This window comes from Micromonospora trifolii, assembly GCF_050516465.1.
GTDB lineage: Bacteria > Actinomycetota > Actinomycetes > Mycobacteriales > Micromonosporaceae > Micromonospora > Micromonospora trifolii.
This window is the reverse complement of record NZ_CP191526.1, coordinates 4372808-4428163: the sequence shown is the minus strand read 5'-3', so window position 1 is coordinate 4428163 and position 55356 is coordinate 4372808. Positions and strand designations below refer to the sequence as shown.

The 55356-nt window shown below is 72.7% G+C and carries 52 protein-coding genes, 1 tRNA gene, 1 pseudogene and 1 riboswitch (1 of these 55 running past the window's edge); of the genes and pseudogenes, 20 read left to right on the top strand and 34 right to left on the bottom strand.

What is annotated here, in order from left to right; translation table 11 throughout:
* The 5 genes from serS to ACQRWP_RS20415 form a co-directional block, all read right to left on the bottom strand.
* A protein-coding gene (gene serS / locus ACQRWP_RS20435) for a serine--tRNA ligase (protein WP_430503238.1) crosses the window boundary here: on the bottom strand, positions 1-634 show its start. The gene continues 650 nt to the left of window position 1, outside the view; 634 of the gene's 1284 nt are visible here — the first part of the coding sequence; it begins with the start codon at positions 632-634; the stop codon falls past the left edge of the window.
* 96 nt (positions 635-730) lie between these two features.
* Complete coding sequence (locus ACQRWP_RS20430; RefSeq protein WP_430496950.1) at positions 731-1813, bottom strand: MerR family transcriptional regulator; 1083 nt, start codon at positions 1811-1813, stop codon at positions 731-733.
* 25 nt (positions 1814-1838) lie between these two features.
* Positions 1839-3035 (bottom strand): saccharopine dehydrogenase family protein, encoded by a 1197-nt coding sequence (locus ACQRWP_RS20425; RefSeq protein WP_430496948.1) that lies wholly within the window; start codon positions 3033-3035, stop codon positions 1839-1841.
* A gap of 51 nt (positions 3036-3086) precedes the next feature.
* Positions 3087-4235 (bottom strand): alcohol dehydrogenase catalytic domain-containing protein, encoded by a 1149-nt coding sequence (locus tag ACQRWP_RS20420; protein ID WP_430496947.1) that lies wholly within the window; start codon positions 4233-4235, stop codon positions 3087-3089.
* Entirely contained in the window at positions 4232-4672 is a 441-nt protein-coding gene (locus ACQRWP_RS20415) for a hypothetical protein (RefSeq protein WP_430496945.1), read from the bottom strand. The genes ACQRWP_RS20420 and ACQRWP_RS20415 overlap by 4 nt, the downstream gene beginning before the upstream one ends.
* Before the next feature lie 144 nt (positions 4673-4816).
* Here ACQRWP_RS20415 and ACQRWP_RS20410 point away from each other — a divergent pair, with 144 nt between their 5' ends.
* Positions 4817-7660, top strand: coding sequence for a LuxR C-terminal-related transcriptional regulator (locus ACQRWP_RS20410; RefSeq protein WP_430496943.1), 2844 nt, complete (start codon positions 4817-4819; stop codon positions 7658-7660).
* Between the two features lie 5 nt (positions 7661-7665).
* Here the strand turns inward: ACQRWP_RS20410 and ACQRWP_RS20405 are convergent, their stop codons facing one another.
* From ACQRWP_RS20405 to ACQRWP_RS20395, 3 genes are all read right to left on the bottom strand, one after another.
* Entirely contained in the window at positions 7666-8214 is a 549-nt protein-coding gene (locus tag ACQRWP_RS20405; RefSeq protein ID WP_091409221.1) for a DsbA family protein, read from the bottom strand.
* On the bottom strand, positions 8211-8708 hold the full coding sequence (locus ACQRWP_RS20400; RefSeq protein WP_430496941.1) for a redoxin domain-containing protein: 498 nt from the start codon (positions 8706-8708) through the stop codon (positions 8211-8213). Before ACQRWP_RS20400 ends, ACQRWP_RS20405 begins: the two co-directional genes overlap by 4 nt.
* 96 nt (positions 8709-8804) lie before the next feature.
* Entirely contained in the window at positions 8805-9491 is a 687-nt protein-coding gene (locus ACQRWP_RS20395) for a BON domain-containing protein (protein WP_430496939.1), read from the bottom strand.
* 357 nt (positions 9492-9848) lie between these two features.
* On the opposite strand from ACQRWP_RS20395, the gene ACQRWP_RS20390 reads away from it, so the two are divergent.
* The gene (locus ACQRWP_RS20390) at positions 9849-12512 is read left to right on the top strand and encodes a cellulose binding domain-containing protein (RefSeq protein ID WP_430496937.1); all 2664 of its coding nucleotides are present in this window, start codon (positions 9849-9851) and stop codon (positions 12510-12512) included.
* Between the two features lie 155 nt (positions 12513-12667).
* On the opposite strand, the gene ACQRWP_RS20385 is transcribed toward ACQRWP_RS20390, so the two are convergent.
* On the bottom strand, positions 12668-13066 hold the full coding sequence (locus tag ACQRWP_RS20385; protein ID WP_091409235.1) for a hypothetical protein: 399 nt from the start codon (positions 13064-13066) through the stop codon (positions 12668-12670).
* Between the two features lie 170 nt (positions 13067-13236).
* On the bottom strand, positions 13237-13377 hold the full coding sequence (locus tag ACQRWP_RS20380) for a hypothetical protein (protein ID WP_167457621.1): 141 nt from the start codon (positions 13375-13377) through the stop codon (positions 13237-13239).
* A gap of 385 nt (positions 13378-13762) precedes the next feature.
* Here ACQRWP_RS20380 and ACQRWP_RS20375 point away from each other — a divergent pair, with 385 nt between their 5' ends.
* A complete protein-coding gene (locus ACQRWP_RS20375) occupies positions 13763-14125 on the top strand; it encodes an STAS domain-containing protein (RefSeq protein WP_030330302.1) in 363 nt (120 codons plus the stop codon).
* Positions 14126-14143: 18 nt separating this feature from the next.
* Here the strand turns inward: ACQRWP_RS20375 and surE are convergent, their stop codons facing one another.
* Both surE and ACQRWP_RS20365 read right to left on the bottom strand, forming a co-directional pair.
* Positions 14144-14971 carry a 5'/3'-nucleotidase SurE gene (gene surE / locus ACQRWP_RS20370; RefSeq protein ID WP_430496935.1) on the bottom strand — a complete coding sequence of 276 codons (828 nt, stop codon included), beginning with the start codon at positions 14969-14971 and terminating at the stop codon, positions 14144-14146.
* A complete protein-coding gene (locus ACQRWP_RS20365) occupies positions 14968-15945 on the bottom strand; it encodes a 1-phosphofructokinase family hexose kinase (protein WP_425698576.1) in 978 nt (325 codons plus the stop codon). Before ACQRWP_RS20365 ends, surE begins: the two co-directional genes overlap by 4 nt.
* 189 nt (positions 15946-16134) lie before the next feature.
* Here ACQRWP_RS20365 and ACQRWP_RS20360 point away from each other — a divergent pair, with 189 nt between their 5' ends.
* On the top strand, positions 16135-16599 hold the full coding sequence (locus ACQRWP_RS20360; protein ID WP_430496933.1) for an SRPBCC family protein: 465 nt from the start codon (positions 16135-16137) through the stop codon (positions 16597-16599).
* Positions 16600-16714: 115 nt separating this feature from the next.
* On the opposite strand, the gene ACQRWP_RS20355 is transcribed toward ACQRWP_RS20360, so the two are convergent.
* The 5 genes from ACQRWP_RS20355 to ACQRWP_RS20335 form a co-directional block, all read right to left on the bottom strand.
* Entirely contained in the window at positions 16715-17224 is a 510-nt protein-coding gene (locus ACQRWP_RS20355) for a hypothetical protein (RefSeq protein WP_430496931.1), read from the bottom strand.
* A gap of 140 nt (positions 17225-17364) precedes the next feature.
* The gene (locus ACQRWP_RS20350; RefSeq protein WP_430496929.1) at positions 17365-18429 is read right to left on the bottom strand and encodes a coiled-coil domain-containing protein; all 1065 of its coding nucleotides are present in this window, start codon (positions 18427-18429) and stop codon (positions 17365-17367) included.
* A 5-nt stretch (positions 18430-18434) separates the two neighbouring features.
* A riboswitch (cyclic di-AMP (ydaO/yuaA leader) is annotated at positions 18435-18566 on the bottom strand.
* 145 nt (positions 18567-18711) lie between these two features.
* On the bottom strand, positions 18712-19629 hold the full coding sequence (locus ACQRWP_RS20345) for a cation diffusion facilitator family transporter (RefSeq protein ID WP_430496927.1): 918 nt from the start codon (positions 19627-19629) through the stop codon (positions 18712-18714).
* Between the two features lie 106 nt (positions 19630-19735).
* On the bottom strand, positions 19736-21853 hold the full coding sequence (locus ACQRWP_RS20340; RefSeq protein WP_430496925.1) for a HelD family protein: 2118 nt from the start codon (positions 21851-21853) through the stop codon (positions 19736-19738).
* A 107-nt stretch (positions 21854-21960) separates the two neighbouring features.
* Positions 21961-22908, bottom strand: coding sequence for an alpha/beta fold hydrolase (locus ACQRWP_RS20335; RefSeq protein WP_430496923.1), 948 nt, complete (start codon positions 22906-22908; stop codon positions 21961-21963).
* Between the two features lie 169 nt (positions 22909-23077).
* On the opposite strand from ACQRWP_RS20335, the gene ACQRWP_RS20330 reads away from it, so the two are divergent.
* A complete protein-coding gene (locus ACQRWP_RS20330) occupies positions 23078-23701 on the top strand; it encodes a carbonic anhydrase (protein WP_430496922.1) in 624 nt (207 codons plus the stop codon).
* A gap of 75 nt (positions 23702-23776) precedes the next feature.
* Here the strand turns inward: ACQRWP_RS20330 and ACQRWP_RS20325 are convergent, their stop codons facing one another.
* Positions 23777-24106 (bottom strand): hypothetical protein, encoded by a 330-nt coding sequence (locus tag ACQRWP_RS20325; RefSeq protein WP_030330285.1) that lies wholly within the window; start codon positions 24104-24106, stop codon positions 23777-23779.
* A gap of 308 nt (positions 24107-24414) precedes the next feature.
* Here ACQRWP_RS20325 and ACQRWP_RS20320 point away from each other — a divergent pair, with 308 nt between their 5' ends.
* Positions 24415-24906, top strand: a complete 492-nt coding sequence (locus tag ACQRWP_RS20320) for a DUF3145 domain-containing protein (protein WP_091409261.1) — start codon at positions 24415-24417, stop codon at positions 24904-24906.
* 87 nt (positions 24907-24993) lie between these two features.
* On the top strand, positions 24994-26727 hold the full coding sequence (locus tag ACQRWP_RS20315) for a glycoside hydrolase family 3 protein (RefSeq protein ID WP_430496919.1): 1734 nt from the start codon (positions 24994-24996) through the stop codon (positions 26725-26727).
* A gap of 18 nt (positions 26728-26745) precedes the next feature.
* On the opposite strand, the gene ACQRWP_RS20310 is transcribed toward ACQRWP_RS20315, so the two are convergent.
* Positions 26746-28629 (bottom strand): potassium channel family protein, encoded by a 1884-nt coding sequence (locus ACQRWP_RS20310; protein WP_430496917.1) that lies wholly within the window; start codon positions 28627-28629, stop codon positions 26746-26748.
* A 109-nt stretch (positions 28630-28738) separates the two neighbouring features.
* Complete coding sequence (locus ACQRWP_RS20305) at positions 28739-29404, bottom strand: lipoprotein (protein WP_430496915.1); 666 nt, start codon at positions 29402-29404, stop codon at positions 28739-28741.
* A gap of 134 nt (positions 29405-29538) precedes the next feature.
* Between ACQRWP_RS20305 and ACQRWP_RS20300 the strand changes: the two genes are divergently transcribed.
* Positions 29539-29757: a hypothetical protein gene (locus ACQRWP_RS20300; RefSeq protein WP_238687213.1), complete on the top strand. Its 219-nt coding sequence runs from the start codon at positions 29539-29541 to the stop codon at positions 29755-29757.
* 50 nt (positions 29758-29807) lie between these two features.
* On the opposite strand, the gene fabF is transcribed toward ACQRWP_RS20300, so the two are convergent.
* The 7 genes and pseudogenes from fabF to ACQRWP_RS20265 form a co-directional block, all read right to left on the bottom strand.
* Positions 29808-31034, bottom strand: a complete 1227-nt coding sequence (fabF, locus tag ACQRWP_RS20295; protein ID WP_124855678.1) for a beta-ketoacyl-ACP synthase II — start codon at positions 31032-31034, stop codon at positions 29808-29810.
* A gap of 2 nt (positions 31035-31036) precedes the next feature.
* Positions 31037-31276: an acyl carrier protein gene (locus tag ACQRWP_RS20290; protein ID WP_030330276.1), complete on the bottom strand. Its 240-nt coding sequence runs from the start codon at positions 31274-31276 to the stop codon at positions 31037-31039.
* A gap of 85 nt (positions 31277-31361) precedes the next feature.
* Entirely contained in the window at positions 31362-32306 is a 945-nt protein-coding gene (locus tag ACQRWP_RS20285) for a beta-ketoacyl-ACP synthase III (protein ID WP_238680308.1), read from the bottom strand.
* Between the two features lie 5 nt (positions 32307-32311).
* Positions 32312-33229, bottom strand: a pseudogene (locus ACQRWP_RS20280) (ACP S-malonyltransferase); the annotation flags it as partial.
* Between the two features lie 78 nt (positions 33230-33307).
* Positions 33308-34609 carry a PucR family transcriptional regulator gene (locus ACQRWP_RS20275; RefSeq protein WP_430496911.1) on the bottom strand — a complete coding sequence of 434 codons (1302 nt, stop codon included), beginning with the start codon at positions 34607-34609 and terminating at the stop codon, positions 33308-33310.
* 28 nt (positions 34610-34637) lie between these two features.
* Complete coding sequence (locus ACQRWP_RS20270) at positions 34638-35339, bottom strand: response regulator (RefSeq protein WP_430496910.1); 702 nt, start codon at positions 35337-35339, stop codon at positions 34638-34640.
* The gene (locus tag ACQRWP_RS20265) at positions 35336-36505 is read right to left on the bottom strand and encodes a sensor histidine kinase (protein ID WP_430496908.1); all 1170 of its coding nucleotides are present in this window, start codon (positions 36503-36505) and stop codon (positions 35336-35338) included. The genes ACQRWP_RS20270 and ACQRWP_RS20265 overlap by 4 nt, the downstream gene beginning before the upstream one ends.
* A 313-nt stretch (positions 36506-36818) precedes the next feature.
* On the opposite strand from ACQRWP_RS20265, the gene ACQRWP_RS20260 reads away from it, so the two are divergent.
* Positions 36819-37148 (top strand): hypothetical protein, encoded by a 330-nt coding sequence (locus ACQRWP_RS20260; RefSeq protein WP_354942402.1) that lies wholly within the window; start codon positions 36819-36821, stop codon positions 37146-37148.
* Between the two features lie 56 nt (positions 37149-37204).
* Here ACQRWP_RS20260 and ACQRWP_RS20255 read toward each other — a convergent pair whose 3' ends face one another.
* Positions 37205-37855: a hypothetical protein gene (locus tag ACQRWP_RS20255; RefSeq protein ID WP_430496906.1), complete on the bottom strand. Its 651-nt coding sequence runs from the start codon at positions 37853-37855 to the stop codon at positions 37205-37207.
* Positions 37856-38107: 252 nt separating this feature from the next.
* Between ACQRWP_RS20255 and ACQRWP_RS20250 the strand changes: the two genes are divergently transcribed.
* On the top strand, positions 38108-38713 hold the full coding sequence (locus ACQRWP_RS20250) for a copper resistance CopC family protein (protein ID WP_430496904.1): 606 nt from the start codon (positions 38108-38110) through the stop codon (positions 38711-38713).
* Between the two features lie 123 nt (positions 38714-38836).
* Here the strand turns inward: ACQRWP_RS20250 and gltX are convergent, their stop codons facing one another.
* Genes gltX through ACQRWP_RS20235 form a run of 3 tightly spaced genes read right to left on the bottom strand, consistent with a single transcriptional unit; the run spans position 38837 to position 42921 of the window.
* Positions 38837-40246: a glutamate--tRNA ligase gene (gene gltX / locus ACQRWP_RS20245; RefSeq protein WP_430496902.1), complete on the bottom strand. Its 1410-nt coding sequence runs from the start codon at positions 40244-40246 to the stop codon at positions 38837-38839.
* Positions 40247-40297: 51 nt separating this feature from the next.
* Positions 40298-41575 carry an MFS transporter gene (locus tag ACQRWP_RS20240; RefSeq protein WP_430496900.1) on the bottom strand — a complete coding sequence of 426 codons (1278 nt, stop codon included), beginning with the start codon at positions 41573-41575 and terminating at the stop codon, positions 40298-40300.
* Positions 41572-42921: a GH1 family beta-glucosidase gene (locus ACQRWP_RS20235; protein ID WP_430496898.1), complete on the bottom strand. Its 1350-nt coding sequence runs from the start codon at positions 42919-42921 to the stop codon at positions 41572-41574. Before ACQRWP_RS20235 ends, ACQRWP_RS20240 begins: the two co-directional genes overlap by 4 nt.
* A gap of 188 nt (positions 42922-43109) precedes the next feature.
* Here ACQRWP_RS20235 and ACQRWP_RS20230 point away from each other — a divergent pair, with 188 nt between their 5' ends.
* The gene (locus ACQRWP_RS20230; protein ID WP_112582592.1) at positions 43110-43556 is read left to right on the top strand and encodes an SRPBCC family protein; all 447 of its coding nucleotides are present in this window, start codon (positions 43110-43112) and stop codon (positions 43554-43556) included.
* Between the two features lie 133 nt (positions 43557-43689).
* On the opposite strand, the gene aceE is transcribed toward ACQRWP_RS20230, so the two are convergent.
* On the bottom strand, positions 43690-46428 hold the full coding sequence (gene aceE / locus ACQRWP_RS20225) for a pyruvate dehydrogenase (acetyl-transferring), homodimeric type (protein ID WP_430496896.1): 2739 nt from the start codon (positions 46426-46428) through the stop codon (positions 43690-43692).
* 178 nt (positions 46429-46606) lie between these two features.
* On the opposite strand from aceE, the gene ACQRWP_RS20220 reads away from it, so the two are divergent.
* Positions 46607-47077 (top strand): hypothetical protein, encoded by a 471-nt coding sequence (locus ACQRWP_RS20220; RefSeq protein WP_430496894.1) that lies wholly within the window; start codon positions 46607-46609, stop codon positions 47075-47077.
* 26 nt (positions 47078-47103) lie between these two features.
* The gene (locus ACQRWP_RS20215; protein ID WP_430496892.1) at positions 47104-47508 is read left to right on the top strand and encodes a YjbQ family protein; all 405 of its coding nucleotides are present in this window, start codon (positions 47104-47106) and stop codon (positions 47506-47508) included.
* Positions 47509-47613: 105 nt separating this feature from the next.
* On the opposite strand, the gene ACQRWP_RS20210 is transcribed toward ACQRWP_RS20215, so the two are convergent.
* Entirely contained in the window at positions 47614-49257 is a 1644-nt protein-coding gene (locus tag ACQRWP_RS20210; RefSeq protein ID WP_430496891.1) for an alkaline phosphatase D family protein, read from the bottom strand.
* Between the two features lie 336 nt (positions 49258-49593).
* Here ACQRWP_RS20210 and ACQRWP_RS20205 point away from each other — a divergent pair, with 336 nt between their 5' ends.
* The 5 genes from ACQRWP_RS20205 to ACQRWP_RS20185 all read left to right on the top strand — a co-directional run bounded on the left by ACQRWP_RS20205 (position 49594) and on the right by ACQRWP_RS20185 (position 53826).
* On the top strand, positions 49594-49998 hold the full coding sequence (locus ACQRWP_RS20205) for a MarR family winged helix-turn-helix transcriptional regulator (protein ID WP_430503237.1): 405 nt from the start codon (positions 49594-49596) through the stop codon (positions 49996-49998).
* 51 nt (positions 49999-50049) lie between these two features.
* Positions 50050-52572 carry a thiamine pyrophosphate-dependent enzyme gene (locus tag ACQRWP_RS20200; RefSeq protein WP_430496889.1) on the top strand — a complete coding sequence of 841 codons (2523 nt, stop codon included), beginning with the start codon at positions 50050-50052 and terminating at the stop codon, positions 52570-52572.
* Positions 52573-52684: 112 nt separating this feature from the next.
* A complete protein-coding gene (locus ACQRWP_RS20195) occupies positions 52685-53122 on the top strand; it encodes a DUF3052 domain-containing protein (protein WP_030330240.1) in 438 nt (145 codons plus the stop codon).
* 88 nt (positions 53123-53210) lie between these two features.
* On the top strand, positions 53211-53675 hold the full coding sequence (locus tag ACQRWP_RS20190; RefSeq protein ID WP_410815624.1) for a peroxiredoxin: 465 nt from the start codon (positions 53211-53213) through the stop codon (positions 53673-53675).
* A 76-nt stretch (positions 53676-53751) separates the two neighbouring features.
* Positions 53752-53826: transfer RNA gene (locus ACQRWP_RS20185), tRNA-Val, on the top strand.
* Positions 53827-53842: 16 nt separating this feature from the next.
* On the opposite strand, the gene ACQRWP_RS20180 is transcribed toward ACQRWP_RS20185, so the two are convergent.
* Entirely contained in the window at positions 53843-54439 is a 597-nt protein-coding gene (locus ACQRWP_RS20180; RefSeq protein ID WP_430496886.1) for a TetR/AcrR family transcriptional regulator, read from the bottom strand.
* Positions 54440-54522: 83 nt separating this feature from the next.
* Here ACQRWP_RS20180 and ACQRWP_RS20175 point away from each other — a divergent pair, with 83 nt between their 5' ends.
* Together ACQRWP_RS20175 and ACQRWP_RS20170 are read left to right on the top strand one after the other, a co-directional pair.
* On the top strand, positions 54523-54987 hold the full coding sequence (locus ACQRWP_RS20175; protein WP_430496884.1) for a nuclear transport factor 2 family protein: 465 nt from the start codon (positions 54523-54525) through the stop codon (positions 54985-54987).
* Positions 54984-55187 (top strand): heavy-metal-associated domain-containing protein, encoded by a 204-nt coding sequence (locus tag ACQRWP_RS20170; RefSeq protein ID WP_430496882.1) that lies wholly within the window; start codon positions 54984-54986, stop codon positions 55185-55187. The genes ACQRWP_RS20175 and ACQRWP_RS20170 overlap by 4 nt, the downstream gene beginning before the upstream one ends.
* The last annotated feature ends 169 nt before the right edge of the window (positions 55188-55356 follow it).

The following is a 55356-nucleotide window of genomic DNA, read 5'->3' as shown; positions in this document are numbered from 1 at the left end:
ACTTGGGGAACTGCCCGGCGGCGAAGCCGGCCGAATCCAGCAGCAGGTGCGGCGGGAGCAGGAACTCGTAGCCGGCCTTGATGTGCTGGTCAACGAAGTAGTTGAGCAGCGCCCACTCCAGCCGGGCGCCGACTCCGGTGTACATCCAGAAACCGGACCCACCGAGCTTGACCCCGCGCTCGTAGTCGACCAGGCCCAACGCGCGGCTCAGCTCCACGTGGTCGCGGACCTTCTCGATCACCGGAGGCTCACCGAAGGTCTTCACCACCCGGTTGGCTTCCTTGCCGCCGGCCACCACGTCGTCGCTGGGCAGGTTGGGCAGCTCACTCATCGCGTCGCGCAGCCGGGCCTGCACCTCGTCCAGCTGGGACTCCAGCTCGGCGAGCTGCTTACGCTCCGCCTCCGGCGCGGCGGCCTGCGGCTCCTCGCCGGCCCGCTTCGCCTGCGCGTACGCCCGGGCCTCGGCCTTGCGGCGCTGCCGCTCGGCGTCGATCTCCGTGATCAGGGCGCGGCGTTCCTGGTCGAGCCGCTGGATCTCGTCCAGGGCACGGGTGACCTCGGCGGGATCCAGACGCTTCGCCAGCGCGGTCGCCACCGCCTCGCGATCCTTCCGGATCAACTCCATGTCGAGCATGCTGCTCCGTACGCCTCCGTCCGGGGTCACAGGTGAACCACCAGATGCTACCGTCGCGGGCTTTTCGTCCCGGGACGGGGAGTGCTGGTCGTCGGCTCAGAGCCGGATCGGCATGAGCACCGAGTAGGTGTCCGCGTCGTCCGGTCGGCGTACGGCCAGCGGGGCGATCGGCCCATCCAGCTCCAGCACCAGTTGCGGCGCACCGGCCGCGTTCAGCGCGTCCAGCAGGTAACCACCGTCCACCCCGACCCGCAGCGCGTCGGTGCCCAGGTCGGCGGCGGGGAGCAGCCGCAGCCCGCCCTGGTCGTCGACGCCGAGCACGGTGACCTCCCGGGTCGTGCCGTCGTGGTCGAGGGCGACAGTGGGGGCCGCCGGGTCGGCCAGCGCGGCGCGCAGCGCTGCCACGTCCACCGGGATCCGGCGCGCGGTCGGCCGCTCACCGACGGACTTACGCAGCAGCCGGTGATAGTCCGGGAAGTCGTACGGCAGGGCGGCGCCGGTCAGCGTGCGGTCGGCCACCCGCACCCGCAGGTCCGCGCCCGCCACGGTCAGCCGTACCGGCCAGGTGTCGGCGGTGTCGAGCAGTGGCCGGAGCTGGTCGACGAGGGCCACCGGCAGGAATACCCGCACCGGCGGCCCGTCGACGTCGGCCCCGGCCCGAGCCAGCGCGAGCCGGTACCGGTCGGTGGCGACGAGCCGGACGCCGTCGGACTCCACGTCGAACAGCACTCCGGCGAGCATCGGCAGCTCCCTGTCGACTCCGACGGCGAAGCGCACCGCGTCGAGCGCGGCGGCCAGGGCGGCGGGGGCGACCAGAAGCGTGGTGGCGGTCGGCGGGGCCGGGTCGACCAGGGCCCGAAGCCGGTCGACCTCGCGGCGGGCGTCGCTGAGCCCGTCGGCCAGCCGGCGCAGGTGCGCGTCGAGCAGTTGGTGCACCACGGCCGGCTCGGCGCGTACCGCGGCGGCGATCTCCGGCACCGGCATGCCGATCCGACGCAGCCCGGCCACCAGCCGGGCCGGGGCGATCTGCTCCCCGGCATACCAGCGGTAGCCGGTCACCGGGTCGACCAGGGTCGGCTCCAGCACCCCCGCCGAGTCGTAGAAGCGCAGGGCGCTGACTGTCAGGCCGCTGGCCCGGGCCAGCTCGCCGATGCTGTGCAGGTCGCTCACGCTGGGCATCCTGCCCCCTCGACCCGGTCGAGGGTCAAGCCGAAGGCTCCCGAGTCTCCTGCTTGAGCACCCGGAAGGTGAGCCCGGCCCGGACGAGCCGGTCGAACAGCGCGTCACCCATCGCGGCGACCGGGGTGAGCTGGCCGGCGGTCGGCGGCAGCTCGTCGAGCGCCAGGCACAGCGCCGACTCGGCGAGCATCTTCGCCGTCTCGTCGTAGCCGGGGTCACCGCCGGCGACCTCGGTGACCACCCGCTGCCCACCGCCGGTGCCGACGAACCGGACCCGGAACCAGGACGACGCCCGCTGCTCTGCGGTGGGCCCCTGCCCGGACGCGAGCCGGCCGAGCAGCCAGCGTCGGCTGGGCGGCAGCTTCACCAGCCCGATCAGCGCGCCGAGCCCGGCCGCGCCGGCCAGCACGGTGGGCAGCCGCTTCACCGCGGCGAAGTGCCGGTAGCGGAAGTCCGGGCCGTACTCCGGGCGGGCCGCGGCCGACCGGCGGACCACCTGCGGGTCGATGGTCGGCAGCGGCACGGTCCAGATGCCCAGCTCCGCCGAGCGGGCGAGCCGGCCGGGCACCGCCCGGACCCGCCGGTCGGTGGGGCGCGGCTCGACCGCCCGGCGATCCCGGGCGGCCTGGCTGGCCTGCCCGGTACGGGAGAACGCGGTGAGCGCCGAGTGGTAGGTGCCGGCGGAGAACCGGCCGCCGGCGCGCACGTACCCGTCCACGGTGATCGGGACGTCGGCGGGCAGCTGCTTGACGGTGAACCAGACGCCCAGGTCGTGCGGGACGGAGTCGAAGCCGCAGGCGTGCACCAGCCGTGCGCCGGTGCCTGTCGCCTCGGCGTGGTGACGCACGTACATGAGGTCGACGAACTCCGGTTCGCCGGTGATGTCCAGGTAGTCGGTGCCGGCCCGAGCGCAGGCCGCGACCAGCGGCTCCCCGTGGTGGATGTACGGGCCGACCGTGCTGGCCACCACCCGGGCGCTCTCCGCCACCGCCCGCAGCGAGTCGGCGTCGGTCACGTCGGCGGTCAGCAGCGGCAGGTCGGCCAGGCTCGGGTCGATCGCGGCGAGCCGATCCCGTACGGCGGCGAGGCGCTGCGGGTTGCGCCCGGCCAACGCCCAGCGCAGCTCGGCCGGCGCGTGTCGGGCCAGGTATTCGGCGGTCAGGCCGCCGGTGAACCCGGTCGCTCCGAACAACACCACGTCGTACGTTCGCTCCACGGCCATCCCCGGAGTCTGCCATCTACCGCCGACGATGAGGCGGTCACGAATGGGAAGTCAGGGCGTGAACACGGCGCGTACGCAGCCGTCGGCCCGGTCCCGGAACAGCGCGTACCCCTCGGGGCCCTGCGCCAACGGCAGCCGGTGAGTGGCCAGGTGCTCGGTCCGCAGCTCGTCGCGGGCCATCCGGTCCAACAGCATCGGCACGTCCCGCAGATCCGGTCGACCGACGCCGCGCAGCGTGAGCCGCCGCTCGGTCAGCGCACCCAGCGGGAACGCGTCGACGAACCCGCCCGCCGCGCCGAGCACCACCACCACGCCGCCCTTGCGACACGCGTGCACGGCTTCCCGCAGCGCGTCCGGTCGGTCGGCGTGCTGGCCAACGAACCGGTCGGCCCTCGACCGGGCCGGTGGCGCGCCGACCGCCACCACGCACACGTCCGGCCCGCGCCCACCGCTGCGGTCGCGCAGCTCGGCCGCGACGTCGCTGCGGCGGTAGTCGAGCGGCTCGGCGCCGGAGTGCCGCTCGGCCATCCGCAACCGATCCTCGTGCCGGTCCACAACCAGCACCCGGGCGGCGCCGCGCAGCACCGCCGCCCGGGCGGTCAACTGGCCCACCGCCCCGGCGCCCCAGATCGCCACCACGTCGCCGGGGCGCACCGCACCCAACTCGGCGGCGAGCCACCCGGTCGGCGCGACGTCCGCGGCGAACACCGCCCGGTCGTCGTCGACGGCGTCCGGCACCCGGAAGGCGCTCACGTCGGCGTACGGCACCCGCACGTACTCGGCGTGGCCGCCCGCGAAGCCGCCCGCCGCGCGGGGCCGGCCGAAGCAGCCGGCGTCGGAGCGGGCCCAGTCGGGGTCGGCGCTGAGCAGGTCGGCATGGGCGTTGTCGCAGCAGGAGTGCAGGCCCTGGCGGCAGTACCAGCAGCCGCCGCATGCCACGCTCGCGCCGACGACCACCCGATCGCCGGCGCGGTGTCGGCGGACCCCGGGGCCGACCTCCACCACCTCGCCCAGGAACTCCGCGCCGAGCACGTCGCCGGGCCGCAGCAGCGGATGCCGGCCGGCCAGCAGCGGCAGGTCACCTCCGCAGGTGGCGCTGCGCCGGACCCGGACGATGACGTCACGCTCGTTGCGTAGCTCCGGGTCGGGCACCTCGCGTACCGCCAGCTCGTCGGCGGCCACCCAGCACAGCGCCCTCACCGGTGGACCTCGGGGCGGTCGAGCGCGGAGCGGTCCGCGCGGAGCACCTCACCGGCCTCCACCCGTTGCTTGATCTGGCGCAGGGTCCGCCGGACCAGCAGACCCGGGTCGTCGCCGACCAGGTGCGCGGCCAGCCCGGTGGGCGGGGTGACGCCGGCCAGCGGCCGGGCGGCCAGCTCGGTGCCCCGGGCGCCGGGCGCCGGCCGCACCCGCACCTCGACCGCCCCGTCCAGGCGGCGCAGCGGCTCCGGCCAGCGGCCGTCCGGAAGCACCTGCTCCGGCGGCCGGTCGACGGTCACCACCTCCCACCGGGCCGGCGCGGCAGCGTCGCCGTCCGCGCCGGGCCGGCCACCCCGATGGGGTACGCGCAGCAACCGCGCCGCCCCGGCCAGCGCCGCGCCGCCGAGGGCGGGTCCCGCCCGCGCCAGCCGTCCCATCGGTACCACCCGTCCTCCCGGTTCACGTCCCCCGATCGTCGGTCGCGCCCGGGTGAAGCGCGCTCGCCCGGAAGGGGTGAACCGGCCCGTGCCGGGTAACCGCTCGCCGACCGGGGGCGGAGCGCGTGGTGGGGGTGGGGCTGGGTGCCGGAACAGGAACACGTACGCGTCGAACCGGCACCGGGGCCACCGCTGCTGGCGTCCCGGCTGACGCCGGCCGTGCCGCCGGAGCCGGTGGTGGCGCGGCCCCGCCTGCTGCGCCGGTTGGACGAGGGCAGCGGGGGACCGGTCACCCTGGTGGCCGCCCCCGCCGGCTGGGGCAAGACCACCCTGCTCGCCTCCTGGGTGCGGCTGGGCGGGGCGCCGCCCGACGTGGAGCCGGGCGCGGTCGTGCCGGACTCCGGCGACCTGTCGGTTTCGTCGGCTGACGACCCGGTCTCGGCGTGGATGTCGGTGGAGGCCGGCGACGACGGGGACCGGCTCTGGGCGTACCTCGCCGCGGCGTTGCGCTCGGCGACCGGGGCGACGGGGGGCGGCCCGGTGCCCGACCGGCCGCCGCGCTCCGACCAACTGGAGGCGCTGGCCGCCACGCTCGCCGCCGCCGACCGGCCGGTGCTGCTGATCCTGGACGACCTGCACCGGGTCGCCGACCCGGCGGCGTTGACCGGCCTGGAGTTCCTGCTGCGGCACGCCGGGGGACGGCTCCGTCTGGTGATCGGCGCGCGGGCCGGGCTGCACCTGCCACTGCACCGGCTCCGCCTCGCCGGCGAGCTGACCGAGATCGGCCCGGACGAGATGGCGTTCACCGACGACGAGGTGGCCGACCTGCTCACCGCCCACGCCGCCGCGCTGCCGGCGACCGCCGTGCGCCGGCTGCGGGAGCGCTCCGGCGGCTGGCCGGCCGCGCTGCGCATCGCCGCCCTGGCGGTACGCGGACAGCCCGACCCGGAGCGCTGGGTGGCGCAGTTCGGCGGAGACCAGCCGGAGATCGCCGGCTACCTGCATGAGGAGGTGCTGGCGACGCTCGACCCGGCCGAGGCGGACCTGCTGCGCCGGACCGCCGTCGTCGACACCGTCTGCGCCGACCTGGCCGAGGCGCTGACCGGCCGCGCCGACGCCGGGCAGGTGCTGGCCGATCTGGCCGGGACCGGTGGTCTGCTGCACCGGGAGGACACCCGGCCACCCTGGTACCGGTGCGAGTCCCTGCTCGCCGACCTGCTTCGCGCCGACCTGGCCCGGTTGCCCGCCGACGAGCTGCGCGAGCTGCACGTCCGGGCCGCCGACTGGTACGCGGGCGACGGCCGGCCCGCCGACGCTCTGCGGCATGCCCTGGCCGCCGGTCGCTGGGACCTGGCCGGTGACCTGTTCGTCGCGCACTGGCCGGAGCTGACCCGCTACGACCGGGACCCGGTGCGTGCCCCGGCACCCGCGCCGCCGCCGGCGGAGGTGATCCGCGCCGACCCGGAGGTGGCGTTGGCCTGCGCCGCCGAGCGCGCGTACGCCGGTGACCTGCCGGCCGCCACCGATCACCTGCGGACCGCCGCCGGGCACGCCGCGGGCCTGCCGGTGCCGCGCCGGGACCGGTTCCTGCGGTTGGTCACCGCGCTGGAGTTGACAGTGGCCCGGCTCGCCGACGACCGGGCTGAGGTCCGGGCCGCCGCCGCTCGCCTGCTGCGCACCCGCCCGGCGGAGGCCACGCCGACCCGGCTGCCGACCGGGGTGGCCGGTTCCGCCCCGACGGCCGGTGGTGGCGGCGCTGCCGACGACCTGGACCTTCGGGCGTTCACCGGCACCGCGCTGGGGCTGGTCGAGTTGGCCGACGGGGCGCTGCCCACCGCCCGGTTCGTCCGGGCCCGGGCGGCGGCTCGGGAGGCCGGCCGAGCGCGCACCGAGCTCGTTGCCGCGAGCCGCGCCGCGCTGCTGCTCGCGGTGCGCGGCGAGCTGCGGGCAGCCGAGCAGGCGGCCCGGGACGCGCTCGGCATGCCGCTCTGTCGGGGCTGGTCCTGTCGGCTCGACTGCGGCCACGCGTACCTGGCTCTCGCCGTGGTGGCGCTGCTGCGCGACCAGCCCGAGGAGGCCGCGGCGAACCTCGCCCTCGCCCTCCCGGCACTCGACGTGGCGGGCGGCTGGGCCGGCAACCCCGAGGTGGGCGACGACTGGCTGGCTGCCGCCTCCGACGAACCGGTGGCGGCGGCGGTGGCCGCGCTGTGCAGGGCGCAGCTGCGCCGCGACTCCGGTGACCCGGCGGCCGGCCAGCGGCTGCTCGTCCGGGCCCGGGAGGCGCTGACCGACCGGCCGTCCGCCGCCGAGTTGACCGGTCTGCTGCGGGCCGCCGAAGCCGAACTGCGGGCCGCGCGGGGCGACCTGGACTCCGCCCGCGACCTGCTGGCCGACGCCGCCGACGAGGGGGCCGACCCGGTGCTCGCGGTGACGTTGGCGAAGGTGCAGCTGCTGGCCGGCGACGCCGCCGCCGAGCGGACCCTGCCGGACTGGCAGGCGCCGGCCGCCACGGCCTGGCCGCTACCGGTGCGCCTGGAGGCGGGCCTGCTGGACGCGGTGCTGGCCGAGCGCGCCGGGGACGGGCGTCGGGCGGGTCGGATCCTGGAGCAGACGCTGGACCTGGCCGGCCCGCAGGGCTGCCGGAGGGTCTTCACCCGCGCCGAACCACAGGTGCGGGACCTGCTGGCCGTGCACCTGGACGCGGGCACCGCGCACTTCGCGCTGGTCAGTGACCTGGTGCGGGGGGCCGGGCAGAGCACCGCCGGGCCGACCGTCGGGCCGAGGGGCGCGCTGCACGAGCCGCTCACCGAGCGGGAGCTGACCATCCTGCGCTACCTGCAGAGCATCCTGTCCAACGTGGAGATCGCCAGCGAGTTGTCCCTCTCGGTCAACACGGTGAAGACCCACGTCCGCAACATCTACCGCAAACTCGACGCGACCCGCCGGCGCGAAGCGGTCCGGCGGGCGCGCGAGTTGCGGCTGATCTGAGCGGGTCAGGCGTTGGCGGCGGCGTCCGCGGCCGTCAGCAGGTCGGGCAGGTCGTACCCGCCGTCGTGCCGGATGCCGTTGACGAACAGGGTGGGGGTGCCGTTCACCCCGCTGCGGATGCCCCCCACGAAGTCCCGGCGCACCCGGTCCGCGTGCGCACGGTTCTCCACCTCGGCGTTCAACTCGTCCGGCGGCAACCCGACCTGCTCGACGCCGAGCGAGAGGTGCACCGGGTCGAGCTGGTCCTGATGCTCGTAGAGCCAGTCGTGCATCTCCCAGAACCGGCCCCGAACCCCGGCGGCCTCGGCCGTCTCGGCGGCCCGTTCGGCGTACGGGTGCACGTTGGCGATCGGGAAGTACCGGTAGACCAGGCGTACGGTGTCGGCCCGCTGCCGCAGCAACTCGTGCAGGTTCGGGTACGCGGCGCCGCAGAACTGGCACTGGAAGTCGCCGTACTCGACGATGGTCACCGCCGCGTCGGCCGGCCCCCGGATGTGGTCGTCGGTGGTCACCGGGTCGCGAAGTCGGGCGGTGACCTGCAGTGGCGTGCTCATCCGGCCATCACCTTCCGATCGGCGGCGAGTTGGTCCAGCGCGTCGAAGATGCCGTCGGCGCCGGGGTTGACCTCGGGCGGCGACAGGTAGCTCCAGGCCACCTTCCCCGCCGGGTCCAGCACCACGAGCGCGCGGGCCGCCTCACCGTTCGGCATGTACGCGCCGTAGCTGCGGGCCACCTCGCCCTTGGGCTCGAAGTCGGCCAGCAGGGGGAACTCGATGCCCCGGCTCTCCGCGAATGCCCGGTGTGACCAGATGCTGTCCACCGACAGGCCGAGCACCACCGCCTGGTACTGGGCGAAGACGGGTGCCGCCGACTGGTAGAGCGACATCTGGTCGCCGCAGACCGGGCTCCAGTCGGCGGGGTAGAAGGCGAGCACGACCGGCCGGCCACGGAACTGCTCAGGCCCCAGCAGAGCCCCGTCCGGGGTGGCAGGCAGGGTAAAACCGGGCGCGGTGCGCCCCGGTTGGATCAGCCCGTTCGGATCACTCATGCCACCAGCCTGCTCCCGGGGTGGGTGAGACGGGCTCACCCACCCCGGGTGGTTCCGCGCCCGTTCAGCGCACGCTCACCGGGCGCCCGCGCCCGCTCAGCGCAGCACCGGGGCGACCGCGATGTGGTTCTGCACCTCCCGGATGCCCGGCGCGGACCAGGCCACCTGCTCGACCTCGGCCCGTTCGGGCATCGAGTGCACCAACCCGGCGAGTATCGCGGTGTCGCCGTGCACCCGGACACTGATCCGTTCGGCCTCGGTCGCTCCGGCCCGGGCGAGGGCGTCGACGATCCGGTCGGCCAGGTTGCGGGCGTCCGGCTCGGTGGCCGGTCGGACGGTGATGCCGTTGCTCACCCCGCGTACACCGGTCAGTCGGGCGACCGCGCGTTCGGCGGCTCGGCGCTGGTACTCCCACTCGACGTCGCCGTGCAACGTCACCCAGCCGGCCGAGACGGTGACCTGGAGCTTCTCGATGGGCACGAACGCGTCCCACTCCAGCCCGTGGCTGGCCGCGGCGGCCAGGTCGCTGTCGGCGCGCTCGGTGCCGTTGGTGAGCTGCACGGCCACGTCGTTGGCGACGGCCCGGACCGAGGCCACCCGGTGGGCGGCCCGTTCGGCGGCCCACTTCTTGGCGTAGCTGTCCACTCGGCCGGTCAGGGTGACGACGCCCTCGGCGACGGTCACGCCGATCTCGTGCGGCTGCACCCGCGGTTCCCAGGTCAGCTCGTCGAGCACGGCGGACTGGATGTCCTGGTCGGTGCGGTTGATCTCCGCGATGGCCATCTGTCCCTCCTCCGCTGTTCGATGGCGGACCGGGTGCTGGCCGCGGCCGGAGGTCCGCCGTGCTGCGATCCTGCCGCCGCCCCGGGTGAGTCGCCCTCGCCCGGACCGGGTGACGGCGCGACCCGACCTGGGCGGCACGGGTGGGAAGCGGGGACGAACATCGATGATGGGAGCGCTTCCAAAGCGAGCGACTTTCGGTTACGGTAATCGCGTTCCTCGATCGCGGGAGCCGTCGCGTCGGGTGGTGGAGCCAGGGCAGCTCCGCCCGTCCCCGTCGTCGTGCTCGTCCCCCGGGCCACGGCGTCACCCAGGCGATCGACCCCGTCCCCCGGGGCTCCATCCCGAGAGGAACCGCAGATGCGGAGAAGTCTCGCCGGCACGGTCGTGTCCGTGTTGGCCGCCGCCACAGCCGTCGTGGCGGTCCCGTTCACCGCCGCTGGGTCGGCCCCCACCCCGGCCGCAGCGGAGGCGTACACCTGGCGGAACGTCCCGGTGGGCGGTGGCGGCTTCGTACCCGGCATCGTCTTCAACCCCACCGAGAAGAACCTCATCTACGCGCGCACCGACATCGGCGGGGCGTACCGCTGGGAACAGACCAGCCAGTCCTGGACGCCGCTGCTCGACTGGGTCGGCGCCGACCGGTGGGGCTACAACGGCGTGGTCAGCATCGCCACCGACCCGGTGCAGACCAACCGGGTGTACGCCGCGGTCGGCATGTACACCAACGGCTGGGACCCGAACAACGGCGCGATCCTGCGCTCGGCCGACAAGGGCGCCACCTGGCAGGCCACCGAGCTGCCGTTCAAGAACGGCGGAAACATGCCGGGCCGGGGAATGGGGGAGCGGCTCGCCGTCGACCCCAACCGGAACAGCATCGTGTACTACGGCGCCGAGGGCGGCAACGGGCTGTGGCGCAGCACCGACCACGGCGTGACCTGGGCCCGCGTCGCTGCCTTCCCCAACGTCGGAAACTACCGGGCTGACCCCAGCGACCCGAACGGCTACAACGGGCAGAACCAGGGCCTGACCTGGGTCAGTTTCGACAAGAGCACCGGCACCGCCGGCTCCACCACGCAGACCATCTACGTGGGCGTGGCGGACAAGGAGAACCCGGTCTACCGCAGCACCGACGGCGGCGTCACCTGGGCGCGCATCGCCGGTCAGCCCACCGGCTACCTGGCCCACAAGGGGGTCGTCGACCCGGTCGGTGGGCACCTCTACATCGCCACCAGCGACACCGGCGGCCCGTACGACGGCGGCAAGGGCGACGTCTGGAAGTTCACCCGGTCGACCGGGGCCTGGACGCGGATCAGCCCGGTGCCCTCCACCAGCGCCGACGCCTACTTCGGTTACAGCGGGCTGACCATTGACCGGCAACGCCCGAACACCCTGCTGGTGGCCACCCAGGTCTCCTGGTGGCCGGATGCCATCTTCTTCCGCAGCACCGACGGCGGGGCGACCTGGACGCGGATCTGGGAGTTCAGCAACTACCCGGAGAGGTCCCGCCGCTACACCATGGACATCAGCTCGGTGCCCTGGTTGACCTTCGGTCTCAACCCGGCACCCCCGGAGGACGCGCCCAAGCTCGGCTGGATGAACGAGTCGGTGGAGATCGACCCGCACGACTCCAACCGCATGATGTACGGCACCGGCGCCACCATCTACGGCACCACCGACCTGACCAAGTGGGACACCGGCGGTCAGTTCACCCTCCGGCCGATGGTCCGAGGGCTGGAGGAGACCGCGGTGCTCGACCTGATCAGCCCGCCCAGCGGCGCACCCCTGATCAGCGCGCTCGGCGACGTCGGCGGCTTCCGACACACCGACCTGGACGCGATCCCGTCGATGCTGTTCACCCAGCCGGTGTTCACGACCACCACCAGCCTGGACTACGCCGAGAGCAAGCCCGCGGTGCTGGTGCGCGCCGGCAACTTCACCGACGCCGACCGGCCCAACGACAGTCATGTCGCCTTCTCCACCGACGGTGGGGCCACCTGGTTCCAGGGCACCGAACCGTCCGGGGTCAACCAGGGCGGCACGGTGGCCGCCGCGGCCGACGGCAGCCGCTTCGTCTGGGCACCCGGTGACGCGGGCCAACGCGTCGTCCACTCGGTTGGTTTCGGCAACTCCTGGGCAGCGTCGACCGGCATCCCGGCGAACGCCACGATCGAGTCCGACCGGGTCGACCCCACCCGGTTCTACGGCTTCAGCGGTGGGCGTTTCTACCTGAGCACCGACGGCGGGGCCAGCTTCACCCCGACGGCAGCGACCGGGCTGCCCACCACCGACGTGCGGTTCAAGGCCCTGCCGGGCCGGGCCGGCGAACTGTGGCTGGCCGGACCGGGTGGCCTGTGGCGCTCCACCGACGCCGGGGCCAGCTTCACCAGGCTGGGCGGCGTCAGCGCCTCCGGCAACGTCGGTTTCGGCAAGGCGGCACCCGGGCGGACCAACCCCGCCGTGTTCCTCTACGGCACGGTGAACGGTCAACCGGGCGTGCACCGCTCCGACGACGCCGGCGTGACCTGGGTACGCGTCAACGACGACCGCCACCAGTACGGCAATCCGACCGAGGCGTTGACCGGAGACCCGCGCGTCCACGGTCGGGTCTACCTCGGTACCAACGGTCGCGGCATCCTGGTCGCCGACCCCGCCAGCGGCGAGCCCCCGACCACGCCGCCGCCGACGACCCCGCCGCCGACGACCCCGCCGCCGTCCTCCGGGTGCGCGGCGACCTACCGGGTGACCGGCTCCTGGTCAGGCGGTTTCCAGGCCGAGCTGGCGGTCCGCAACACCGGAAGCGCCCCCATCGCCGGCTGGACGCTGGGTTGGACCTTCGCCGACGGTCAGCGGATCGACCAGCTCTGGGGCGGCACCCACACCCAGACCGGGGCCGCCGTGTCGGTCCGGGACAGCGGCTGGAACGGTGCGCTCGCCGCCGGGGCCAGCACCACCGCCGGTTTCCTCGGCTCGTGGACCGGTAGCAACACGTCCCCGGCCGCCATCACCTGCACGAGTCGCTGAGCGGGTGATTCGGGCCGGGATCCCGGATCACCACCAAACACCGGTCCGCCGGGCCGCCTGAGGGGTCCGGCACCCGGCGGACCGGTCCACCCCAGCACCACGGCGGGCCCCGCTCGACCTGAGTCGATCGGAGCCCGCCGTGGTGGTGCTGTCGGTCAGATGGCGGGGGAGTTGGGACGGTCGACGTCGACGAACTCCACGTCGTCGACCGCGCGGTCGTCCCGGCTGCCGGCGGCCCGCGCGGCGGAGCCGACGGCCCAGCCGACCGCCGCGCCGACGAGCGCGGCGCCGATCAGGAGCGTCCAGGGCAGTGCCGGCTGGCGGCCGGCGAGCGCGTCGAAGGCCAGCGAGGCGCGGCGTCGCGCCTCCTCGGCGGCGGATCCCACCAGGTCACCCGCGCCGTCGGCGAGGTCGCTGCTGTTCTGGCGGGCCGAGCGGGCGGTGTCCCGCACACTGTCTCCGGCGTAGCTGACGGCCGAGAGCAGGTGCTCCCAGGCCTGGTCCGCAATCCGCTCCGGCTTGCTGCGACGGTCCAGCAGGTTGGTTCCGAACATCGTGGTTACCTCCTCAGGTGCCGAAGCCGCCGGCCACTTCGGACTTCGGCGTCTTTCCAGCGCGTCACGGTGTCGCCTACCCCGCAGTGCCCCGCGTCAGCCGGACGCAAACCCCGACCTCCGCGGAGCACCGATAGCTCGACGCTCCGGAACCCGGCCCGCCAGCCGGCTCAGCGCACCGCTGACACGGCGACACCTCGGGCGAAGTCGTCGTCATCGTCGTCATCGTCGCCTCCGCCGCCGAAACCGCAGGCCAAGACGAGGGCGAGCAGAACACCGACGCCGGCCAGCCCGGCAAGTCGCTTGATCATCGAAGATCCTCTCCGTCGCGGTGGTGTCCCGGCCGATGCTAGGGCGTGTCGGCAAGCGGGGCGCGGATCGCGGCGGCCGGCAGTGGGCGACACGCCGACGGCACACGGGGCAGGCGTACGCCCTGGGCCGGTTGTCGGGCGCGCCGGGTCCGGACCGCTACCCTGGTTCGGCGGCGCGTCGGTCACGACCGATCGTCGATGGTCAGATAACGAAAAGTCTTGAGTAATCAGATACTGAAAAGTACGGATATGGGCGGCTTTGTGGGCCCGGATCCGCGAATTGCTCATCCCGAGGGGTGGCGACCGAGGCCGTCAGAGGAATACTCTCGGTCGCGGCCCGCGTACTGATGAGGCGCCCGGGGGACGGGCGGGTGGAGGTGCTCGCGTGAGCCTGTCGATCGTGAAGTCGGTTCTGTCCGGTGGTGTCGTGGAGATCGCCCCGCGGGGCGAGATCGACGTCGACACAGCGTACGAGGTGCGCGAAGCGATCGCAGAGGTGCTGGCCAAGGGCCGCCCGCTGCGCATCGAACTCAACATGAGGTTGGTCACCTTCATCGACTCGGTCGGCATCAGCGCCATGGTCGCCGGCTTCCAGACAGCCGAGGTCAGCGACGTCAAGCTGGTGGTCACCGAGCCGAGCCGGTTCGTGCACCGGCAGCTCTGGGTGACCGGCCTGCTGGGCCTCTTCGGCGCCCCGGAGCCCTACTTCGCCGGCGCTGCCACCCCCGAGGTGCTGCCCGGCGCCTGAGCGCGCCGGGCGTCCCCGTCAGGGCTGCTCGTCCAGGCCGGTCAGGTCGATGTCGGTCGCCTCGGTGACCGCCCGGATGGCCGTCACCGACGCGTACCCGGCGGCCAGCAACGCCACGTCCGTGCCCGGCTGTGCGGCCTGTCCCGGCTCTTCCAGCGAGGTACGGACGAACCCGTGGCCGGATTCGGCCACCGTCATCTGCACCTGACCGAAGCTGGCCAGGGTGCCGCGCCGCACCCCGCGCAGCTGCCCGTGCGGCAGGTCCGGGGTGTTCACGTTGAGCACGCTCTCCATCGGTGCGGAGGTCAACCGGGGGAGCAGGTCCAGGGCGACCCGCGCGGCGGTGCTCCAGTGCCGCTCGGCGTCGCGTACCCGGGCGGCGGCGTCCACGGCGGCGCCACCGCTCGCGGCCGTCGCCTCGCCGGCGGAAAGCACGTCCAGGGAGACCGCCATCGCCCGGCAGCCGTTGGTGGCGGCGGTGAACGCGGCGCCCACCGTCCCGGAGTGCAGCACCGCCCGGCCGGCGTTGGCGCCCCGGTTGACGCCGGAGAGCACCACCGACGGCGGTGGGCCGAACGCCCCGTGCAGGGCGATCAGCGTGATGAAGCCCGGAGACCCGGCGACCCCGTACGCCGGCACACCCGCCAGGTCCGGCAGTGGGTGGTCGTTCACGACGACTCGCCCGTCGCGCTCCATGGCGCTCATCGCGGCGCTGGTGCCGCTCGCCTCCTCCATCGGCGCGGCCACCACCACGTCCAGGCCCCGCTGCCGGGCAGCCCAGGCCAGCGCCTGGATGCCCGGCGCCGCGATCCCGTCGTCGTTGGTGATCAACACCCGCAGGGTCATCGCTCGGCCACCCGCTCGGCCAACTCGTCCGGGGTGGTCCGCTCCTGTTGCCGGCTGTCCGCCGGTACCAGCCGGACGCGGTCCACCAGGCCGGTGATCGAGTCCAGCCGCCCGGTGCCCAGGCCGTGCCGGGTCACGTTCAGCGCGCCGGCGGCGGCGCCGGTGCGGATGGCGGTCCGAATGTCACCGCCCCTGGCCACGACGGCCGCCACTCCGGCGGTCATCGAGTCGCCCGCGCCGCGCGGGTCGGCGGCCTCCAGCCGGGGCATCTCGACCTGGAACAGCTCCCCGTCGATGAGAGCCAACGCCGGCTGGTCGGCGCGGCTGACCACCACCGTCTCGGCGCCGCCCGCGTGCAGCTCGTACATGGCCCGGGTCAGCTCCTCGGTGTCGTCGCTGCGGGCGCGACCGTCGCGGATCAACTCCTCGTGACTCACCTTGAGGAAGAACACCCCGCTCTCCAGCACCGAACCGAGGTGATCGCCGGAGAGGTCGACCACCACCCGGCCGCCGTTCGCGCCGAGGTCGGCGGCGAAGCGTCGGTACAGGTCGGCCGGTACGAGCCACGGTTCGTTCGGCCCACTGAGGATGCTCACCGAGGCCCGCAGGCCCTCGCCGAGGGCGAGGTTGTACAGCTCGTCGATCTCATGCCGGCTCAGCGGCTGCCCGGGCACGTCGGCGATCTCCTGCCGGGAGCCCTCGCGGCGATCGTGCACGTACCCGCCGCTGCCGGAGTCACGGACCACCACCTTGAGGTCCACGCCCTCGCTGACCAGCAGCGGCTCCAGCACCTGGCCGATCTCACCGCCGAGGGCCGCGCAGAGCACCACGTCGACACCGAGGGAGATCACCATCCGGGCCTGCCAGACGCCCTGCCCGCCGGGGTGCAGGTGCAGCTCTGGGTGGTCGTTGGGCTGGTCCACTGTCACCGTCAGCTGTGGAGTGGGCGCGAAGACCATCACGTGCCCACTCATCGGTCGTCGCCGCTCATGCTGGCCGCCCTCCGGCATCTTCGGAAGATTTTGCACTAACCGACCTTAATGGCGCAGGGGGTGACAGGTCGTCGCATCGGCCGGTCCGGCGCGGCGCTGAGGGGCCCTGGGGCGTTGCCAGCCAGACATCGGTACGGGACGATCGTGCGACCAACGACGGCGGGAGACGGTGTGCTCAGCAGCGATACCTTCAGCTACACCGTCCAGGCCCGGTGCTCACCCGCCGAGGCGGCGGCGTTGCTCAGCGACCTGACCCGGCAGGGCGAGCTGCATCCGCTGATCGTCCGGGTCCGCCAGGTGCCGCCCCGGCCTGGCGCCCAGGCCAGCTACACGATCAACGACCGGTTGGCGGCCGGTCCGCTGCGCTTCCGGACCACCTACCACGCGGACGTGCTGATCAGCGAGGCCGACGAGATCGTCATGGTGGCCCGCCAGTGGCCGGCCACCACCGTGCGCAACCACACCCGACTACGCGCCGAGCCGGACGGCCTGGTCCGCATCGACGTCGAGATCACCCTGACCGCGCCGAAGCCCCTGTTCCGGTACGCGTTCCGCCAGGCCCAAGCCGCTCACCTCGCCCTCGCCACCCGGCTGGGCGCGGCCCTCGACCGCACCGGCGACCCCCCGCCCACCTGACCCGCCGTCCCGAGGGCTTGCGCGCCCCACTGCGCCGATCTTGCGGTTCCGGTTGTCGATATCGGTGGGATGCCCTTTATGCCGGGACAGTAAGTGCAAGATCGCGGCGCAGGATCTAGATCTTGGCTGTTGCGCGATCACGGGTTGGGCGGGCGGGTCGGGCGGCGGGACGCCGGCCCCACGGCTTGTAGGTGGACAGCACCGTCGCGATGATCATCAGGCTGGTCGACACCGCCGGCGCGATGACCAGGTCGGCGCGATCCCGGGCGGGCAGGGCTGCGCCGACCGCTCCGGCGTGGCGCAGGTTCGGGGTGAGCAGGAACAGCACGAGCCCGACCATCACCGTGGTGAGCACGAGCTTGACCAGCACCCAGCGGTGGCGCAGCAGGCCCCACGGGGTGAGCAGCGAGCTGGCGACTCCGATCAGCCAGACCAGGACGCTCAGCGGCGCGAACAGCACCGTGCCGACCAGGGCCGTGACCGGATAGACCACCGCCGGGTCGGCGCCCCGCTGCACGGCGATGCCGAGGGTGAGCAGCACCAGGTCGGCGCCGAGCCAGCCGAGTGAGGTGACGAGGTGCAGGGTGAGCAGCGCCTTGCGAGTGGTGGGTCGGATCCGAGGCATACCGCGATGCTGCCCGCCGGCGGCGGCTGGGTCGTCCGACGAGCGACGACATCAGGGGTACGCCCGGCGACGTAGCCCGGCCCTGGACGCAGTGAGGCCTGTGAGTCATCACGACGACTCACAGGCATCACATCGCGTGGTCAGTAGACCGACAGGTGTACGTGGTTGGTGTGGTCGGTGGACGGGGTGCCGTGCGCCCCGCTGTACGACTTCCACCCGCTGCTGGGCAGCCAGATCTGCCTGTACCAGATCACGTAGAGCACGGCGAGCCGGTCCGCGTTGCGGATGAAGTACGCGGCCAGGTTGTTGCCGTACGTCTTGTCGCCGCCGGTGGCGTTCCCGCCGAAGCCGCCCTTCTGCGCCGCGAAGTCGCAGGCCCGGCCCTTCGGGTGTTCACCGGAGCCGCTGGGGCGGTGGCACGAGACGTACCGGGTGAAGCCCGCGGCCTTGGCCTGGTTGAGCGCGTGCAGGGTGCGTGGGGTGATGCAGCCGTTGGCGGGCGTGGGGTCGTTGACGCTGCACGACTCGGAGGGCCAGGAGCCGTCGGAGTTGCGCGGTGCGGCCGTCGCGTTGGCGCTGGAGGTGCCCCGGTTGGAACCGGTGTCGGCGGTGGTCTGCGGCTTGGGTGCGGTGGCCACGGTCAGGGCCCGTTCGGCCTGCTCCTTGCGCTTGGCCATCACCGCGACCTGCTTGCGCTGTTCGTTGATCTCGCCGTCCAGGGCGACCCGGGTGCGGTTGGCCTTGTCCTTGCTGTCCAGCAGGTCGCGCAGCACCCGGTCCTCGTTGGCCGCCACCGCGTCCAGCGCGGCGGCCCGGTCCATGAAGCCTTCCGGAGTGTTGCTGTTGAGCAGCGCCGACATCGCACCGAGCCGGCCGGTGCGGTAGGCCACTTCGGCGATCTCGCCGACCTTGCCATTGCGCTGGTCGATCTCGACCTCGATGGTCTTCAGCTGGGTGACGAGCTGCTTCTGCCGTTGCACGGAGGTGTCCAGGGCGCGCTTCGCGTCCAGGTAGCCCTTGCTGGCCGCCTCGAGTTGGGCGCGCAACGCCGGGGTGCCGCCCTCCTCGTCGGAGTCGGGTGCGGCGGCCCGCAGGCCGGTCGGGGGAGCGGCCGAGGCGGTGCCGGCCGGAAGCGCGACGCCGAGGGCGAACATCGCGACGATCAGGGCCGCCAGTCGGGCGGCGGGTGGTCGTGCTGGTGCCACTGCGCATGTCCTTCCGTCAGCCGCCGACCGGGTTAGCTGACGGGTTCGGGACGGAAGATCCCTACCGCTGACGCGGATGCACCCCAGGAACATGGTTCCCCGGTTCGCCCAGCTGGGCGATTAGGCGGCGACCACCACCGGCGCCGGGAGGGCGCCGCCTGGTGGAGGCCGGGACCGAGCCTACCGGTGCCGATGGGGCCGCTGCAGCCAATGTGACGGACGGTGCGTGCGTCACCACGGAAAATTACCGCTAAAGCCGAGGAATGCTCCGAAAAGCCTCAGTCACCACTCGATGGAGCCACACGCTCCGGAGGCGGCGCCGGGCTCGATCTGCAACGTCGCGTGCTCGATGCGGAAGTCGTCGTGCAGGGCCGTGCGCGCCGCGGTGAGCACCGCGCCGACCTCCGCGCCGGGTGCCATGGTCAGGTGAGCGGAGGCCACCTCCATGCCCGAGGTGAGCGTCCAGACGTGCAGGTCGTGCACCTCGACGACACCGGGGACCGCGGCCAGCCGGTCGTGCACGGCGGTCACCTGGAGGTGCTCCGGGGCGGCCTGCACCAGGATGCGGATGGCGGCGCGGGCCAGCCGCCAGGTGCGCGGCAGGATGAACACGCCGATGGCGACCGCGACCAGGGGGTCGGCCCACCACCAGTCGGTGACGGTGATGAGCAGCGCCGCGCCGATGACGCCGAGCGAGCCGAGCAGGTCACCGAGCACCTCCAGGTAGGCGCCCTGGAGGTTGATGCTCTCGCGGGCTCCGGCGCGCAGCAGCGCGAAGGCGGCGATGTTCGCGAGCAGGCCGAGCACGGCCACCGCGAGCATCGGGCCGGCGATGACGTGGTGCGGGTCGCCGAAACGGCGGATCGCTTCGATCACCACGTAGATCGCGACGCCGGAGAGCAGGACAGCGTTGGCCAGCGCGGCGAGCACCTCGAGTCGGTAGAGCCCGAAGGTGCGCTGCGGGTCGCCGGTGGCCCGCCGCGTCGCCGTGATGGCGGCGAGCGCCATCCCGATGCCGAGTACGTCGGTGAACATGTGCCCGGCATCGGAGAGCAGGGCGAGCGAGCCGGTGTGCAGGGCGACCACCGCCTCGACCACCATCAGGGTGGCGAGCAGCCCGAATGCCGCCCAGAGTCGACCTCGGTGCTGGTGTGCGGCATTGGCGACGGACCCATGGTGGTGGTCATGACCTGCGCCCACGAGAACCACCTTCCGCCGCTGGTCGGGACCCGGTCAAATATATGTTCACATCGCAATGTGTGCAAGTGTGCGGGCAGCGCCTCCCGCTGGCGGCGGTCCGCACACGTCAGCCGGTCGGGTCGATGGTGGTGAGCCGCTGGGTGGCCCGGGAGAGCGCCACGTACAGGGTGCGCACCCCGGCGCCCGGATCCGCCCGGATCTCGCTCGGGGCGACCAGCACCACCCCGTCGTACTCCATGCCCTTGGCCTCCAGGCTGGTCACCACCTGCAACCTCGGCGCTCCGAGCGCGCCGAGCCAACCGGCGACCTCGTCCCGGCGGGGGACCGGCGTGATCACCCCGACCGTGCCCTCCACCTCGGCCAGCAGGCCGGCGGCGGCCTCCACGGTCGCGGCCTCCAAACCCGTCGCGGGCACCACCAGCTCGACCGGCTCGACGCCGGTGGAGCGCACGGCGGTCGGCAGCGGCAGGTCCGGGTAGAGCCGGCGGATCTCCGCCGCCGCCACCGCGAAGATCTCCGCCGAGTTGCGGTAGTTCGTGGTGAGCGTGAAGTCGTGTCGCTTGCGCCGGCCCAGCGCCTGGTCGCGGGCGCGGGTCAGCTCCTCCGGATCGCCGGTCCACGCGGTCTGCGCGGGGTCGCCCACCACGGTCCAGGAGGCCAGTCGGCCGCGTCGACCGATCATCCGCCACTGCATCGGCGAGACGTCCTGCGCCTCGTCCACCACCACGTGCGCGTACTCCCGGTAGTCCTCCGGACGCTCCCGGGCCGCCGCGCGGACGGCCCGCTGCCGTTCACCGAGGGTGCTCAGCTCGCGGACGCCGCCGGCGAGCTGGAACGGATCGCGTCGCGCGCGGGCCGGCTGCGCGGGCTTACCGAGCAGGGCGTCCAACTCGTCCAGCAGCGCCACGTCGGCGATGGTCAGCCCGGCCGAGTCCAGGTTCCGGTACGCGGCGTTGAGCAGCCGGATCTCCGCCGAGGAGAGGATCCCGCTGGCGTACCGGCGCAGCCGGTCCGGCTGCGCCAGCCAGCCGAGCACGTGCCGGGGGTGCAGCCGAGGCCACCACGCCTTGAGGAACTCCCGGAACTCCGACCGCTCGGCGATCTCCGCCTCGAAGGCCGGTTGCTCCGGCAGCCGACCGCTGCTCAGCTCACGGGCCTGCGTCCAGAGCGCGGCGAACACCCCGTCGAAACCGGCCCGGCGCACCTCGTTGCGTCGTGCGCCGCGTTGCAGTGCGCGGTCCCGGATCCGGTCCAGCGCGGCCCGGTCCAGCCGCAGCAGGGTGCCCCGGTAGAGCAGTCGCAGCTCACCCGGGCCGCCCGGCACCGCGTCGCTGGCCGCCCGCTCCAGCACCCGGCGCATCCGCAGCGAGCCCTTCACCGCCGCCACCTCGGGCGGGTCCGGGCGGGTGGCGGTCATCCCCGGGAAGAGGGTGCCCAGCGAGTGCAGGGTCGCGGTGTCCTCACCGAGCGACGGCAGCACGGAGCCGATGTACTCGACGAAGACCGACGACGGGCCGACCACCAGGATGCCGCCGCCGGCGTAGCGGCTGCGGTCGGAGTACAGCAGGAACGCGGCCCGGTGCAGGGCGACAGCGGTCTTGCCGGTGCCGGGGCCGCCCGCGACGATCGTCACCCCGGAGCCGGGCGAGCGGATCGCCTCGTCCTGCTCCCGCTGGATGGTCGCCACGATGTCGCGCATGCCCCGGCCGGTGGCCTTGGACAGGGTGGCCAGCAACGCGCCGTCACCGACGACGGTCATCCCCTCCGGGGCTGCCGTCGGGTCCAGCAGGTCGTCCTCGATCCGGGTGACCCGCTCGGCGCGGGACTGGATGGTGCGGCGGCGCACCACGTCCAGCGGCTGCGCCGGAGTGGCCTGGTAGAAGGCGGCTGCGGCCGGCGCGCGCCAGTCGACGACAAGCGTGACGGCGTTCTCGTCGCGGATCCCCAGTCGCCCGACGTGCAGCACCTGACGGTCGCGCAGGTCCAGCCGGCCGAAGACCAGCCCCTCGTGCTCGGCGTCCAGGGTGTGCCGCCGCTGCGCCGCGTGGAAGACCATCGCGTCGCGCTCGACCAGGGCGCCGTGCGTGCCCACCCGGGCCATCCGGTAGCCGTCACGCTCGGCGCGGACGGCCGACTGCCGCAGCTCGGCCAGTCGGGCGTACACCCGGTCGAGGTGTCGTTGCTCGACGGCGATCTCCTGCTCGAGGCCGGTCTGGTCGGTCAACGCACGCTCCTTCAGAGGTCGCCGGCAGGCGGCGAAAACCGCGCGGGCCAACCGAGAAGAGTACGGCCCTGGGCCCGACCCGCCGCGCCCGAGGTGCGCGAACGTATTCAGGCACCCGTCCCGGCGGGGGCCGCGCCACGGTGAGCCGGCGGCGATGCGGCGAGCGCCCGTCGTACGACGCCGGTCAGCGCGGCGTTGACCTCGTCCGGACGTTCCATCATCAGCATGTGCCCGGCGCCCGGGCAGACGGTCAGCTCGGTGGCCGGCAGAGCCGCCGCGATCGACTCGGCGCACGGCGGTGGGGTCAGCCGGTCCCGGTCGCCGACCAGGGCCGCGGCCGGCAGGTGGGCCAACGCGGCGAGGGTGTCCAGTCGGTGCTGGGTGCCGATGGAGGCGCGGAACCCGCCGATCGAGCGCAGCGAGGCCCGAGCCACCGCCGACGTCACCAGGCGGATGTCGGCCGGCTCGCAGCGGTCACCGAAGAGCATCCACCGGATGCTCGGTTGCAGCGCGTTCAGCAGTGCCCGGGGCGCGCGCCACGAGCCACACCGGGCCAGCACTCCGGCGCCGGTCGTCTCGGCCAGCCGGATCAACCGGGCGATCCGCGGCGAGAGCCCGTAGACGGTGTGCGTGTGCCCCTCGGCGGTGGTCGAGACGAAGACCAGGCCGGCAGTACGGGCGGCGAAGTGCGCGGGGTGGCGGTGGGCGTACTCCATGATCGTCATGCCGCCCATCGAGTGCCCGACCAGCACCACCGGGCCGGTCGGCGCGACCGCGTCGATCACCGCGGCCAGGTCGTCACCCAACTGGGCCAGGGTGGCCGTGGGCAGCGCCATGCAACTGGACCGGCCGTGCCCCCGCGCGTCGTAGGCGACCACCCGCACCGCACCGCCGAACGGCGGCGCCGTTAGCGCGTCGACCTGCCGGTGCCAGGCGCGCCCGTCCAGCGTCCAGCCGTGCAGCAGGATGGCGGTGACCTGGGCGTCCGTCGGACCCGTCGCCTCGACGTTGAGCCGTACGCCGTCCGGCAGACCGACCTCGAACCGCTCCGGCATCGCCACCTCCTCAGGGCCGCCCAGTACCACCAGCACCGGGATACCCGGCGGTAACACCGGCTACCCGCCATGACACCACGCCAATCGCGCCGTGGCGAACATTCCCGACCTCGCCCGTGCCGGACGGAGGCGGGCCAAGCTGGACGGCATGGGGTCGTCGGGAGCGCCCATGGGCGCGACGTCGGGGCAGGGGCGGCAGGCCGGCGGTACGCCCCGCGCCGCGCTGGCCGATCTGCTCGCCGGCAATCGGCGGTTCGTCAGCGGCCAGCCGGTGCACGGACACGACGTCACGGCCGCCGCCGCGGCCTCCGGCGACCAGCAGCCGTACGCCGTGGTGCTGGGCTGCATCGACTCTCGGGTGCCGCTGGAGGCGATCTTCGACCAGACCTTCGGCGCGATCTGCGTGATCCGTACCGGGGGGCACGTGCTCGATCGCGCGGTCTGCGGCTCGATCGAGTACGTGGTCGGCCAGCTCGGCGTACCGCTGGTGATGGTCCTCGGCCACGAGCGGTGCGGCGCGGTGCAGGCCACGGTGGAGGCGCTGCGCACCGGGCAGCGTCCCGGCGGGTCGCTGGCGCACCTGGTGGACGAGATCGCCCCGGCGGTGACCGAGGCGGGGCTCGACGATCCGGCGGTGCAGCCGCTGGCGATCCGCCGGCACGTCCGGCGCACGGTGCGCACCCTGCGCGAGGACGATCTGCTGGCCGGGCCGGTGGCCGCCGGCCGGGTGGCCGTGGTCGGCGGCCTCTACGACCTGGCCACCGGCGAGGTCGCCCTGCTCGATCCGGGCTGACCCGCCCCCCGGACACGCGAAACCGCCCGCCGGGAAGTCCCGGCGGGCGGTTCAGTTGGTGCGGTGGGGGAGGGCTCAGCCCTCGAAGACGCCGGCCGCGACCAGGCGCTTCTCGGTGGCCTCCCAGCCGTCACCCGGGTGGGTGGCAGCCAGGTTGTTGATCTCCGCCCGGATCTTGGCGGCGTGGCCGGCGGCGGCCAGAACGCGGATCTCCTCGACGAAGGCGTCGGAGTCCGTGCGCAGGTGCGCGGTCTTGCCGTTGGTCAGGTTCCGCACGTAGGCGTGCTTGCCGCCGTTGAGCGGGATGAGGTACTTGAACTCGCCCAGCACGCTGAGGGCGCCACCCTGGCCAGCCTGGCCGGCCCGGACGGACGCGCGCGCGGTCTTAGAGGTGTTGCTCGCCACGGAGGTACTCCTTGCAAGACGTACGGGAGGACTGGACGTCCGGGGGCTGTGTGCGGGTCGTACGTGACTCGACCCGCGAAGGTGTAACGCGGCATAAGCCGCCGGTGGAACTGTACAGGACCACGACATCATGCTGGTCGTCGCGGTGTCCTGAGAGGCAACGGCGACCACCCGTCCGGCTATTCCACCCGGCGTTTTTTTCGATTCCCTGGCGCACCACGCGTCACAGGAGTCATCATGTGTTGCAGCAGCCACCTGGGTGGACGAGGTCGTAGGGGAAGACGCACCTCGCTCTCCGGGAGGTCACCGTGCCAACGCGTGGCGTCGTATACGTCCACTCGACCCCGCTCGCCGTGTGCTCACACGTCGAGTGGGCGATCGCGCGCGTCCTAGCCGCGCCGGTCAACCTGCAGTGGACGGCTCAGCCCGTCGACCCCGGCGCACGCCGGGCCGAGTGCGGGTGGACCGGTCGTCCGGGGACGGGCGCCGAGCTGGCTGCTGCCCTACGGCAGTGGCCCATGATCCGTTTCGAGGTCACCGAGGAGCCGAGTCCCGGTGCCGATGGTGAGCGCTTCATGTACGTGCCAGCCCGCGGCCTGTTCCGGGCAACGGTCGGCGTGGCCGGCGACATCCAGCTCGGCGAGGACCGACTTCGGGCGCTGATGGCGGCCTCCCGGGCCCCCGAGGCGCTGGCGCACGCCCTGGACAAGGCGCTCGGCACGGCGTGGGACGCTGACCTGGAGCCCTACCGGTACGCCGGCGACGGCGCCCCGGTGACCTTGCTCACCCGGGTCGGCTGACCCGGCGGGCGGGCCGCTGGCCGTACGGCGTCGCGCCGGTGACGACCGGTAAGGTCAAGTTGCCCCGATAAGGGAGAAGCTGGTGGGATGGGCGGCGTGTCGAATCGCCCGTGGCGCGCCAGTGTCGCTGTCGCCGCCCTGACCGCCCTGCTCGTCTCCGGCTGCTCAGGTGACCCGGAGCGCCCCACCCCGACGCCCAGCCCGGTCGGCACGTCCGCGGGCCCGAGCGTCCCGGCCGCGCCGCCGGCCAGCGACCCCGCCAGCCGCGCTGCCGCGCTGGTGGCGACGCTGTCCGACGAAGACCTGGTCGGCCAGGTGCTGATGCCGTACGCCTACGGCGACTCGGCGACCAAGGTCTCCGCCGGCTCGGCGGCCGGTAACCAGGCCCTCGCCGGGGTCGACACCCCCGCCGAGATGATCGCCAAGTACCGACTGGGCGGCCTGATCCTGGTCGGCTTCAGCGCCGACGACCCGACCAAGGGCAACCAGGAGACCACGAACGTCGACAACCCCAAGCAGGTGCACGAGCTCACCACCGGGCTCCGTACCGCCGCCGGTCGGCTCGCCGCCGGTTCCGCGCCGCTCCTGATCGGCACCGACCAGGAGTACGGCGTCGTCACCCGCGTGACCGACGGGGTCACCGTGCTGCCCAGCGCCCTCGCGGCCGGCGCGGCCGGTGACCCGAAGCTCACCGAGGCCGCCTGGCGGGCCGCCGGCGCCGAGTTGGCCGCGATGGGCATCAACATCGACTTCGCCCCGGTGGCCGACGTGCTGGCCACCCGCAGCACCGTGATCGGCTCCCGGTCGTACGGCGCCGACCCGAAGCAGGCCGCCGCGCAGGTGGGCGGCGCGGTCCGTGGCCTCCAGGCGGTCGGGGTCGCGGCCACCCTGAAGCACTTCCCCGGGCACGGCCACAGCGCCGACGACTCCCACCAGGACCTTCCGGTGCTCACCCAGTCCGCCGCGGCGTTGCAGAGCGGCGCGTGGCCGCCATTCACCGCCGGGATCGACGCGGGCGCGATGGCCGTGATGTCCGGTCACCTCGACGCGCGCGCGATCGACCCGGGGACCCCGGCGACGTTCTCGCACAAGCTGCTCACCGACGTGCTGCGCGGCCAACTCGGCTTCAAGGGCGTGGTGATCACCGACGGGATGAACATGCCGCCCGCGAAGCGCTGGGCTCCCGGCGAGGCGGCGGTCCGGGCGCTCAACGCCGGCAACGACCTCATCCTGATGACCCCGAACGTCGGTCAGGCGTACGACGGGCTGCTCGCCGCGCTGCGCGGCGGATCGCTGCCCCGGACCCGGCTGGTCGAGGCGGTCACCCGGGTGCTGACCATGAAGTTCCGGCTCGCGGAGCTGCCGGCGGCGCAGATGTCCACGCTCAACACCCCGGCGCACCGGGCGGCGGCCGACGCGCTGGCCGCCGCCGCCGTCACCGTGCTGCGCGGCGCCTGCGGCGGAGCGGTACGCGGGCCCGTCACCGTCACCTCGTCCGGCGGCCGGGACGGCACCCGGGCCACGCTCACCGCCGCGCTGACCGCCGCCGGGGTGCAGGTGAAGCCCAGCGGCGGCACGATCGTGCACCTGGTGGGCTACGGCGACGGCGCCAAGGACCTACGCCCGGACGCGGCGGTCACGGTCGCCATGGACACCCCGTACGTGCTGGCCGACGCGAAGTCACCAACGCTGCTGGCGACGTACTCCTCCAGCCGGGCGTCGATGACCGCCCTGGCCGCCGTGCTCGCCGGCAAGGCCCGGCCGGGCGGCCGGTCCCCGGTGGCCGTTCCCGGACTGCCCGCGACGACCTGTCGCACCTGACCCGCCGGCGCGGACGGCTCAGCGCCCACCCTCGGCCGTCGGCCGGTCGGTGATGTCTTCGCCGGCCGGCTCCGGGCGCGGCGCGCCGTCCGCTCCCGGCCGGTCAGCCGGAAGGCGGGTCGCCGGTGGGCGCAACAACCGCAGCGGCATGCCACCGACCGTGGACGGTGACATCGGTGGCGGATCGGCGCTGGCCACCGTACGGGCGAGCAGCGCCGCCAGCCCGGCTCGGGTGGCGACGACCAGCAACCGATCGGTGCGCACCAGGGGCCGGCGTTGCGGCAGTGACCAGATGGTCTGCCCAGCCCGCCCGGTCCGCATCGCGATCACCCGGGCCTCGCGCGGGCGGCTGACCTCCGGGCAGGAGCGACCCTCCAGATCCGAACCGGCCCCGACCGGCAGCTCGGCGACCAGCAGGACCCGCCGTCCCACCGAGATCGTGTCGATCACCTCGCGGCCCATCATGGCCGCAGCGAACGCCGGAGCCGCCAGGTACGAGACGCTGCGCGAGTGGTTGATCCCGAAGGCGCGCTGCACCCGCTGAGCGAACCCCTCGTCGAACAGCCGCAGCACGACCCGCAGCGGAGCCGCCACACCGCCGTTCGCCGCCCTGTGCAGCGAACGCCCGAGCAGTGCGGTCTCCAGGTTCGTCACGTCGTCCGCACAGAGCACCACCAGCGCCCGGCAGGTCGACACGGACGCCGCCCGCAACGTCTCCGGGCTGGTCGCGTCGCCGATCAGGAACGGCAGGCCCAGCTCGCGGGCCACCGCCACGCCACGTGCCGTCGGTGCTCGGTCCACCGCCACCACTGTCACGCCGAACGAGTGCAGTTCCTGGATCACCCGGGTACCGATGTTGCCCAGCCCGATCACGATCACGTGGTCGTCGAGCGGTTCGGTGATCCGACCGGCCGCGACCGCCAACCGAGCCCGTACCACCGAGTCGACCACCAGTGCGGTCACCGTGGGGACCAGGGCCACGCCGATGATCACCAGCAGCAGGGCGGTGAGCTTCTCCACCGATGACCCGGTCGGATCCGCGTCCGCGCTGCCCAGGGCGGTGAGCACTGTCAGGTAGCCGGCCTGAACCGGGTCCAGGTTCCGGGCTTGGCCGAGCAGCACGCTACCGACGGCGAGCAGCACGGCCGAGGCGCCCAGCGCCCAACGCAGCCGCCTGCTGAGAATCAGCCGGGCGGTCTGCAGCCAATGGCGGCGAGGTCGGGCACGGACAGGACGCCGTCGGCCGTACGCCCGCACCAGCACGAGATCGGCGGAGTCCTCGTTCTCCGGCAGCGTGATCGGCTCAGGGCCGCTGGTGTCGGCGAGCGCGCAGATCACGTCCGTGGTGGCCGGGTCGAGCGCGTCCCGGCTCGCCGTCCGCAGCAACTCGTCGTCGGGCAGCCGGAGAAAGGTCGGCGCGTCGTCGCCCAGGGTGGCCGCGACGAACGCGGGCGCGGCGATCTCCGAACCGGACAGCACCGCGCAGTCGCCGAGCATGGTGGCCACGCCCTCGCCGAGCACCGGATTGAACAGGCGGACGACGATCCGTACGTCCGGGTCGAACTCCCGGATGATCAGCGCGGCATCCACGTTGGCCACGTCGTCGGCGCTGACCAGAGCGACCGCCGCCGCAGCCCGTACGCCGGCCCCGTCCAGGACCTCGGCGGTCAGCCGGCGAGCCACCACCACCTCGGGGCGTGAGCCTGTCGCGTCGGTGTCCGACGCGAGCTCGGCGATGTCCGGGGCGTGGTTGTCGGACAACGATGGCAGTAGGACGGTGACCGCGACGCCGTGCCGGTCGACCAGTTCGGTGATCAGTCGGCGGGCCAGAGCGTTGTCGCCGCAGACCACGAACCGTCGACCGGGCTCCGGCTCGATGCCGTCCGCGCTGTCGTCGGGCACGCCCGCATGGTAGCTGTCGCTGACCAGGGCCGGTCCCGCGCGATCGCGTGCGGAAGGGGCGTTGGGAGGGGGGATCGGATTGACGGGAACAATCAGGTTCGGGGCGACCTCACTCGCCCTTCGCGAGCCCTCGCACCGCGAGCCGGTACGCCGGCAGCACGTCGGTCCGTTCGGTGATCAGCCCCTCGTTGACCGCGAAGACCAGCGTCTGCCCCGCCGACTGGACGGCCAGCGCCCAGTTCCGCGACTCCTCCTCGGTCAACGGGCTGGTGGCGAGCCAGGTCATCTCGGTGGCGTCGAAGCCGCCGGCGCGGAGGTCGCGGAACTGTTGACCGGCGATCGTCTCCTCGGCCCCGGTGGCGAAACTCTCCAGCGCGGCGCGCGGGGTGACCGTCGGTGAGTCCGCCGCCCAGATCCGCAGGAATCCGCCGCCGGCTGGCCGGCCGTCCACCTCGCAGCGCACGGTGGTGCCGCCGCGCTTGGTGAGCGCCTCGCCGACCAGCTCGGCAAGCTCGCCCTTGGGCGGCTCGATCGCCTTCGCCGTCCACCCGTCGGCCAGCGGAAACGACACCGGTACCGGACAGGGGGAACCGGTGCCGCCGGTGGTGCCGCCGGGCGACGCCGGGGTCGTCTCGTCGTACCAGGGCTCGCCCGTGGCCTGTGGGGCCGGGCCGCCGGCCGCGGGCCCGGCGGGAGCGGCGGTGTCGTCGCCGCAGCCGGCCAGCAGGCCGAGGGTGAGCGCCGTCGACAGGGCGACGCGGGTACGAGTGTCCATGGTGGTGATCCCCGTCAGTCGATCTTCAGTCGGCCCATCTAAGCCGTGCGGTCTCTCGACGTCAATCGGGATCGTGTGCCCGCGCGACGGTAATCGGGTCGCCCCCGCGCCGGTCGGTCTGACAGCCTCACCCCATGGGAGCGGCAGCAGGATTCCGGCACGAGCAACGGGCGGACGGCACGGTGGTGATCACCCACCACGGCCGGGTCGCCGGCACTCTGCGCGGCGCTCGGGCCGCGGAGTTCCTGGCCGAGGTCGACGACGACCCGCAGTTGGTGATGGCCCGCTGGACCGGCAACTATCGCCACGGCAACGAGCGCACCGCGAAACAGCACCCCCGCAACCGAGGCTGAACGACGCAAGGGCCCCTCCTCGACGAGAGGAGGGGCCCTTGCGGAGGATCTCAGGGACGAGCGAAGACGAGCGCCACGTTGTGGCCGCCGAAGCCGAACGCGTTGTTCAACGCGGCCGGGATCTCCATGTGGCGGGCCTTGTGCGCGGCGACATCCAGGGTGAGGCCTGGCTCCGGGTCGTCGAGGTTGATCGTCGGAGGGACGACACTGTCGCGGATCGCCAGGATGGTGGCGATCGACTCCAGCGCACCGGCCGCACCGAGCAGGTGACCGGTCATCGACTTCGTCGCGGACAGCACCGGGTGGTCGCCGAGCGCCTTGTGCAGCCCGCCGATCTCCAGCATGTCCCCGACCGGGGTCGAGGTGGCGTGCGCGTTGACGTGCACGATGTCCCGCTTCGCCACGTCCGCGTCGGCGATCGCCTTGGCGATGGCCCGGATGGCGCCCTCGCCCTCGGCGTGCGGCTGCACGATGTCGTACGCGTCGGAGGTGATGCCGGCGCCGGCGAGGCGCGCGTACACCCGGGCGCCCCGGGCTGCGGCGTGCTCGGCCCGCTCCAGCACCACGATGCCGGCGCCCTCGCCGAGGACGAAGCCGTCCCGGCCCCGGTCCCACGGGCGGGAGGCCCGTTCCGGGTCGTCGTTGCGGGTCGACATGGCCCGCATCGAGCTGAAGCCGGCGATCGGCAGCGGGTGGATGACCGCCTCGGTGCCGCCGGCCACCACCACGTCGGCCCGGCCGGAGCGGATGATGTCCAAGCCGAGGGCGATCGCCTCGGCGCCGGTGGCGCAGGCGCTGGCCACCGAGTGCACGCCGGCCTTGGCGCCCAGCTCCAGCCCGACCCAGGCGGCCGGACCGTTCGGCATCAGCATCGGGATGGTGTGCGGGGAGACCCGCCGCGGCCCGGACGCCTCCAGGATGTCGTCCTGGGCGAGCAGGGTGGTGGCACCGCCGATGCCGGAGCCGACGCTGACGGCCAGCCGCTCCCCGTCGAGGTCGGAGCCGGCGAGGCCGGCGTCCGCCCAGGCCTGCTGCGCCGCGATGATCGCGATCGCCTCGGAACGGTCCAGGCGGCGCAGGCGGACCCGGTCCAGCACCTCGGACGGCTCCACGGCCAACTGGGCGGCGATCCGGACCGGCAGTTGCTCGGCCCACTCCTGGGTGAGGGCACTCACCCCGGAGCGGCCGGCGAGCATTGCGTCCCAGGTCGACGCGACGTCCCCGCCAAGCGGGGTCGTCGCGCCGAGCCCGGTGACGACGACGTCAGGACGACTCATGATCAGGACTGCGCCGCGATGTAGCTGACAGCGTCGCCGACGGTCTTGAGGTTCTGCACCTCGTTGTCCGGGATCTTGACGCCGAACTTCTCCTCGGCCGCGACAACGACCTCAACCATGGAGAGCGAGTCGACATCGAGGTCGTCGGTGAAGGACTTCCCCTCGGCCACGTCGTCCGGGTTCACCCCGGCAACCTCTTCGAGGATCTCGGCGAGGCCGGTGGTGATCTCGTCACGGGTCATTGCGGTTGGTTCCTTTCATCGGGGTTCTCCGGCGGTCGGCGTCGCCGACCGCCACTCCTGGACGCGTACGCGCCCGAGGGGGTCATCAGGGGCAGCGGACGACCTGACCGGCGTAGGTCAGGCCACCGCCGAAGCCGAACAGCAGCACCGGCGCGCCCGAGGGCACCTCCCGGCGCTCGACCAGCTTGGACAGGGCCAGCGGCACGCTCGCCGCGGAGGTGTTGCCGGACTCGACGATGTCCTTCGCGATGATCGCGTCGGGGATGTTGAGCCGCTTGGCGATGCCGTCGATGATCCGGGCGTTGGCCTGGTGCGGCACGAACGCGGCCAGCTCCGACGGGTCGACCCCGGCCCGCTCGCAGGCCTGCAGCGCGAGTGGCGCGATCGCGGTGGTGGCCCAGCGGAACACCGCCTGCCCCTCCTGCTGGATGTACGGGCGCCAACCCTCGATGCGGACCGCGTCGCTCTTGTCCGGCACCGAACCCCAGACGACCGGGCCGATTCCGGCCGGCTCGTCGTCGGCGGTGGCGGAGACCACTGCGGCACCGGCCCCGTCCGCGAAGATGATGCAGGTGGAGCGGTCGGTCCAGTCGGTGAAGTCGGACAGCTTCTCCGCGCCGATGACGATCGCGTTGCGCGACGCCCCGGCCCGGATGGCGTGGTCGACGGTGCCCAGCGCGTACGCGAAGCCCGAGCAGGCGGTGTTGAGGTCGAACGCGCCAGGGGCGGTGATGCCCAGCTTGGCGGCGACCCGGCAGGCCACGTTGGGGCTACGGTCGATGGAGGAACAGGTGGCGACCACGACCAGGTCGATGTCGGCGGCGGTCAGGCCCGAGTTGGCCAGCGCCTTGCCGGCGGCCGCGGCGGCCATGTCGGCGACCGTCTCACTGTCGGCGATCCGCCGGCTGACGATGCCGACCCGGTCGCGAATCCACTCGTCGTTGGTGTCGACGAGCTGGGCGATGTCGTCGTTGGTCACCACCCGGGAGGGCTGGTAGTGCCCCATCGATACGATGCGACTGCCAGTCATGAACGACCTCCGATACGGGCGATCAGGTCCCGTGCGGCCGGCAGGTCGTCCGGGGTGTTGAGGGTGACGATCTCCGGGGCGCCGTCGCCCTTGAGTTCCCGCTTGACCAGGCCGGCGAGGGTGCCGGCCGGGGGTAGTTCGATCACGCCGGTGACCCCGAGGTCGGCCAGCGTACGCATGCACAGGTCCCAGCGCACCGGCGCGGTGACCTGACGGACGAGGCGTTGCACCATGGCCGCGCCGTTGTCGACCGCCGTGCCGTCGAGGTTCGACAGCAGGGTCCGGGCCGGGTCGGCGGGGGTGATCCCGGCGGCCTCCGCGGCGAGCGCGGTCTCGGCCGGAGCCATGTACGGGGTGTGGAACGCGCCGGCCACCTGGAGTCGGATGATCCGGGTCCGGGCGGGCGGCGCGGCGGCGAGCTTGTCGAGCCCGTCCAGGGCGCCGGCGGCGACGATCTGCCCGGCGCCGTTGCGGTTGGCCGGGTACAGCCCGTTCGCCTCGATCGCGGCGATCACCTCGTCGGGGTCACCACCGAGCACCGCGGCCATTCCGGTCGGCTCCAGCGCGCACGCGGCGGCCATCTCCCGGCCGCGGACGCCGGCCAGGGTGATCGCGGCGTCGGCCGACAGCACACCGGCCAGGGCGGCGGCACCCAACTCGCCGACGCTGTGGCCGGCGGTCAGCCCGACGCCGTCCAGCGGCAGGTGCTCGGCCGCGAGCAACGCCGCGGCGACCAGCAGCGGCTGGGTGCGGGCGGTGTCCTTGATCTCGTCGGCGTCGGCGGCGGTGCCCAGGTGCAGCAGGTCGACCCCGGCCAACGCCGACCACTCGCGCAGTCGCGCCTCGGTGCCGGTCAGGTCGAGCCAGGGGGTCAGGAAGCCGGGTTTCTGAGAACCCTGGCCGGGACTAAGTACGGCGAGCACGCCTATGACTCTCCCGGATAAAGGCGGGTAACGCTGTGCCGCCTTCGACCAAACCGTACTAGGACCTTTGGAGGTTTCCTACAAAGATCGGCGGGGATCATCCTCAGTTTGGGAGGATTTCCGGTTTGCCGGGGTCATTGTCTGAGTCGGGACCGGCGAGGCGAGCGGGGCGACCGGATCCAACCGACCCACGGTCAGCGCGACCTGAAGGGCGAACGCGTCGCGCGGCGACAGCGGCGAGAACCCGGTCACCTCGGCGATCCGGCGCAACCGGTAACGCACAGTGTTCGGGTGCACGAACAGGGCCCGAGCCGCGCTCTCCAGCGTGCCACCGGCGGCCAGGAAGGCGTCCAGGGTCGCCAGCAGTTCCCCGCCGGCGCGCACCAGTGTCGCGTACACATCGTGACGTAGCCGCCGACGGGCCTCCGCGTCGCCGGCGAGGGCCCGCTCCGGCAGCAGGTCCGCGGCCGGCACCGGCCGGGGCGCGCTGGGCCAGGCCGGCGCGGCCCGAAAGCCGGACAGCGCCGCCCGCGCCGACTCGGTCGCCTCGTCCAGACTCGGTACGGCGGGACCCACCACCACCGGGCCGTCCCCGAATGCGCTCAGCAGCTTCGCCGTGGCGGTCAGCGGATCCGGTGCGCCGCCCAGCACGATCACCAGCCGGTCGCCGTGGACGCCGCCGATCACCTCCACGCCGATCCGGCGGGCCTGCCGGTAGACCACGTGCAGCACCGCGGAGACCTCGCCGCCGGGCGACCGACCGACCGCCACCGCCACCGGCGGCGCGTCCGCCCAGCCGAGCGCGGCGGCCCGACTGGCCAGGACGTCCGGCGAGTCACCGCGCAACAGCGCGTCGACCAGCAGCGCCTGCAACCGGGCGTCCCAGGCGCCGCGCGACTCGGCGGCCCGCGCGTACACCCGGGCGGCGGAGAACGCGATCTCCCGGGAGAAGCGCAGCACCGCCTCGCGCAGCTGCTGCTCCTCGCCCTCGGCGGCCAGGTGCGACACCTGCTCCTCGACCACGTCGATCGTCACCTTGATCAACGCCACGGTCTGCTGGAGGGTGATCGACCGGGCCAGCGCCTGCGGGGCGGCGGCGAAGACCTCGTCCGAGACCTCCTGGGTGCTGTCCGCCGTGCCGCCGCCCTCGCGCAGCCACTGCACCAGCGACCTCGCGCCCGCCTGGGCGACCAGCATCACCCAGGAACGCTGGTCGGCCGGCAGCGCCCGGAACCAGGGCAGCGTCTCGTCCATCCGGGCCACGCTGGAGGTGGCCAACGCCCCCGCCGATCGTTCGATCCGGCGCAGCGTGGCCGACAGCTCTCCACCGCCCGGCGTGCTCACCGCCCTAGCCTGACACGTCGTGAGCAGGCCAACCACGCCGGCACCGGTCCACCCGGCGCCCGCCTCACGGCTGCGGGGGAATGGGCAGGCCCACCTCCTGGGCCAGGATCGCGGCCTGCACCCGGCTGCGTAGGTCCAGCTTCGCCAGGATCCGGCTCACATGGGTCTTGGTGGTGCTCTCCGCCAGCACCAGCCGGTCGGCGATCTGCTGGTTGGACAGACCCAACCCGAGGCAGGCCAGCACGTCACGCTCACGCGGGGTGAGGGTGCCCAGCGCGGCCCGGGCGTCCGCCGACGCGCCCGGCGCGGTGGCCGCGAATGCGGTGATCAACCGGCGGGTCACAGTGGGCGCGATGAACCCGTCACCCCGCGCCACCGTCCGCACCGCGCTGACCAGGCCGTCGGCGTCGGTGTCCTTGAGCAGGAACCCGGCCGCGCCGGCCCGCAACGCCCCGAAGACGTACTCGTCCAGGTCGAAGGTGGTGAGCACCAGCACGTCGGCGAGCCCGTCGCTGACGATCACCCGGGTCGCGGAGATCCCGTCCCGGTGCGGCATCCGCACATCCAGCACCGCCACGTCGGGGCGCAACTCCCGGCAGAGGCGCACGGCGGCGTCGCCGTCGGCCGCCTCGCCGACCACCTCGACGCCCGGTGAGCCGTTCAGGATCAGGGCCAGTCCGGCCCGTACCGCCGGCTGGTCGTCGGCGAGCACCACCCGTACCGTCGCCGGGCCCGCGTCGTCCGGTGGCCGCGCCGGCCCGGTCACCCGACCTCCCCGGTGGGCAGGGCCGCCCGCACCTGCCAGCGACCGTCGTGCGGCCCGGCGGTGAACCGGCCGGCCAGCAGCGTGGCCCGCTCCCGCATGCCGATCAGCCCGGCCCCGGCGCCCGGCAGCCCGGACCCGCCCCGGCGCACCGGGTTCTCCACCGTCAGCACCACCTCGGCCGGCCGGTACGCGATCGTCAGCTCCGCCTCACCCGTACCGTGCTTGAGAGCGTTCGTCAGCGACTCCTGCACGATCCGGTACGCGGCGAGGTCCACCCCCACCGGCAACGCGCCCGGTGTGCCATCGGTCCGGACCCGCACCGCGAGGCCGGCCGCCCGGACCCGCTCGACCAGTCCGTCCGCCTCGGCCAGCCGCGCGGTGACCACCTCCGGCGTGGCCGGATCGACGCTGGTCCCGGGCTCGCGCAGCACCTCGATCATCTGACGCATCTCGGCGAGACCCTGCACGCTGCTCTCCCGGATCACCCGCAACGCCGACTCCACCTGACCGCGATCCAACCCGGGCACGGAGAGCACGGCGGTGGCGTGGATGGCCACCGCGCTGAGGTGGTTCGCGACCACGTCGTGCAGTTCCCGGGCCATCCTGGCCCGTTCGGCGCTGACCGCCTGCCGACGGTCCAACTCGACCAGCCGGGCGGTCTGCTCGGCCCGCGCCCGCTCGGCGGCGGCCTGATCGCGGTACTGCCGCACACTGATGCCGGTCAGGACCGGCAGCAGCCCGGCGAGCACCACCAGCACCCCGAGCGCCGCGTACCCGAGCACGCCGACGACCACCCCGAGCAGGCTCAGCGCCACGGTGATCCGCAGCAGCCACCGCCACAGCCGGGGCGGGCCGTACACGCAGGCGTCGTAGAGCACCTGCGTGTAGATCAGGACCGTGCCCAGCGAACTTCCCAGCACCGCGTCCACCACCAGAGCGGCGGTCCCCACGGCCAGGCTGGCGCGCGGTGCGACCCGCCGTAGGCCGACGGCGACGCAGACCGCCACCAGCGGCGGCAGGAACAACGCCGATGGCACCTCCACGTCCGGACGGACCTGCGGTTGCCAACCCAGGGCGTACAGCACCAGGCCACCGGCCAGCGACGCGCCAGCCAGCACGAGGTCGCGGCCGAGAGTGCCGGAGTCGAGCCATGGTGGCGCACGCATGCCCCGATCCCACCACAGCCGTCGCCCGCCGAACTCCCACCGGGGGAGGACGTCGACCGCACGGCCATGCGCCGAAAGGGGTACGCGGGCCCTTCCCGACGGTGGGTGCGCCCTCGGCCGTGACGCGCCGGGTGAACGGCACGAAAAGAAGCTGTGAACTGCGTAACCGGCTTCCGCGCTCAGCGGCGTCTTCGAGAACCGGCCGCTCCGGACCCCGGGTACGCTGCGCGCGGCCCGTCGGTCCCGGCCAGTACGGTGACAGGGCACCTCGGGGAGAGCACCCGAGGGTGAGGCGAGCGTGAGGAGACCGGGGATGGCGCACGGGGAGGCCGAGAACGGCTGCGCCCAGGGCGAGCCCTGCCGGCCGGGGCACCACGACCCGCAGGCGGCCGGCAAGCACCGCCGGCCGGTCGGCGGCTCACCATCGCACCCGGTGGAGCCACTGCACGGGCGCGTCGATGACGAACCCGTGCTGCCGCGTCAGCGCTCTGCCGAGCCCGCCGGCCTCGCCGAGCCCGACTTGGACGTTCCCGCTGGTTGCCTGAGCGAACTTCCCGGCTGGGCCGGGGCGCATCGGCACGGCGCGGTCCGACCGCGGCCGCGGGCCACCCGCCGGGAGCGCCCACCGCGCCGCTGGTGCTGAGCACCGCCGACGCACCCGCTGATCAGCGAGTGCGTCGGGTCAGCGAGTGCGCCAGATCAGCGAGTGCGGCGGCGGATCAGCAGGGCGATCCCGGCGAGGCCGACCGTGATGGTCAGCATCACGCCGACGTTGAGCAGCAGCAGGCGCTGCAGGTCGCCGAGCGCCTCGTCGAGGTCCTTCGCCGGGTCGAGCGTGTCCTCCGGGAGGACTCGCTCGCCGCCGCCCGCGCCGCCACTGACCGTGTCGAACTGCCGCTCCAGCGGCACACCGGCGGTGCGCAGGGTCTCGGACATGCTGAGCCGACCCAGGAACCAGCCGGCGGTGGTCTTGCGGCCGTCCGGCTGCTTCGCCGGCCGGTAGACGCGGGGGCCACCGATCGCCTTGGGATAGAGGTCGTAAGTCTGTTTCGGCGTCTCGCCGGCGAGCACCACGACCGTGTATTTCGGACCGAGGTTGGCCGCCTTCGGACCCGTCGGCATGCCGGTGCGAGCGAGGAAGTTGACCTGGTCGATTACCGCGCCCACGACGGCGGGCTCCTTGTCCGCGTGCAACCGCAGCGGCGCGGACAGCCCCGTGCCGGTGATGTCCACTCCGGCGGGTGCCGGCTTCGGCGCCGCCGAGGCCGAGCCGGCGGTGCCAAGCGACAGCAGTGCCACCGCCAGCGTGCCCGCCAACACGGCGGCCAACCGCCTCATGTGTCGGACCATCCCGCCTCCTCGCCCCGTTCGATGGATGGCTTCGTCGTGACGTCCGGACCGATCTGCCGGTGCGGCATCGACCAGATGGTCGCGTCCACTCCTACAGACTCCGCAGAACATCGATAAGTTGCAGCTTTCGGAACAGTAATTGGAACTATCTGCGATCTCTGCTCGACTAATGAGGAGCCGTTTGATCAGCGGGCGGATCGTACCCTTACGGAGGGGTTCATGGGGGGCAGGGTTACACGTACGGTGCGGGTCATGCCAGTGGTGCTCGGCGTGGCGCTCGGTGTGTCGTTTCTGGTGCCGGCGACACCGGCCGCCGCCCACAATGAGCTGACCGGCAGCAACCCGCGCGACGGCGCCCGCGTGGCGTCGGCACCCGCCCGGGTCGAGCTGCGGTTCCTCGCCAAGCCGTCGCCGACTACGACGAAGATCACAATAACCGGACCGGACAATGTGGTCGCTGGCGGGACTCCCGCCTTCGACGGCAGTCGGGTGCGGGTGCCGTTCAAGCCGGCCGCCGCCGGGCTCTACATCGTCGGCTACCAGCTCACGTCGTCCGACGGGCATCCGGTGAAGGGCGAGGTGCGGTTCACCCTCACCGCCGGCACCGCCGCCGACCCGTCCGCCTCGCCGTCGGCCGCCGCCAGCGCCAGCCCGACCGGTTCGCCCTCAGCCGTCGGCGTACCCCCCGCCGGGCCCGCGTCGGCGACACCCGGCAGCTCGACGGCCTCCACGGTGCCGGCGGCGTCGGAGCAGTCCGACTCCGGCGGTCGCTGGTGGATCTGGGCGCTCGGCGGCCTGCTGCTGCTCGCCGCACTCGGGGCCGGCCTCGTGTTCCGCCGCAGGCGCGGAGCCCAGTAATCAGCGGAGCGGAGCGCACTGCGCTCCGCTCCGCTCCGCGATCTTGCACTTGCTGTCCCGACACAAGGGGCATCCCACTCATGTCGACAACCGAAACTGCAAGATCGGCGCGGTTGTCCTTCGTCAGACCAGGCGCAGGCGGGCGGCGCGGATCCGGGTCAGGGTGCGCTCGCGACCGAGCACCTCCAGCGACTCGAACAGCGGCAGACCCACGGTGCGGCCGGTGACAGCGACCCGCACCGGCGCCTGCGTCTTGCCGAGCTTGAGGCCCCGCTCGGCGCCGACCGCCTCCAGCGTCGACTTCAACGATTCGGTGTCCCACGACTCCAGCGCCTCGAACGCCGCGACGGCGTCGTCCAGCAGCTCGGCGGAGCCGTCCTTCATCGTCTTGGTCCAGGCGGCCTCGTCGATCAGCGGCGAGGCCAGGAAGAGGAAGTCGACGTTCGGCACGATCTCGCTGAGGACCGCGATCCGCGTCTGGGCCAGCGGCGCCACTGCGGCGAACGCGTCGGCGTCGAACTCCTCCGGCTGCCACGGCGGCGGCGCGATGGTCCCGGTGCCGGTCAGCCACGGCTGGCAGGCGTCGATGAACTCGGCCACCGGCAGCGCACGGATGTATTCGCCGTTGAACGCGCGCAGCTTCTTCTCGTCGAAGAACGCCGAGGAGAGGTTGACCTCGTCCAGCCGGAACTCGTCCTCGATGACCGACCAGGGCACGATCTCCCGGTCGCCGGAGGGTGCCCAGCCGAGCAGCATGAGGTAGTTGCGCATCGCGCCGGCGAGGTAACCCTCGTCGCGGTACGCCTCCAGGGCGACCTTGTCCCGGCGCTTGGAGAGCTTCTGCCGCTTCTCGTTGACCACCACCGGCACGTGCGCCCAGATCGGCGGCTTGACCCCGAGGGCTTCCCAGAGCAGCTGCTGCTTGGGGGTGTTGGGCAGGTGCTCCTCGGCCCGGATCACGTGGGTGATCCCCATCGTCATGTCATCGACGACGTTGGCCAGCAGGAAGACCGGCGAGCCGTCGCCCCGGGCGATGACGAAGTCCTCGATGAGCTTGTTCTCGAAGGTGGGCTCACCACGGATCAGGTCGACCACCACCGTCGTGCCCTCGTCGGGCGTACGGAAGCGCAGCGCGTTCCCCGGGCCGGGGCCGAGGCCACGGTCGCGGTGGTAGCCGTCGTAGCCCTGGTACTGCGACCCGGTGCGGGCCTGCACGTCCTCGCGGGTGCAGTCGCAGTAGTAGGCGCGGCCCGACTCGTACAGGCGCGCGGCGGCGGCCCGGTGCTCCCCGGCGTTCGCGGACTGGAAGTACGGGCCCTCGTAGCTGCCCCGGGAGATCCCGATCCAGTCCAGCGCGGAGAGGATGCCCTCGGTCCACTCGGGCTTGTTGCGCGCCGCGTCGGTGTCCTCGATGCGCAGCACGAACACGCCGCCCTGCTGCTTGGCGTAGATCCAGTTCTGCAGCGCCGAGCGGGCGCCGCCGACGTGGAACATACCGGTCGGGGAAGGGGCGAAGCGCACACGTACTGTCACGTGCCCCAGCCTACGGCGGTACGCGACTGCTTTCCGCCACCGCCCCCTGGCTCAGGGGACCGAGCGGATCTTGACGACCAGCGCGCTGCCGAGCAGGGTGACCACGGCGGTGACCGCGTAGAGCGTGGGATAGCCGCCCAGGTACACCACGAGCGGGGCGGAGAGCGCCGGGCCGAGCACCTGCGGCGCCGAGTTGGCGATGTTGATGACGCCCAGGTCCTTGGCCCGGTCGGTGGCCCGGGGCAGCACCTGGGTGATCAACGCGGCGTCCACCGAGAGGTAGACGCCGTAGCCGGCGCCGAGCAGCAGCGCCGCGACGACGGCCATCGGCCAGACCGGCGCGACCGCGAGCAGCAGCGCCGCCACCGCCATGATCAGCCCGGAGACGATCACGTAGATCTTGCGGCGGCCGGAACGGTCGGACAGCCGGCCGGCGACCACTGCGGTCAGCATCATCCCGAGTGTGTAGAGCAGGATCAGCACCAGCAGGCCGCCCTCGGGGTCGGGGTGGCGCACCCCGTCGGTGAGGAAATACAGCAGGTAGAGAGTGCCCAGGGCGTTGCCGAGCTGGACCAGGAACCGGGTGATCCAGGCCCAGGCGAAGTCCGGGTGCCGACGCGGGCTGATCCACATCGAGGCCAGCAGCGCCCGCGTGCGCACCACGGGCCGATGGGTACGCGGCAGCGGTTCGTCGGGGGTGAGCAGCGCGAACGGCAGCGACAGCAGCAGGATGGCTACGGCGATGGCCAGGTAGCCGGCGGCGTTGCCGGTGACCACGGCGGTGACCAGCACCGCGCCGAGCACCAGCCCGAGCGCCTGCGGGATGCCCACCCAACCCGAGACCCCGCCGCGCTGCGTCACCGGCACCCGGTCCGGAATGGCGGCACTGAGGCTGGCCAGCATCGCGTTGAAGCAGACCTGCGCGGCGACCCAGCCGAGGGCGACCCCGAGGATGGTCCGTTGTTGGGCCAGCAGCACCAGGGCCGCCGCGCCGAGCACGGCCCCGCCCACCGTCCAGACGTGCCGACGACCGAACTCGCGGCCGGCGATCCGCAGGCAGGTCCGGTCGGAGAACGCGCCCGCCAGGGGGTTGGCCAGCACTGCGGCCAGCGCACCGAGGCCGGTGACCACGGCCAGCATGTTCTCCTTGTCGCCGGGCGCGATCTGCTCGATCTGCTGCGGTAGCAGCACCTGGATGGGCGTGAAGAACGCCATCCACACGCCGAGGTTGGCCGCGAAGATCAGACCGATCCAGCCGCGCCGCACCGGCACCGTCGGCTCGGCGAGCGCCGCCGGTAGCGACGCTGGCGTCGGATCGAGGGTGGTCACCGCGTCGACCCGGGCCGGCTGGCCGCGATCACGTCGCGCAACCAGGTGTACGACGACTTCGGCGTACGGGTCTGGGTGGCGTAGTCGACGTGCACCAGACCGAAGCGCTTGGTGAACCCCTCGGCCCACTCCCAGTTGTCCAGCAGCGACCAGACGAAGTACCCGCGGACGTCCACCCCGTCGTCGATGGCGGCCCGGACCGCCCGTAGGTGCCCGTCGAGGTACGCGATCCGCTCCGGGTCCGCCACCTGGCCATCGGCGTCGGGCGCGTCGTCGTACGCGCAGCCGCTCTCGGTGATCTCGATCGGCGGCAGCGCGTCGCCGTAGGTGTCGCGCAGCCAGCCGAGCAGCTCGCGCAGCCCGTCGGGTGCCACCGGCCAGTCGAAGGCGGTACGCGGGTAGCCGTCCAGCGGCACGAGGTCGAACGGCAGGGGCGAACCCTCCTCGGCCGCCCGTACCCCGGTGGGGTTGTAGTAGTTGACCCCGAGCACGTCGATCGGCGCGGCGATCGTGTCCAGGTCGCCGGGGTGGACGACGCTCGGGTCGAAGCCGGGCAGCTCCGGGTAGCCGCGGCCGAGCAGCGGGTCGGTGAAGAGCCGGTTGTGCAGCACCTCGTATGCCGCACCGGCGTCACGGTCGGCATCACGGTCGCCGAGCACCCGCACCGGCGAGTAGTTGTTGGCGATCGCCACCGGGCTGGTGGTGTGGGATCGCAGCGCGGCGACCGCGAGCCCGTGCCCGAGCAGTTGGTGGTGGGCGACCGGGAAGGCGTCGAAGAGCAGCGTCCGGCCGGGGGCGTGCTCGCCCATGCCGTAGCCGAGGCTCATGTGGATGAACGGCTCGTTGAGGGTGATCCAGAGCCGGACCCGGTCGCCGAGCCGGGCGGCGGTCAGATCGGCGTACTCGGCGAACCGGGCGGCGGTGTCGCGGTGCAGCCAGCCGCCGGCGTCCTCGAGCGGTTGCGGCAGGTCCCAGTGGTAGAGGGTGGCCACCGGGTCGACGCCGGCGGCCAGCAACTCGTCCACCAGCCGGTCGTAGAAGTCCAGGCCGGCCGGGTTGGCCGGGCCGGCGCCGGTGGGCTGGACCCGGGGCCAGGCGATGGAGAACCGGTAGGCGGAGACGCCCAGGCCGGCCAGCAGCGTCACGTCCTCGGTGTGCCGGTGGTAGTGGTCGCAGGCCACCTCGCCGCTGCTGCCGTCGCTGATCCGCCCGGGGGAGCGCGCGAAGGTGTCCCAGATGGACGGAGCTCGGCCGTCGGCCGTGGTGGCGCCCTCGATCTGGTGGGCCGATGTGGAGACGCCCCAGCGGAAGCCGGTGGGGAACTGGGGCATCGGTGCGGTCGACATGCGCCCTCCCGGTCAACGTGAAACGTGCTCGGGACTTTAGGGCGCTCTCGATGAATGCGCCATAGGCCGGCCTGGCGCATTCCGCAATGGTTGATCGGCGTGTCTTTTTCCGAACCCGTCCAGGTAAGTCCGATTTAGCGCATAGAGTGCCGATATCGTGGGATGTCCTCACCGGAGGAAAGACGGAAATGATCCTCGTGGAACGCAGTGCGCACGTGGCGGCGCCAATTGAAGTGGTCTGGGATGTCGTGCAGCGGGCCGAGCAGTTGCCGGCCTGGCTGGCCGGGGTTCGCGCGGCCGAAGTGCTCTCGGGAGAGGGCTTCGGGCGGCGACAACTGGTCCAGGCGGGGCGCGGCTCGGCGCATGAGGCCGAGGTGATCGCCTACCAGGAGCCGACGCTGATCGGCTGGCGGGAACGGGCCAAGGGCGCCGGTGCTCGGGCGGAGGCGCGCACCGAGATCTACGTCCAGCTCACCGGAGACGAGGAGGAGGGCGGGACCATCGTGCGCCTCATCGTGGTCCGCTGGCCGGCCGGCCCGGTCAAGGCGGCCCTGCTGCGCCTCGGACTGCGTCGGGTCGGCGCCGACCTGGAGGACTCGCTGGCCCGGCTCACCGACCTGGCCGCCGTCGGCTGACGAGCGCCCATCCTCCCGGCGTCACCCGCGACGGCGGTGGTCCGGATCCCCGCCAGGGCCCCCGGACCACCGCCGCTCCGTACACCGAAAAGGGCCCGGCGCGATGCGCCGGGCCCTCCTCAGTGGTGCGTGGTCAGCTGTCGCCGCCGGTCTCGCCGACCGGGGCGGCGTTGACGTCGTCGATCGCGTACTTCTTCGCGGCCTCGGCCGGCACCGTGGTCGCCACCGCGCCGCTGCGGGCGAGCTGCCGCAGCGTGGCCACCACGATCGACTCCGCGTCGACGTGGAAGTGTCGGCGCAGCGCGTGCCGGGTGTCCGACATGCCGAAACCGTCGGTGCCGAGCGACGTGTAGTCGCCGGGTACCCAGCGGGCGATCAGATCCGGTACCGCACGCATGAAGTCGCTCACCGCGATCTTCGGCCCGTCCGCGTCGGCCAGCTTCTGCTGGATGTACGGAACCTTCGCCTCGGCGCCCGGGTTGAGCAGGTTGTACTCCTCGGTCTCCACCGCGTCGCGGCGCAGCTCGGTCCAGGAGGTCACCGACCAGACGTTGGCGGCCACCCCCCAGTCCTGGGCGAGCAGCTGCTGGGCCTTGAGCGCCCACTGCATCCCGGTGCCCGAGGCGAGCAGGTTGGCCTTCGGGCCGTCGACCTGCGGTGCCGGCGAGTAGCGGTAGATGCCCTTGAGCAGGCCCTCCACGTCCACGTCGGTCGGCTCGGCCGGCTGGAGGGTCGGCTCGTTGTAGACCGTCAGGTAGTAGAAGACGTTCTCCTGCGCGTCCCCGTACATCCGGTGCAGACCCTGCTCCAGGATGTGCGCGATCTCGTACGCGAACGCCGGGTCGTACGCCACCACGGCCGGGTTGGTCGCGGCGATCAGCAGCGAGTGCCCGTCCTCGTGCTGAAGGCCCTCACCGTTGAGCGTGGTCCGACCGGCGGTGGCGCCGAGCAGGAAGCCCCGGGCCATCTGGTCGGCCGCGGCCCACAGCCCGTCGGCGGTCCGCTGGAACCCGAACATCGAGTAGAAGATGTACATCGGGATCATCGGCTCGTCGTGCGTGGCGTACGCCGAACCGGCCGCGGTGAACGAGGCCACCGAACCGGCCTCGTTGATCCCCTCGTGCAGGATCTGCCCGGAGGTCGACTCCTTGTACGACAGGAACAGCTCGCGGTCGACCGAGGTGTAGCGCTGGCCGTGCGGCGAGTAGATCTTCGCGGTCGGGAAGATCGAGTCGAGACCGAAGGTGCGGGCCTCGTCCGGGATGATCGGCACCCAACGCTTGCCGAACTCCTTGTCCTTCATCACGTCCTTGAGCAGACGGACGAAGGCCTGCGTGGTGGCCACCTTCTGCTTGCCCGAGCCGCGCTTGATGTCGGCGAACCGCTCCGGGCCGGGGATGGCCAGCCGCTTCGTGCTGGTCCGCCGGGACGGCAGGTACCCGCCGAGCTGCTCGCGACGCTCCTTGAGGTACGCCAGCTCCTCGGACTTCTCACCCGGGTGGAAGTACGGCGGCAGGTAGGGGTTGTCCTCCAGCGCCGAGTCCGGGATGTCCAGATAGAGCCGGTCCCGGAAGGTCTTCAAGTCCTCCAGCGTCAGCTTCTTCATCTGGTGGGTCGCGTTGCGGCCCTCGAAGTGCGAGCCGAGCGTCCAGCCCTTGATCGTCTTCGCCAGGATGACTGTGGGCTGACCGGTGTGCTCGGTGGCCGCCTTGTAGGCCGCGTAGAGCTTGCGGTAGTCGTGCCCACCCCGCTTGAGGTTCCAGATCTCGTCGTCGCTGAGCGGTTCGACCATCTTGCGGGTCCGTGAGTCACGGCCGAAGAAGTGCTCCCGCACGTACGCGCCGGACTCCGCCTTGTAGGTCTGGTAGTCGCCGTCGGTCGTGGTGTTCATCAGGTTGACCAACGCGCCGTCGGTGTCCGCGGCGAGCAGCGGGTCCCACTCACGACCCCAGACGACCTTGATCACGTTCCAGCCGGCACCCCGGAAGAACGCCTCCAGCTCCTGCATGACCTTGCCGTTGCCCCGGACCGGGCCGTCCAGCCGCTGGAGGTTGCAGTTGATCACGAAGGTGAGGTTGTCCAGCTCCTCGCGGGCCGCGACGCCGATGGCGCCGAGCGTCTCCGGCTCGTCCATCTCGCCGTCGCCGAGGAACGCCCAGACGTGCTGCTGGGAGGTGTCCTTGATGCCGCGGTGCTGCAGGTACCGGTTGAACCGGGCCTGGTAGATCGCGTTCAGACCGCCGAGGCCCATCGAGACGGTGGGGAACTCCCAGAAGTCCGGCATCAGCCGAGGGTGCGGGTACGAGGGCAGCCCACCACCGGGGTGCGACAGCTCCTGGCGGAACCCGTCGAGCTGGTGCTCGCTGAGCCGCCCCTCCAGGAACGCCCGCGCGTACATGCCGGGGGAGGCGTGGCCCTGGTAGAAGATCTGGTCGCCACCGCCCGGGTGGTTCTTGCCCCGGAAGAAGTGGTTGAAGCCCACCTCGTAGAGCGACGCCGAGCTGGCGAAGGTGGAGATGTGCCCGCCGACGCCGATCTCCGGGCGCTGCGCCCGGTGCACCAGCATGGCGGCGTTCCACCGGACGTACGCCCGGATCCTCCGCTCGACGTGCTCGTCACCCGGGAACCAGGGCTCGCGCTCCGACGGGATGGTGTTGATGTAATCGGTGGTGGTCAGGGGCGGAACCCCGACCTGGCGCTCACGGGCCCGCTCCAGCAGGCGCAGCATGACGTAGCGGGCGCGTTTGGCGCCGCGTTCGTCGATGACACCGTCAAGCGACTCGACCCATTCGCTGGTCTCTTCAGGGTCGATGTCCGGAAGCTGGCTCGGTAGGCCGTCGCTGATCACCGGGCGCTTGCGTTCCGTAGCCACAGGCGTTCCCTCGGTTGTGTGTGGGATAGGTCTCTAGCGCCATCCTGCCCCCTGGTGGCACCCGTCGTCACGTCTAGGTCCCCCCGACGCGATGCTGAACACAGGTACTCGCCGGTAACTTAGCGCGACGACCGGCTGGAACCTGAGTGGTTTGACCGCCACTCCTACCGTCAGCACCATGAACGGACGCCATGTCGCGGTCGCCGCGAGCATGATCGTTGTCGGGGTGGTTGGCCTGGTCATCGGCGCGGTCGCCCTCGCCGCCGGCAACCTGCCGATGGTGGGGCTGGTGGCCCTCGGCGCACTGGTGGCCGTGCTCGGCGCGGCCCTGCTGCGGGACGCGGTCCGCGCGGCCCGTCTGAACGGCCAGGCCGGACGTCGTCGTCGCCGTCCGGACCCGGACGGCGGCGGGTACGGCTTCTACCCGATGCCCGCCGGGGACGCCGGGAGCGGGCACGTCGGCCGCCAGCGGGACGGCGACCACGACAATTCCGACGGTACGGAACCAGCCGGCGGCGGCGACTCCGGTGGAGGCTGGTCCGGCTGGGGCTGGTCCAGCGGTGACTCCGGCGGCGGCAGGTCCGGCGGTGACTCCGGGGGCGGCTGGTCCGGCGGCGGCGACTCCGGCGGCGGTGGCGGCAGTTCCTGACCGCACCCTGCGGCAGAATGCGACGTATGCGCAGCGATGTGATCACCGTCCAGACCGGGTCCCGGCCGACAGTCCGGGACATCACCGCGGAGGCCCAGCAGTTCGTCTCGGGCGAGGGCGACGGCCTGCTGCACGTCTTCGTGCCGCACGCCACCGCCGGTCTGGCGATCATCGAGACCGGGTCGGGGTCCGACGACGACCTGCTCACCGCGCTGGACGACCTGCTCCCCACCGAGGACCGCTGGCGGCACCGACACGGCTCGCCCGGCCACGGCCGCGACCACGTGCTGCCGGCGTTCATCCCGCCGTACGCCACGCTGCCGGTGCTCGGCGGTCGGCTGGCGCTGGGCACCTGGCAGTCGATCTGCCTCGTCGACACCAACGGCGACAACCCGACCCGCCAGGTCCGCTTCTCCTTCCTCCCCGGCTGACGGCCGCGCCGCCGTCCCGCGTCACGATCCGCGCGGCGTCCCCGGAACTGCCGCCTCGACGGGAGTGAGGCGGCGCCGTGCGCGGATCGTGACGCGTCGGGCGGGTTACGGGCGGGCCGTCTCCTGGTCGACGGTCTGCTGGCCGGGGTCCCCGGACGGGGCGGCGCTGCGGACCGCTGACGGGACCGGGTTGTCCGCCGTCTGGTGCAGGCCGGGCACGCGGTCCTCGATCACGAACGAGGCCCGGGTGTACGCGGGCGCGCCCGGCCGACTGACGTACGGCAGCACGTCGAAGTCGGCGGTGAGCTGTCCCGGGGTGATCGTGGTGCGCACGTACCCCCGCAGGTTGTTCTGGAAGCGGAGGTGCGGGTTGAACGCGAACCACGGGTGCGAGCCGGACGCCGAGTCCGCGCCGTCACCCGTCGAGGTGATCGAGGAGCAGACCAGTTCGGTGCCGACGGTGCGCGAGGTCGGGTCGGCATAGTCCAGCTTGAGATCGCTGGCCCAGTGCGCGTGCACGTCGCCGGTCAGCACCACCGGGTTGCGTACCCCGGCGGCCAACCAACCCCGGGTGATGCGGTCCCGGGAGGCGACGTAGCCGTCCCAGGAGTCCATGCTGGTGACGGTGAGCGGGCCGGAGTTGTTGTCCCGTTGAGCGAAGAAGACCTGCTGGCCCAGGATGTCCCACTGGGCGTCCGAGCGACGGAAGCCGTCCAGGAGCCACGCCTCCTGCTCCGCCCCGGTGATCGACCGGGCCGGGTCGGATGCCGCCGCGCAGTCCCGGTAGCCGTCGCCGCAGGCCTGGTCGTCGCGGTACTGCCGGGTGTCGAGCATGTGGAACGTGGCCAGCCGCCCCCAGCGCACCCGCCGGTAGAGCTGCATGTCGATGCCGCGGGGGATCGAGGTGCGCCGCAGCGGCATGTTCTCGTAGTACGCCTGGAACGCCGCCGCCCGCCGCGCGGGGAACTCCGGGTCCGGCGCCTCGGGCACCTCGTCGGCCCAGTTGTTCTCCACCTCGTGGTCGTCGAACACCACCGCCCACGGCGCCACCGCGTGCGCGGCCTGCAGGTCGGCGTCGGTCTTGTACTGGGCGTGCCGCTGCCGGTAGTTGGCCAGCGTCCGGGTCTCCGGTCCCTCGTGGTCACGCGGGTTGCCACCGGGGACGTTGTACGTGTCCGGGGCGTACTCGTACTGGTAGTCGCCCAGGTGCAGGATCAGCTCCGGCTCGGTCTCGGCCAGCCGCCGGTAGGCGGTGAAGTAGCCGTGCTCGTACTGGGAGCAGGAGGCGAAGCCCATCGCCAGGGTGGCCGGCATGGTCCATGGTGCCGGGGCGGTGCGGGTGCGTCCGGTGGGCGAGACGTGGCGCTCGGCACGGAACCGGTAGAAGTACTCGCGCCCCGGCAGCAGGCCGGCCAACTCCACGTGCACGCTGTGCGCCGAGCGGGTGCGGGCGACCGCGACCCCGCGGCGCACCACATGCCGGAACCGCTCGTCGGCGGCCAACTCCCAGTGCACCGGCACGTCGCGGCCCGGCATGCCGCCGAGGCCGTCCTCGGCCAGTGGCTGCGGGGCCAGGCGGGTCCACAACACGAACCCGTCGTGGTCGGGATCGCCGGAGGCCACACCGAGGGTGAACGGATAGGCCAGCGGCCGGCCCGCCGCCGCGCCGGCCGCCGCCGGCAGCCCGGTGGCCGCGCCCGCGGCGCCGAGTGCGCCGGACAGCAGGATGGTACGTCGGGACAGTGACACGGATCCTCCCCAGAGTCCGATCTTCGTGACTCCGGGAGCCTCGCGAGCCCTGGTGGCCGACAGGTGACAGCGAGTGGCCCTGCTTGTCGCCGGCAGTCGAACACCGATGACCGCTGTCGATCCGTTCTGACCGCCGCCCACCGATCCGCCGCCCGACGGGTGATCCGGCCGGCCGGACCGTGACCGACGATGCCCGTCCGGCCGGTGTGCCCGAACCTGATCGCTGAGCTGGACGACCGGCGCACTGCGTACGATGTGGCCGTGACGCAGGAGGTGGGTCCCGCGGCAGGTGAACGGGTGGATCGCGCTGGTCTCGCCGTCGATGTGGTGCGGCGGATGGCGCATGTCACCGCCGCGCTGCGACATCGGCAGGGCTCCGCGTTCGCCGAGTTGGGGCTCACCCCGGCGGCAGCCCGGGCGCTGCGCGAGTTGGATCCGGACCACCCGCTGCCGGCCCGGGATCTCGCCGGTCAGTTGGGTTGCGACCGGTCGAACGTGACGGTGCTGGTCGACAAGCTGGAGCAGGCCGGGCTGGTCGAGCGCCGTACCGACCCGACGGATCGGCGGCAGAAGACGCTGCTGGTGACCGAGGAGGGCCGTGCCATGCGGGCCCGGGTGATCGAGGTGATGTCCGACTCCCGACTCCTGTCCAGGCTGAGCGACGAGGAGCTGAACACCCTTCGTGACCTGGTCTGGAAGGTGTCCGACGGTGGCTGTCCGGAGTCCTTCGGGCCGGAGTGAGGGCACCACTGCGGGCCGTGTCCCACTGGGCGAGCAGGGCTTCCGTCGGTAATGCTGTCCGACGTGACCACCCCGCAAGATCTCGACGACCGGTTCCGGGAGACGCTGGCGGCGCTGCCTGCCGCCGAGCGGCGGCGTGACCCCGCCGACCCGGTCACCGACGACGCCCCGCTGACCGGCGCGCAGGTGCTGGACCTGTTCGACGCGCAGGTGACCAGCCGGCAGCTCGACCTGGCCGGCCGCTGGTTGCGCAGCTTCGGGGAGGGTTTCTACACCATCGGCTCGGCCGGGCACGAGGGCAACGCCGCGGTCGCCGCCGCGCTGCGTCCCACCGATCCGGCGCTGCTGCACTACCGCTCGGGCGCCTTCTACTGCCTCCGCGCCGCCCAGGCCGCCGCCGACCCAACGCTGGCCACCGACTCCGAGCCGTCCGCCGACCCGGCGCGGACCTCCGACCCGGCGCGGTCCGCCGACAGTGAGTCGACCGTCGACGGCCCATCGACCCGCGACCCCGAGCCGACCGCCGATTTGCGGTTGTCCGAATCGGAGCCGGTCGGGACCGAACCGACCTCGGCGACCGTGGTCGCCAACGGGTTCGGGGCGTACGCCGACGCGGCCCGGGACGTGTTGCGCGGGATGGTCGCGTCCAGCCTTGAGCCGATCGCCGGGGGCCGGCACAAGGTGTTCGGCCGGGCCGACCTGGCCATCGTGCCGACCACCTCCACCATCGCCTCGCACCTGCCCCGCGCGGTCGGGATGGGACTGGCCGTGGAGCGGCTGCGCCGGCTGGACAGCGCCGGTCGGCGTACCGGGGCCGGGGTGCGGGTCGGCAGCGGCGCGGGCGCCACGCACGCCCCCTGGCCACCGGACGCGATAGTGGTCTGCTCCTTCGGCGACGCCTCGGTCAACCACGCCAGCGCCACTGCCGCCTTCAACACCGCCGGGTGGTACGACCACGCCGGGCTGCGGATTCCGGTGCTCTTCGTCTGCGAGGACAACGGGCTGGGCATCAGCGTCCGCTCGCCGGAGGGCTGGGTCGAGGCGACCCTGCGGGCCAAGCCGGGCATCCGCTACTTCAGCGCGGACGGAGCCGACCCAGTGCGGACGTACGAGGTGGCGGCGGAGGCCGCGGCCTGGGTCCGCCGCAACCGGCGGCCGGCCGTGCTGCACCTGCGCACCGTACGACTGATGGGGCACGCCGGGGCGGACGCGGAGTCGGCGTACCGGAGCCCGGCCGAGCTGGCCGAGGACCTGGACCGGGACCCGGTGGCCGCCACCGCGCGGCTGCTTGTCGACGCCGGCGTGGCGACCGGCGAGGAACTGCTGGCCCGGTACGACGAGACCGGCTGGCAGGTACGCCGGCTGGCCGAGGAGGTGCTGGGCGAGCCGAAGCTGGCCTCCGCGGCCGACGTGGTGTCGGCGCTGGCGCCCCGCCGTCCGGTGCGGGTGGCGCGGGCGGTGGCCGACGCTGCGGCGCGGGCGAGCGGGCCGGGCGCGGGCGCCCGGGCGGAGGCGTTCGGCGGCAAGCCGCCGGAGTTGGCCGGGCCGATGACCCTGGCGCAGAGCATCAACGCCGCACTCGCCGACGGGATGCTCGACCACCCGCAGATGGCGATCTTCGGTGAGGACGTGGCCGCCAAGGGCGGCGTGTACGGGGTGACGAAGGGGCTGCGCGACCGGTTCGGGGCGGCCCGGGTCTTCGACACCCTGCTCGACGAGACGTCGGTGCTCGGGCTCGGCCTCGGTGCCGGGCTGGCCGGGATGCTGCCGGTGCCGGAGATCCAGTACCTGGCGTACCTGCACAACGCCGAGGACCAGCTGCGCGGTGAGGCGGCCACCATGCGGTTCTTCTCGCAGGGGGCGTTCCGCAACCCGATGGTGGTGCGGGTGGCGGGCCTGGCGTACCAGGAGGGGTTCGGCGGGCACTTCCACAACGACAACTCGGTGGCCGTACTCCGGGATGTGCCCGGTCTGGTGGTCGCGGTGCCGGCGCGGCCGGACGACGCCGCGCCCATGCTGCGGACCTGTCTGGCGAGCGCGGCGGTGGACGGCAGCGTCTGCGTGTTCCTGGAGCCGATCGCGCTCTACCACACCCGCGATCTGTACGCGGAGGGTGACGGGGAGTGGTTGGCCGGCTATCCGGAGCCGGGCGGGTGGGTGGCCGGGCACGTGCCGATCGGGCGGGCCCGGGTCTACCGGGTCGGCTCGGCGGACGACCTCACCATCATCACCTTCGGTAACGGGGTACGGATGTCGCTGCGGGCCGCGGCCGTCCTCGCCGAGGAGGGGGTGGGCACCCGCGTGGTGGATCTGCGCTGGCTGGCTCCGCTGCCGGTGGCGGACATCATCCGGGAGTCCTCGGCGACCGGCCGGGTGCTGGTGGTGGACGAGACGCGCCGCTCCGGCGGGGTCGGCGAGGGCGTGATCGCCGCGCTGGTCGACGCCGGATATGTCGGTGCCGCACGTCGAGTGGCGGGAGTTGACTCGTTTGTACCATTAGGTCCGGCAGCACGTCACGTACTGGTCTCCGCTGAAGCCATTACCGACGGTGCCCGTACGCTGCTGGCACGGTAAATTCCGTTCCACCCGGTGCGCCACTTGCGCGCAGACCAACAACTGTGTGGACTTTGCCTGACGGCGTCGCAGCGACGCCGCGAGCAGGGACGAGATGAGGAGGCACGCGACAGTGAGCGCGACCGCTGGTCAGGCCGCCGACGGGGTACGCAGCCTGGCGGACCGGTTCGGAATCGAACCGGGGATGGTCGTCATGGAGATGGGGTACGACGACGACGTCGACCAGGATCTCCGAGACGCCCTGACCGACCGCTGTGGAGATCTGGTCGACGAGGACACCGACGAGGTGGTCGACGCGGTGCTGGTCTGGTACCGGGACGGCGACGGTGACCTTTTCGAGCTGCTCGTCGATGCCCTCGGCCCGCTGGCCGACAACGGCGTCGTGTGGCTCCTCACCCCGAAGGCGGGGCGTGAGGGGCACGTCGAGCCGAGCGAGGTCGCGGAGTCCGCGCCCACCGCCGGCCTTCAGCAGACCTCGACCGTCAACGCCGGCCGGGACTGGAGCGGCGCACGTCTGGTGCTGCGTCGAGGGGCCAAGGCCAAGAAGTAGCCAGCGCCACTCCGCTCGCCCGACGGTCCGCCCACCGCCGGGTAGCAGGCTGGTGCCGGTCACCCGACTCGACGCGAGGAGAGTTCGCATGCCCATCGAGGTTGGTGCCGAAGCACCCGACTTCGTGCTCAAGGACCAGAACAACCAGGAGGTCCGCCTCTCGGATTTCCGGGGCAGGCGCGCCGTGCTGCTGGTCTTCTACCCGCTCGCCTTCACCGGCACCTGCCAGGGCGAGTTGGGCGAGGTGCGCGACAACCTCGGCGAGTACGTGAACGACGACGTCCAGGTGCTGACCGTCAGCGTCGACTCGGCCTACAGCCACAAGATCTGGGCCGACCGTGAGGGCTACCAGTTCCCGATGCTCGCTGACTTCTGGCCGCACGGCGCCGTCGCCCAGGCGTACGGGGTCTTCAACGACGTGGCCGGCTTCGCCAACCGGGGCACCTTCGTCATCGACAGGACCGGCGTGGTCCGCTTCGCCGAGATGAACGGCCCGGGCGAGGCCCGCGACCAGCAGGGCTGGCGCAAGGCCATCGCCGAAGCGACCAGCTGACCGGGGTACGCCGTGCGCCCGGGTCGGTGGCGGGCAGGTAAGCTTGCCAGCCACCGGCCCGCCACACGGGCGATCCGGGCGCGTAGCTCAGTGGGAGAGCACCCGCCTTACAAGCGGGGGGTCGCAGGTTCGAAACCTGCCGCGCCCACCAACACCGACGTGAGCTGTCATCCTGGCTTGCCTCCGGGGCGCAGCAGCCTGAGCAGAACGGTGCGCAGCGCGTCGGCGGCCTCGGCCCGGGACATCCGGCCGGCGTCGACCTCCTCGCCGGCGGCATGGCCGATCTTGATGGTGATCGCGGTCAGCCAGTCGGCCGGCAGTCCATTGTCGAACTCGCCTGTCGTCTGACCGCGCCGGATCACTCGGCTGATTCGGTCGGCGACCGGTGCGTGCTGTTCCTCGTCGACGTGCGGGCTCACCGGAATTGACGCGATCTGCTGGATGAGGACCGGGTAGCGCCCGGCGGTCTGGGCGCCGGCCTCGAGGACGCGGATCAGCGCGTCCGTGGCGGAACCGTCGTCCGGCTCGGCGGCGTCCATTGCGGCGACGGCCTCGTCGGTGATCCGTCGGACGACGGCTGCCATCAGGTGCTCGCGGGACGGGAAGTGGGCGTAGACGGTCTGCCGGGTCACCCCGGCGGCGCCGGCGATGGCGTCGAGGGTCGCGTCGGGCTGCGCGTCGAGCAGTCGGACCGCCGCGTCGAGGATCGTGCTGTTGTTGCGGCGGGCGTCGGCGCGTCGGTTGCGGTCTACTGAGCCACTCATCTCTTACACCTTGCCAAAGTTCTCGGAGGTCGATATTTTACAAGCCGTAAAGATTCGCCGAATCACGAGCTGACGGTGGTGACATGGGCGGTTTCGGCATCGACCCGAAGGAGTTCATCGCCAACTTCTTCACCTCCTTCATGGGCGATCTGGTTCACGGCGACGAGGATCCGGCGGTGGTCGTCGACCGGTACCACACGCCCGACATTGTGCAGGTCGCCGACGGCAACCTGATGGACCGCGCCAAGCTCATCGCACACACCCGCCCGGCGCGGAAGCACCAGACCGGCGCCCGGTGGGAGGTGCACGAGGCGATAGCAGACGGGGACCGGATCGCCGCCCGCTACACGCTGCATTTCCAGACCTCCAAGCGCGAGGGCAGTGTGGACGTCCACTTCTTTGGGCTGTTCGCGGTCGATGGGCGGATGCGCCGGGCGCACATGCTCACCCGCTCGGTCCCGGTGAAGGCCAACGGTGTCGCCCCGGCCGAGGTCAGTTCGGAGCCCTCGCCACCAGAGGCGCCCGACCGAAGGCAGTTGCCGGCATGACCCTCAGCAGCTATCGGGTGATCGGTATGGCCTGCGGACACTGCGCAGGCTTCGTCGCCGAGGAGATCGAACGGATTCCCGGTGTCACCGCCGTGGCGGTGGACGTCGAACGCGACACCGCCACGGTGACGAGCGATCGACCTCTCGACATCGCCGAGGTACGTGCCGCAGTCGAGGAAGCCGGCTACGAACTGCCCTGACGTCCAGCGGTACCGCAACTCCAGTCAGCCCGGCGGCCACCTGGATCGGTCCAGGTAAACATACGATCGGTGGAAGGGCCGTCGAGCGGCTGCATCAGCGCTTTCTGGGATGGCCGCGCTGAACGCGCCTCGGACGACCCAGCGCGTGACAGGGGCGCAAATCGCCACC

What these genes read in the sequence shown, in the direction of transcription:
- ACQRWP_RS20170 (WP_430496882.1), top strand. Translation starts at nt 54,984, where the DNA reads ATGACCCTCAGCAGCTATCGGGTGATCGGTATGGCCTGCGGACACTGC.
- ACQRWP_RS20335 (WP_430496923.1), bottom strand. Translation starts at nt 22,908, where the DNA reads ATGCCGGAGCGGTTCGAGGTCGGTCTGCCGGACGGCGTACGGCTCAAC.
- ACQRWP_RS20415 (WP_430496945.1), bottom strand. Translation starts at nt 4,672, where the DNA reads ATGGGACGGCTGGCGCGGGCGGGACCCGCCCTCGGCGGCGCGGCGCTG.
- ACQRWP_RS20380 (WP_167457621.1), bottom strand. Translation starts at nt 13,377, where the DNA reads ATGATCAAGCGACTTGCCGGGCTGGCCGGCGTCGGTGTTCTGCTCGCC.
- ACQRWP_RS20215 (WP_430496892.1), top strand. Translation starts at nt 47,104, where the DNA reads ATGCGCAGCGATGTGATCACCGTCCAGACCGGGTCCCGGCCGACAGTC.
- ACQRWP_RS20255 (WP_430496906.1), bottom strand. Translation starts at nt 37,855, where the DNA reads ATGGTCCGACACATGAGGCGGTTGGCCGCCGTGTTGGCGGGCACGCTG.
- ACQRWP_RS20400 (WP_430496941.1), bottom strand. Translation starts at nt 8,708, where the DNA reads ATGAGTGATCCGAACGGGCTGATCCAACCGGGGCGCACCGCGCCCGGT.
- ACQRWP_RS20175 (WP_430496884.1), top strand. Translation starts at nt 54,523, where the DNA reads ATGGGCGGTTTCGGCATCGACCCGAAGGAGTTCATCGCCAACTTCTTC.
- ACQRWP_RS20315 (WP_430496919.1), top strand. Translation starts at nt 24,994, where the DNA reads ATGGGCGGCGTGTCGAATCGCCCGTGGCGCGCCAGTGTCGCTGTCGCC.
- ACQRWP_RS20190 (WP_410815624.1), top strand. Translation starts at nt 53,211, where the DNA reads ATGCCCATCGAGGTTGGTGCCGAAGCACCCGACTTCGTGCTCAAGGAC.
- ACQRWP_RS20425 (WP_430496948.1), bottom strand. Translation starts at nt 3,035, where the DNA reads ATGGCCGTGGAGCGAACGTACGACGTGGTGTTGTTCGGAGCGACCGGG.
- ACQRWP_RS20250 (WP_430496904.1), top strand. Translation starts at nt 38,108, where the DNA reads ATGCCAGTGGTGCTCGGCGTGGCGCTCGGTGTGTCGTTTCTGGTGCCG.
- ACQRWP_RS20390 (WP_430496937.1), top strand. Translation starts at nt 9,849, where the DNA reads ATGCGGAGAAGTCTCGCCGGCACGGTCGTGTCCGTGTTGGCCGCCGCC.
- ACQRWP_RS20385 (WP_091409235.1), bottom strand. Translation starts at nt 13,066, where the DNA reads ATGTTCGGAACCAACCTGCTGGACCGTCGCAGCAAGCCGGAGCGGATT.
- ACQRWP_RS20330 (WP_430496922.1), top strand. Translation starts at nt 23,078, where the DNA reads ATGGGCGCGACGTCGGGGCAGGGGCGGCAGGCCGGCGGTACGCCCCGC.
- ACQRWP_RS20235 (WP_430496898.1), bottom strand. Translation starts at nt 42,921, where the DNA reads ATGTCGACCGCACCGATGCCCCAGTTCCCCACCGGCTTCCGCTGGGGC.
- ACQRWP_RS20405 (WP_091409221.1), bottom strand. Translation starts at nt 8,214, where the DNA reads ATGAGCACGCCACTGCAGGTCACCGCCCGACTTCGCGACCCGGTGACC.
- ACQRWP_RS20305 (WP_430496915.1), bottom strand. Translation starts at nt 29,404, where the DNA reads ATGGACACTCGTACCCGCGTCGCCCTGTCGACGGCGCTCACCCTCGGC.
- surE (WP_430496935.1), bottom strand. Translation starts at nt 14,971, where the DNA reads ATGACCCTGCGGGTGTTGATCACCAACGACGACGGGATCGCGGCGCCG.
- ACQRWP_RS20200 (WP_430496889.1), top strand. Translation starts at nt 50,050, where the DNA reads ATGCTGTCCGACGTGACCACCCCGCAAGATCTCGACGACCGGTTCCGG.
- ACQRWP_RS20300 (WP_238687213.1), top strand. Translation starts at nt 29,539, where the DNA reads ATGGGAGCGGCAGCAGGATTCCGGCACGAGCAACGGGCGGACGGCACG.
- ACQRWP_RS20355 (WP_430496931.1), bottom strand. Translation starts at nt 17,224, where the DNA reads ATGCCTCGGATCCGACCCACCACTCGCAAGGCGCTGCTCACCCTGCAC.
- ACQRWP_RS20205 (WP_430503237.1), top strand. Translation starts at nt 49,594, where the DNA reads ATGGCGCATGTCACCGCCGCGCTGCGACATCGGCAGGGCTCCGCGTTC.
- ACQRWP_RS20220 (WP_430496894.1), top strand. Translation starts at nt 46,607, where the DNA reads ATGAACGGACGCCATGTCGCGGTCGCCGCGAGCATGATCGTTGTCGGG.
- ACQRWP_RS20260 (WP_354942402.1), top strand. Translation starts at nt 36,819, where the DNA reads ATGGCGCACGGGGAGGCCGAGAACGGCTGCGCCCAGGGCGAGCCCTGC.
- ACQRWP_RS20290 (WP_030330276.1), bottom strand. Translation starts at nt 31,276, where the DNA reads ATGACCCGTGACGAGATCACCACCGGCCTCGCCGAGATCCTCGAAGAG.
- ACQRWP_RS20180 (WP_430496886.1), bottom strand. Translation starts at nt 54,439, where the DNA reads ATGAGTGGCTCAGTAGACCGCAACCGACGCGCCGACGCCCGCCGCAAC.
- ACQRWP_RS20395 (WP_430496939.1), bottom strand. Translation starts at nt 9,491, where the DNA reads ATGGCCATCGCGGAGATCAACCGCACCGACCAGGACATCCAGTCCGCC.
- ACQRWP_RS20430 (WP_430496950.1), bottom strand. Translation starts at nt 1,813, where the DNA reads ATGCCCAGCGTGAGCGACCTGCACAGCATCGGCGAGCTGGCCCGGGCC.
- fabF (WP_124855678.1), bottom strand. Translation starts at nt 31,034, where the DNA reads ATGAGTCGTCCTGACGTCGTCGTCACCGGGCTCGGCGCGACGACCCCG.
- ACQRWP_RS20365 (WP_425698576.1), bottom strand. Translation starts at nt 15,945, where the DNA reads ATGAGTGGGCACGTGATGGTCTTCGCGCCCACTCCACAGCTGACGGTG.
- ACQRWP_RS20285 (WP_238680308.1), bottom strand. Translation starts at nt 32,306, where the DNA reads ATGACTGGCAGTCGCATCGTATCGATGGGGCACTACCAGCCCTCCCGG.
- ACQRWP_RS20265 (WP_430496908.1), bottom strand. Translation starts at nt 36,505, where the DNA reads ATGCGTGCGCCACCATGGCTCGACTCCGGCACTCTCGGCCGCGACCTC.
- ACQRWP_RS20230 (WP_112582592.1), top strand. Translation starts at nt 43,110, where the DNA reads ATGATCCTCGTGGAACGCAGTGCGCACGTGGCGGCGCCAATTGAAGTG.